Here is a 57671-nt window from a genome sequence, read left to right on the forward strand (position 1 = left end):
TTTTGCCTTCATCAGGGCGTTTTCACACAGTCTGGATTGGCGGGTTCCTTTAAAACAGGACTTTAAAGCAGGAAAATCGTAGCCAGCCCGAGGAAGATGAAAAAGCCGCCACTGTCGGTCATGGCAGTGATCATCACACTGGCACCCATTGCCGGGTCGCGCCCAAGCCGCGCCAGAGTCATCGGAATCAAAACCCCCATCAATGCTGCAAGCAACAGGTTAAGCGTCATCGCGGCAGTCATCACCACGCCCAGTGACCAACTGCCATAAAGCAGATAAGCCACCACACCAATCACGCCGCCCCAGACCAGACCATTGATCAAGCCGACCGCCAACTCCTTGCGCATCAGCCGCGACGTATTGCCGGTACTGACCTGATCCAGCGCCATGGCCCTAACGATCATGGTGATCGTCTGGTTACCCGAGTTGCCACCGATACCGGCGACTATCGGCATCAATGCCGCAAGTGCGACCAGTTTCTCGATAGAGCCTTCGAACAGGCCGATCACCCGGGATGCAATGAACGCGGTGATCAGGTTCACCGCCAGCCAGGCCCAACGGTTACGCAGGGACTTCCAGACTGACGCGAAAATATCTTCTTCTTCGCGCAGACCCGCCATGTTGAGAACTTCGTTTTCGCTCTCTTCACGAATCAGGTCAACCATTTCATCGATGGTCAGACGACCGATCAACTTGCCGTTCTTGTCGACCACCGGGGCCGAGATCAAGTCGTAACGTTCGAACGCCTGAGCGGCCTCGTAAGCGTCTTCGTCCGGATGAAAACTCACCGGGTCGCTGGCCATGACTTCCGAAACCTGTTTTTCCGGGTCGTTGACCAGCAGACGCTTGATCGGCAACACACCCTTGAGCACGCCGTCGTAATCGACCACGAACAGTTTGTCGGTGTGGCTCGGTAGCTCCTTGAGACGGCGCAGGTAACGCAATACCACTTCGAGACTGACATCCTCACGGATGGTCACCATCTCGAAGTCCATCAGCGCACCGACCTGCTCCTCGTCATAGGACAACGCGGAGCGAACGCGCTCACGCTGTTGGTTATCGAGGGTTTCCATCAGCTCGTGGACGACGTCTCGCGGCAGCTCGGAGGCCAGGTCAGCGAGTTCGTCGGCGTCCATGTCCTTGGCCGCCGCCAAGAGCTCGTGATCGTCCATGTCGGCGATCAGGGTTTCACGAACCGAATCGGATACTTCGAGCAGAATGTCGCCGTCGCGATCAGCCTTGACCAATTGCCAGACCGTCAGGCGATCGTCCAGCGGCAAGGCTTCAAGGATGTAGGCAACGTCGGCGGAGTGCAGATCATCGAGCTTGCGTTGCAACTCGACGAGGTTTTGCCGGTGAACCAGGTTCTCGACGCGGTCGTGATGCGGACCTTCCTGGCGATGAGTCAGGTCTTCGACCACCCGCTGGCGCTGCAGCAGCTCAACGACTTGAGCGAGGCGGTCCTGCAAGCTTTCCTGCGTTTTTTTTACTTCAACTTCAGACATAGGCGAACTCCACTCCCAGCAGCGGGGCACGCCGGAAGGATCAATCAGTCAATTCATGATTGTAGAAACGGGGTACTGAGTAACTACTGGGTAAGTCCATGGAGGTATTCCACAAGCCCCGGCGGGGCTGACGGGCGCAATGATAACACCGCCTGACGGTTTTAAACGTTAAAAAATCGCGGCTGAAACAAGTGCTTGCGAGACAAACCTGAGCATCGTCCTGATCCATGAAACTGCGACGACTTATCCTGAAAAGAAAACACACTGCCGCCTGAAAATGTAATGACTACCCTTGATGGAGACCGTCATGGAGGACGTCGAATGCCATCAATTGCTCGTTATTTGCTTACTGCCCTGCTCTACCTGCCGCCCCAGGCGCTCGCCACGACCGTTCACAGGTGCGAAGCCGCCAATGGGCACATCACCTTTACGACCATGAGCTGTACAAGCGGAGAAAACCTCTCAGTTCAGGACGTACGCACGTTCCTGCCAGGCAGCGTGGCGCCCCTGATGCCAGAAGCCGAGTTTCGCGAAACATCAGGTACGAAATTCCACAGGAGAGAGCCGACGGTCGTGGGTCAGTCCGGGGACAAATGTGGGAATCTGCTAAGTGCGAAAGAACGCCGCATAGCGATCATCAATCAGAGGATCGTCGCAGGCATGAGTCAACAAGACGTCGAAAGCGCTCTCGGCAAGCCCGACAAGATCAGCACCCGCAATTCCGCCACAAGCTACCGCTACGACAACAAGCGAGGGCGCACTGCTCACATCGAGTTCGACGAGAAAGGTTGTACCAAAGGAAAAGCCAAATCGCAGACGGCAAAAAGCCCGCGTTAAACGCGGGCTTTTTGGTGTTTGGTGCACTCGACAGGATTCGAACCTGTGACCGCTCGGTTCGTAGCCGAGTACTCTATCCAGCTGAGCTACGAGTGCATTTGTGTTTTTATACCAGATCACAACTGGTTGAAGCCAAGTTATTCACATTACTGCAAACAACTCTTAAATGGTGCACTCGACAGGATTCGAACCTGTGACCGCTCGGTTCGTAGCCGAGTACTCTATCCAGCTGAGCTACGAGTGCATTTGTGTTTTTATACCAGATCACAACTGGTTGAAGCCAAGTTATTCACATTACTGCAAACAACTCTTAAATGGTGCACTCGACAGGATTCGAACCTGTGACCGCTCGGTTCGTAGCCGAGTACTCTATCCAGCTGAGCTACGAGTGCATTTGTGTTTTTATACCAGATCACAACTGGTTGAAGCCAAGTTATTCACATTACTGCAAACAACTCTTAAATGGTGCACTCGACAGGATTCGAACCTGTGACCGCTCGGTTCGTAGCCGAGTACTCTATCCAGCTGAGCTACGAGTGCATTTGTTGCCGCGCATTATAGGCCGTTAAATCTTTTTGTAAAGCACTTTTTCTAGTAATTTCAACAACTTACCGAAGAAGCCAGATTACAACGTACTACGCAAATAATGGCGGAGAACGGGGGATTCGAACCCCCGACACCCTTTTGAGGTGTACTCCCTTAGCAGGGGAGCGCCTTCGGCCACTCGGCCAGCTCTCCGCAACACGGGGCGTATCTTAACCAACCTTTTCCCCGTTTGCAAACATAAAAAACGATAAAAATTAATGGCTTGGTTCTTCGTCCTTCTCTTTCTTTATACGCAGGTAAATTTCTTCACGGTGCACAGCAACCTCTTTCGGGGCGTTGACACCGATACGCACTTGATTTCCTTTAACGCCGAGCACGGTCACGGTGATTTCGCCATCACCAATAATCAGGCTTTCTGCGCACCGACGAGTCAGAATCAGCATACCTTTCTCCTCACGCATTTCATTTCAGGGACAACAGTCTGCAAAAAAAAGGCATTCGACCTACAACCAGAACGATCGCAGCCCTACATGCCTGAGTATTGACTAGCGCGAGCAAAAGAACAGTTTTGGTACGCGCCATTCAAAAAAACGAAGGGCGCGGTCAGACCGCGCCCTTGGGGATACGCATTACTCGCCCTGTCGGACCGGCGCATCCAGTTCGAAAGCCGTGTGCAGAGCGCGCACAGCCAGTTCCAGGTACTTCTCTTCGATCACCACGGACACCTTGATTTCCGACGTCGAGATCATCTGGATGTTGATGCTCTCTTTGGCTAGGGATTCGAACATACGGCTGGCCACACCTGCGTGGGAGCGCATGCCGACGCCGACGATCGAGACCTTGGCAATCTTGGTGTCGCCAACGACTTCGCGGGCACCGATCTCGCGAGCGGTGTTTTCCAGCACGGTTTGCGCCGCCTGGTAGTCGTTGCGGTGCACGGTGAAGGTGAAGTCGGTGGTGTTATCGTGCGCAACGTTCTGCACGATCATGTCGACTTCGATGTTCGCGGCACTGATCGGGCCGAGAATCTTGAACGCCACGCCCGGGGTGTCTGGCACGCCACGGATGGTCAGCTTGGCTTCATCGCGGTTGAAAGCGATGCCGGAAATGATCGGCTGTTCCATGGTTTCCTCTTCATCAATAGTAATGAGGGTGCCCGGACCCTCCTTGAAGCTGTGCAGTACGCGCAGCGGAACGTTGTACTTGCCGGCGAATTCCACCGCACGGATCTGCAACACCTTGGAACCGAGGCTGGCCATTTCCAGCATCTCTTCAAAGGTGATCTTGTCCAGGCGCTGAGCCACGGACACCACACGCGGGTCGGTGGTGTAGACGCCGTCGACGTCGGTGTAGATCTGGCATTCGTCAGCCTTCAGGGCTGCTGCCAGCGCCACGCCGGTGGTGTCGGAACCGCCACGACCGAGGGTGGTGATATTGCCGTGCTCGTCGACGCCCTGGAAACCAGCGACAACCACCACACGACCGGCCTTCAAGTCACCGCGAATCTTCTGGTCATCAATCTGCAAGATACGCGCTTTATTGTGCGCGCTATCCGTCAGAATCCGCACCTGATTGCCGGTGTACGACACCGCTGGCACGCCGCGCTTGATCAGCGCCATGGCCAACAGTGCAATCGTCACCTGCTCACCGGTGGAAACGATCACGTCCAGTTCGCGAGGAACCGGCTGACCGTCGCCACTGATTTGCTTGGCCAGATCGATCAGACGGTTGGTTTCGCCGCTCATTGCAGACAGCACAACCACCAGGTCATCGCCCGCATCGCGGAATTTCTTAACCTTGTCGGCGACCTGCTCGATTCTCTCGACAGTGCCGACTGAGGTGCCTCCAAATTTCTGTACGATCAAAGCCATTTCAAAGCCGCCTCTGCCCATGAAGGGCGCCCAATAATCACTCAAACAGCGTTCTGGCCCGCCACTAGACCGCGAGCCAGGCACACTGCCTTATAAACCCTGCTCTACAAATGGAACAGTCAGGGCCAATGCGGCATCCAGTGCGCCAGCGTCAGTACCACCGCCCTGCGCCATGTCTGGACGACCACCGCCCTTCCCGCCCACTGCCGCAGCAGCCTGTTTCATCAAATCACCGGCTTTGAGTTGGCCAGTCAGGTCTTTGGTCACGCCTGCAACCAGGACGACCTTTTCCTCATGGACACTGCCGAGCAGGATCACTGCGCGGCCGAGTTTGTTTTTCAATTGATCGACCAGCGCCAGCAGCGCCTTGCCGTCCTGACCGTCCAGACGCACGGCCAGCACTTTCACGCCCTTGACGTCCAGGGCAGAAGCCGACAAATCGTCGCCCGCCGCGCTGGCCGCCTTGGCCTGCAACTGCTCGAGTTGCTTCTCCAGAAGACGGTTGCGCTCTAGCACAGCCGACAGCTTGTCGATCAGGTTATCGCGGCTGCCCTTGACCAGGTTGGCCGCTTCCTTGAGTTGTTCTTCAGCCGCGTTCAAGTAGGCCAGAGCCGCTGCGCCGGTCACTGCCTCGATACGACGCACACCGGAGGCCACACCGCCTTCGCTGATGATTTTCAGCAGGCCGATGTCGCCGGTACGATTGGCGTGAATACCGCCGCACAGCTCGACGGAGAAATCGCCCATGCTCAGCACGCGAACGTTGTCGCCGTACTTCTCGCCGAACAGCGCCATGGCGCCTTTTTGCTTGGCGGTTTCGATGTCAGTTTCTTCGGTTTCAACTTCGGAATTCTTGCGAATCTCGGCGTTGACGATGTCTTCCAGCGCCTTCAACTGCTCAGGCTTGATCGCCTCGAAATGGCTGAAGTCAAAGCGTAGACGCTGACTGTCGACCAACGAACCTTTCTGCTGAACGTGCTCGCCCAGTACCTGGCGCAATGCGGCGTGCAGCAAGTGGGTCGCCGAGTGGTTCAGCGACGTCGCGTGACGCACTTCGGCATCGACATGAGTCTCCACCGGAGCACCTACGATCAGGCTGCCCGAATCCAGCACACCGTGGTGCAGGAACGCACCGCCGGTCTTGGTAGTGTCGCGCACGTCGAAACGCGCAGCGCCAGCCTGGAGGAAGCCGCAATCACCAATCTGACCACCGGATTCCGCATAGAACGGCGTCTGATTGAGAACGACCACGCCCTCTTCGCCTTCGCTCAGTACGTCAACCGATTGCCCGTCTTTATAGAGAGCAACGATTTTGGCGGAACCGCTGTGAGCGGTGTAACCGGTGAATTCGGTGGCCACATCAACCTTGACCAGGCTGTTGTAGTCCATGCCGAAGGAACTGGCGGAGCGAGCACGGACGCGCTGGGCTTCCATTTCGCGCTCGAAACCTTCTTCGTCGATGGTCAGGCTGCGCTCGCGAGCGATGTCGCCGGTCAGGTCCATCGGGAAGCCGTAAGTGTCGTAAAGCTTGAACACTACATCGCCCGGAACCACGTCGCCTTTGAGTTCGGCCAGATCCTGCTCGAGGATCTTCAGGCCTTGCTCCAGGGTCTTGGCGAATTGCTCTTCTTCGGCTTTCAGGACGCGCTCGATGTGCGCCTGTTGGGATTTCAGCTCAGGGAACGCTTCGCCCATCTCGGCGACCAACGCCGCAACGATCTGGTAGAAGAAGCTGCCCTTGGCGCCCAGTTTGTTGCCGTGACGGCAGGCGCGACGAATGATCCGGCGCAGCACATAACCGCGACCTTCGTTGGACGGCAGCACGCCGTCGGCAATCAGGAAGCCGCACGAACGAATGTGGTCAGCCACGACTTTCAGCGAAGCCTGAGCGTCGTTGGTGCAACCGATGGCTTTGGCCGATGCGCTCAGCAGGCTCTGGAACAGGTCGATTTCATAGTTCGAGTGAACGTGCTGCAGCACGGCACTGATCCGCTCCAGGCCCATGCCGGTGTCCACCGACGGCGCTGGCAACGGGTGCAACACACCATCGGCGGTGCGGTTGAACTGCATGAATACGTTGTTCCAGATCTCGATGTAACGGTCACCGTCCTCTTCCGGCGAGCCCGGTGGGCCACCCCAGATGTCGGCGCCGTGATCATAGAAAATCTCGGTGCACGGGCCGCACGGGCCGGTATCGCCCATGGTCCAGAAGTTGTCGGAAGCGTACGGCGCGCCTTTGTTGTCGCCGATGCGAACCATGCGCTCGGCTGGCACGCCGATGTCTTTGGTCCAGATGTCGTACGCCTCGTCATCGCTGGCGTAGACGGTGACCCAGAGCTTTTCTTTCGGCAGGTTCAGCCACTTCTCGGAGGTCAGGAAGTTCCAGGCGTAGGTGATGGCGTCACGCTTGAAATAATCACCGAAGCTGAAGTTACCCAGCATTTCGAAGAAGGTGTGGTGACGGGCGGTATAACCGACGTTTTCCAGGTCGTTGTGCTTGCCGCCGGCGCGCACGCATTTCTGGCTGCTTACAGCGCGGGTGTACGCGCGCTTTTCCTGGCCCAGAAAGCAGTCCTTGAACTGGTTCATCCCCGCGTTAGTGAACAGCAGGGTTGGGTCGTTGCCCGGAATCAAAGAGCTGGAGGCTACACGGGTGTGGCCTTGCTCTTCGAAGAAGCGAAGGAAGGCTTCACGGATTTCTGCGCTTTTCATTAGGTTCTTCCACGGAGGCTGCGGCCAAAGGCCTGTGCGAAACGTCAACAGACGAAGCGACGGCAAAGGGCCGCATTATATCGGCGTTAGTGACTAGGTACAGTGTGTTTGTACGTTACAAACAGTCAATTGGACGGCTAACACGGTCAGTTGTGAGAAAAGTCGGCAAATGTGGCGACGACTTGCTCGATTTGCGCACGACTGACGTCCATGTGCGTGACCATTCGCAGACGACCGGCAGCGCTGAGCTTGACCCCGCGTGTCGCGGCGAAGGCCTTGATCGCTTCGGCCTTGTCGTCCATTTGCACGTAAACCATGTTGGTCTGCACCGGCTCGACCTCATAGCCCGCCGTTCGCAGGCCTTCGGCCAGCATTTGTGCATTGGCATGGTCATCAGCCAAGCGCTGAATATTGTTATCCAGCGCATAAAGCCCTGCCGCGGCGAGAATCCCGGCCTGGCGCATGCCGCCGCCGACCATCTTGCGCAGACGACGCGCCTTGGCAATCAACTCGGCCGAGCCGCACAGCACCGAACCGATCGGCGCGCCCAGGCCTTTGGACAGGCAAACCGACACCGAATCGAAATGCTGAGTGATTTCCCGGGCATCGATACCCAGCTTGACCGCCGCGTTGTAGAGCCGCGCACCATCCAGATGCAGCGCCAGGCCATGCTGACGAGTGAAGCGGCGAGCCTGGGCCAGATACTCCAGCGGCAGAACCTTGCCCTGCATGGTGTTTTCCAGCGCCAGCAAACGGGTGCGGGCAAAGTGGAAGTCGTCCGGCTTGATCGCGGCGGCGACCTGCGCCAGGTCCAGCGAACCATCGGCCTGCACTTCCAGCGGCTGCGGCTGGATCGAACCGAGTACCGCCGCGCCGCCACCTTCGTACTTATAGGTGTGAGCCTGTTGTCCGACAATGTATTCATCACCGCGATCGCAGTGGGCCATCAGGCCCAGCAAGTTGCTCATGGTGCCCGTCGGAACAAACAGTGCCTGGGCAAAACCCAGTCGCTTTGCCAGCTCGGCTTCCAGACGATTGACCGTCGGATCTTCGCCATAAACGTCGTCACCGGTGGCCGCATTGGCCATCGCGTCGAGCATCCCTGCGGTCGGTTGGGTGACGGTGTCGCTGCGAAGATCGATAACGCTCATGAATCTGGCCTCGGTAAGCAGGGAAATCCCCTTTCAGGATGGAATTACTGCGGCCATCTCGGCGAATAATCAAGCCTTGTTCCAGGAAAAGGCTGGTTATGCCAACGAAAAAGTCGATAACAATCATCAGATAGCAGCAATGCATAGGTGAGAAATATGTGTTAAAAACGCTTCGCCGCCAAACAAACGGGCGGCAAAACGTTCTCAGGGCGGGGTGCAACTCCCCACCGGCGGTAATTGCGCGCAATGCGCATAGCCCGCGAGCGCTTGGCGGCAGGCACGGCAATGGCTGTGATGACGACAAGGTCAGCAGACCCGGTGTGATCCCGGGGCCGACGGTCATAGTCCGGATGAAGAGAGAACGGGATTGACGCCAAAGGGCCGCCTGCCGCTTATGCGAGCATGCGTACCCTTAAATCCCATTCGATTCATAACGCCCTGTTTTTCACACAAACAGGAGTCAGAACATGCAACCCACCGCAATCGATAGCAAAAGCAAAAACCATCAGGGCGAGCGCGTCGCGTTCATCCAGGCCTGCTGGCACAAGGAAATCGTTGATCAGAGCCGTAAAGGCTTCGTCACCGAAATGATTGCTCAGGGTTATCAGGAGTCAGACATCGATTTCTTCGAAGTCGGCGGCGCCTTTGAAATTCCGCTGCATGCCAAACTGCTGGCCAAGTCCGGCCGTTATGCCGGCATCGTCGCGGCGGGCCTGGTGGTCGACGGCGGCATCTATCGCCACGAATTCGTCGCCCAGTCAGTGATCAGCGGCCTGATGCAGGTTCAGCTGGAAACTGAAGTACCGGTGTTTTCGGTGGTTTTGACCCCGCACCACTTCCATGCCGGTGAAGAACATCAGAAGTTCTTCTTCGAGCATTTCGTGCATAAAGGTCAGGAAGCGGCGAAGACTTGCGCGGATACGCTGCACAAGATGCGGGCGTTGCGCCGCAGCGAGCCTCGCGCATTAGCCGTCTAGACACCAATAAAACCTGTGGGAGCGGGCTTGCCCGCGATACGGAGTGTCAGTCGAAGACTATGTTGACTGATACACCGCTATCGCGGGCAAGCCCGCTCCCACAAGGGTTTATGTCGTACCTAAGATCGGGTCAGGCGAGGTTTTCGTCGGTGGTGGGCACGATCAGGATGCCGGCGCGCAGGCCGTTCTTGACCTTGGGGTTCGGGAAGATGATCCGGGCGCCCATCTCTTCGATGACCCAGCGGGTATTGGCGATATCCTCGGCCAGCACATACCCCACTTTCAACTCCGAAAAGTTTTCAATATCCGCCGGCAGGTTCAGGCGGAAGCTATCGCTGTGCTTGATGACTTCCCGTGCGACGCTGAACAACTTCAAACCATCCAGCCCTTCGTCGGTCATCGGCGGCTCGGTGCCTTCGATGATCTGCTTCAGGCGGGTTTCAAGAAGGCTAACGTTGACCCCATCGTTCTGCCCGAACGGCCGGGCCTTGCCCAGCTCCAGGGTGAAGGACTCGGCATCGAGCTTATCGTAGGTGTAGGAGCTGAAGACGATGGAGGGTTTGTTCTGCAGCAGCACCGCTTCCATGCCGGCGGCGCGCAGGCGAGCCAGCTCCTGGCGTGAATGCTGACGACCTTCTTTCCAGGGATACAGGGCAAACTGCTCGATTTTCGAGCCACGGATCGCCGTGTGCAGATCGTAATGCAGGCGATTGCGGTCCGGCAGGCTGAAGAAAGTCGCCGCCAGCCGCTCCAGTTCACAAGCGCGCAAGGCCTCGGAACCGCTGGTTTGTTCGTGCCGGCCATTGAACAGCCGATTGACATCCTGCTCGATGAAACGCTCACCGCGACGAATAGCCTCGGGATTGCCGAACAGGAACAGAATACGTGCACGCGGCTTCAAATCACCGCGGGCGATGTCATGCAACAGGCGATCAAGCAGCTCGATCGGTGCTGTTTCGTTGCCATGGATGCCGGCTGAGAGCAGCAGGTCCAGGCCGTTGTCGCGAGCCTCAGGTGGCCGGACTTCCAGCGCACCTTCGCTCAACCAGCGCATCCGCACGCCTTCGACAGTCAGTTGAGTCTTCTCCGCCGGTTCGCGGCCGGCGAGGGTCAGTTCAAGCAGTTTGCCGAGGGCGAGCATAGAGCGGTTTCCTTAGTGGTCGTGATTGCAATCCGGGCCGTGTACGTGGTCCTCATCATCACCGACGTCGGCCGGTTCCATCTCCAGTTGCAGACTTACCAGATTAGTCGCCAATGGGCGCAGCAGCAGGTTGGCGTATTCAGCGTCACCTTCTTCGACGTCCACGCCGATCAGCAACTGGCCGCGGCCGTCCTGCTGGATCCACAGCTCTTTGCCTTGCCACATGACCGCGACGCGGGTGCAGGAAGTTTCCAGTTGCGTGCCGTCGGTGTCTTCAAGGATCAGCTGCAGGGTATCGCTCATGTTTTACGCTCTCGTCTGGAGATAGCGCGGCGCATTCAATTCATGCGCCGACTTTCAATTGATCTGGAATGGATAAACCGCGCCCAGTTTAAGGATTTGCGTCAGTTCATCCAGTGCCGTCCGGCACTCAAGCAACAATTGCGGGTCCGCCAGATCGTTTTCGGTCATGCGGTCGCGGTAGTGCTTGTCGACCCATTCGGTCAATGTGCCGTACAACGGTGCCGTCATGATAACCCCTTGGTTGACGGCCGCCAGTTCGGTTTCGTTGAGTGCGACGCGTAACCGCAGGCAAGCCGGGCCACCGCCGTTCTGCATGCTCTGCTTGAGATCGAAAACTTTCACTTCGCGGATCAGGCCGCCAGAGCTGGTCAGGCCTTGCAGGTACTGCCAGACACGCTCGTTGCCACGGCATTCTTCCGGCACGATCAATAGCATGGAGCCGTCAGGACGCGACAGCAGCTGGCTATTGAACAGGTAGGAACGAACAGCGTCTTCAACGGTGACCGCGGAACGCGGTACGCAGATTGACTGAAATTTCCCACCGACCTTTGCGAGTTTGCCGTGCAGTTCAGCGAGCATCTGCTCGGTGTCGAGGAAGGCGTCCTCGTGATAGAACAACACTTCGCCGTTACCCACCGCGATCACGTCGTTGTGGAACACGCCCTGATCGATCACCGAAGGGTTCTGCTGGGCATAGACCACGCCGTCATCGCTCAGACCGTGCAGACGCGCGACGGCCTGGGACGCTTCGAGCGTCTGGCGTGCCGGGTATTTCTGCGGATTCGGGTAACGGGTGTCGAACGCGCTGCGACCGAACACGAAAAACTCAACGCCGGCTTCACCGTAGTCACGGCAGAAACGGGTGTGGTTGGCCGCGCCTTCGTCACCGAACTGCGCCACGGCCGGCAATGCGGCGTGGTGAGCAAAGTGCTTCTGATCGGCGAACATCGCCCCCAGTACGCGACTGGTGGTCGGGTGTTCGATGCTGCGATGGTATTTGCAGTTCAGGTTGGCGGCAGTGAAATGCACACGGCCATCCGCGGTGTCGGCGCTCGGGCTGACCGTGGCGGCGTTGGCCACCCACATACTCGACGCCGAGCAACTGGCAACCAGCAGCGGCATGGCATCTTTGGCAGCGCGCTCAATCACCTGAGCATCGGTACCGCTGAAACCCAGGCGGCGCAGTGCGGCTACGTCCGGACGTTCTTGTGGCGCCAAAACGCCTTGCTGAAAGCCCATTTCCATCAGCGCTTTCATCTTCGCCAGGCCTTGCAGCGCGGCTTCCTTCGGGTTCGAAGACTGCTGGCTGTTGCTCTGGGACGCGACGTTGCCGTAGGACAGGCCGCCGTAGTTATGGGTCGGCCCCACTAGACCGTCAAAATTGACTTCATAGGATTTCATCAGCGAGGCTCCACGAGAATCTGTTTTTTTAGGCATCAGTAACTAACTGTTCAGTGCGACCGTGTCGCGGCCATCGCGGGCAAGCCCGCTCCCACAGGTTCAGCAGTGTTCACAGATTTTGTGTTCCACGCAGACCTTGTGGGAGCGGGCTTGCCCGCGATTGGGCGTTACGCCATTTTCACGCCGGGCGTCAGGGCCGCTGGCAACACCAGGCTCGGGGTTTCCAGCGAGGCCACCGGGTACGCGCAGTAATCTGCGGCGTAGTAGGCGCTGGCGCGATGGTTACCCGAGGCGCCGACACCGCCGAAGGGTGCGCTGCTCGCAGCACCGGTCAGCTGCTTGTTCCAGTTGACGATACCGGCGCGGCTTTCCAGCCAGAACTGCTGATAACGCGCTTCGGAGTCCGACAGCAGACCGGCCGCCAGACCATAGTCGGTGTCGTTGGCTTCAGCGATCGCCGCTTCAAAATCAGCGTAGCGGATCACTTGCAGCAGTGGACCGAACAGCTCTTCGTCCGGGCGATCGGCAACCGCCGTCACGTCCAGAATACCTGGGGTCAGCAAGGCTGCCTGGGCCTGGGGCTGAGTCATTTCCAACAGCGCCACGGCGCCGTTGGCCAGCAGATGTTCTTGCGCATCCATCAGCGCTTTCGCTGCGCCGAGTGAAATCACCGAGCCCATGAACGGCGCTGGCTGCTGATCGAACGCACCGACTTCAATCGTCGAGCTGACCGCCACCAGACGCGCCAGCAGCGTATCGCCCCAGGCGCCTTGCGGCACCAGCAAGCGACGGGCACAAGTGCATCGCTGACCGGCAGAAATGAATGCCGACTGAATGATGGTGTAAACGGCGGCATCGAGGTCCGCGACCTGATCCACCACCAGCGGGTTGTTACCGCCCATTTCCAGCGCGAGGATCTTGTCCGGACGACCGGCAAACTGCTGGTGCAGGTGATTGCCGGTACGGCTGGAACCGGTGAAGAACAGACCGTCGATGCCCGGGTTCGCCGCCAGGGCGATACCGGTTTCGCGAGCGCCTTGCAGCAGGTTCAGCACGCCAGCCGGCAGACCGGCTTCGATCCAGCACTTGACCGTCAGCTCAGCGACTTTCGGGGTCAGCTCACTCGGTTTGAACAGCACGCTGTTACCGGCCAGCAGCGCCGGTACGATGTGACCGTTCGGCAAGTGGCCGGGGAAGTTGTAAGGACCAAACACTGCCACCACACCGTGTGGCTTGTGACGCAACACCGCCGTGGCGTCGCCCAGCGGGCCGCTCTTCTCGCCGGTACGTTCGCGGTAGCTCTGCACCGAGATGGCAATCTTGTTGACCATACTGGTGACTTCAGTCGCCGCCTCCCACAGGGGTTTGCCGGTTTCTTCACCGATGGTGCGAGCCAGCTCGTCAGCGTGATTCTTCAACGCAGCGGCAAAGGCTTCCAGCACGCTGATGCGCTCTTCCAGGGTACGACGGGCCCAGCCCGGGAACGCCTGACGCGCAGCTTGCACAGCCGACTCGACCTGACCGGCCGTGGCACCTTCGCCGGCCCACAGCACTTGCTGGGTCACCGGGTTTACCGATTGGAAGCTTTCGCCCTGGCCAGCCAGCCATTCACCGGCGATGTATAGCGAATTCATTATTTCGACTCCCGAGCAGCGGACAACGGCACGGCGCGCACTTGATCGCCGGCGTTGAGTTGAAGACGTTTGGCGGTCAGCGGATCGACCACCAAAGTGCCGGCGGCGAAGCGTGCTGGTGCGGCAGTGATCCGGCAGTCTTCGCGCTTGCGGTTATGAATCAGGAACGGCGTGGCATCGTCACCCGGGGTGCCGATGGCCAGCACCAGCGCCTGGCTGTCACGCACTGCGCGGATCTTGGTGGTTTCGCATTCCACCGCTGGGCCGGCATCGAAGATGTCGACGTAGCCTTGATAGCTGAAACCTTCACTCTTGAGCATCGACAGGGCCGGCTCGGTATCCGGGTGAACCTGGCCGATCACGTTGCGCGCGTCTGGCGACAGGAAGCAGGTGTACAGCGGGAATTTCGGCATCAGTTCGGCGATGAACGCCTTGTTGCCCACGCCAGTGAGGTAATCGGCCTGGCTGAACTCCATCTTGAAGAAGTGCCGGCCCAGGCTTTCCCAGAACGGCGAACGCCCGGCGTCATCGGACACACCGCGCATTTCGGCGATGATCTTGTTGCCGAACAGTTGCGGGAACTCGGCGATGAACAGCATCCGCGCCTTGGCCAGCATGCGGCCGTTTAGGCCATTGCGGAAATCGGCGTGCAGGAACAGCGAGCACAGCTCAGAGTTGCCGGTCAGGTCGTTGGCCAGGAACAGCGTCGGAATTTCGCGGTAGATGTTCAGTTCTTGCGAGGCGCTGACCGTCAGGCCGACCCGGAAGTTGTACCAGGGCTCACGCAGGCCGACGGCGCCAGCAATGGCGGAAATGCCCACCACGCGGCCGTTGTCGTCTTCGAGTACGAACAGGTAGTCCGCATCGCCCCGCCCGGCTTCGCCGCGGAAGGTCTTCTCGGCCCAGCCGACCCGATGGGCCAGACGCTCTTCGTTGGCCGGCAAGGTGGTCAGGCCGGTGCCGGTGCTGCGGGCCAGGTCGATCAGAGCGGGTAAATCGCTGCTGCGTACGGGACGAACGATCATGCTATCTCCTCAAACGGGCCGCTGACGCCACCCGTGAAACTCGCTGCTTTACTAAGCATTCATTCTTTATAGGCATAGCAGCAGGCGTTAAACCGCCACCAGGCGCACGCTGGCACCTTCACCGACGCCCAAGGCTTCGGCCGCTTCAAGATCCAGGGTTACGGGTTTGCCTGGCGCGTAATCGAGCTCAAGCAAAACGGCGCGGTAATCCTGCAACTGGGCGTTGGCCACCAGATATTGACGACCGGCACCTTTGACCGGCTCACCGATCTTCACCGGCACCACACGGCTCTGGGCGATCGAACGGATCCCCGAGACACGGGCGTGCAGAGTCGGGCCACCGTCGAAAATGTCGATGTAGTGATCGGTCTCGAAGCCTTCGCGCATCAGGATGTCGAAAGTGATCTGCGCCCGTGGGTGCACCTGGCCCATCGCCTCTTGTGCGGAGTCCGGCAGCAACGGCACGTAGATCGGGTAATGCGGCATCAGCTCGGCCAGGAATGTGCGGCTTTTCAGGCCACACAGACGCTCGGCTTCGGCGTAGTTGAGGTCGAAGAAGTTGCGACCGATGGCATCCCAGAACGGCGAGTCGCCGTTTTCGTCGCTGTAACCGACGATCTCGGTCACCACCGAATCGGCAAAGCGCTCCGGATGGCTGGCCACGAACAACAGGCGACCACGGGAATTGAGCTCGGCCCAAGGCGAACCCACCAACTCCGGCTTCACGTAGAAACTGGTCAGCAAGCTGTTGCCGGTCAAGTCGTGGCACTGGGAGAGCACGTGGATCTTGTTGTGAATCTTCAGCTCGCGGGAGGCGTGCACGAACGTTTCGTTACGAAAGCTGTAGAACGGCTCGGAATAACCGGCCGAGGCAACGATGGCCGAACAGCCGACCAGCTTGCCGGTGGCGGTGTCTTCGAGGACGAAGAAATAGCTCTCTTCACCGTTGAAGCTGACTTCGGCGGCAAACGAGGCTTCGCTTGCCGCGATCTTGTCGCTCAGGCGTTCAACGTCATCCGGCAAGGAAGTGACACCAATCGGGCTGTCCGCAGCCAGACGCTGTACCTCGCCCAGATCAGCCATTTGCGCGGGGCGCATCACCAGCATGGTGTCACTCCTTTCTTAACATCAGGTTGGCGAATTGCGCCAACTCGGGGAAAAAAATGCCGGGCAGGCCCGGCACAGGAAATAATCTCAACGCCTATCTATTACGATAGGCGCTGAGGAGCACTGTATGAATCAGGCTTGCGTCAGCTTCGCCGCGGCGCGTTCGAAGCGGTCCAGACCGGCATCGATATCGGCGTCTTCAACCACCAGGCTTGGCGCGAAACGAATCACGTCAGGGCCGGCTTGCAGAATCATCAGGCCTTCACGCTCGGCGGCGTTGAAGATGTCTTTGGCCTTGCCTTTCCAGGCATCGCTCAGCACGCAACCGAGCAGCAGGCCCAGACCGCGGACTTCAGTGAAGAGGCCATACTTCTCGCCGATCTGCTCAAGACGGGTCTTGAACTTGTCGTGCTTGGCATTGACGCCGTTCAGCACTTCTGGCGTGTTGATCACATCGATCACCGCTTCAGCAACAGCGCACGCCAGCGGGTTACCGCCATACGTGGTGCCGTGGGTACCGACGACAAGGTGTTTGGCCAGGTCTTCGGTGGTCAGCATCGCGGCAATCGGGAAACCGCCGCCCAGGCTCTTGGCGCTGGTCAGGATGTCTGGGGTCACGCCGTAATGCTGATAGGCGAACAGCTTGCCGCTGCGGCCCATGCCGGTCTGGACTTCGTCGAAAACCAGCAACGCGTTATGCGCGTCGCACAGTTCACGAGCACCTTGCAGGTAAGACAGCTCGGCCGGCAATACGCCGCCTTCGCCCTGGATCGGCTCCAGAACCACCGCGCACGTCTTGTCGGAAACAGCGGCTTTCAGCGCGGCCAGATCATTGTAAGGCACGTGGGTGATGCCGGTGATCTTCGGGCCGAAGCCGTCAGAGTACTTCGACTGGCCACCAACGTTCACGGTGAACAGGGTACGGCCGTGAAAGCTGTTGAGCGCGGCAACGATTTCGTACTTCTCGGTACCGAAACGGTCATGGGCCACACGACGGGCCAGCTTGAAGGCGGCCTCGTTGGCTTCGGCGCCAGAGTTGCAGAAGAACACACGCTCGGCAAAAGTAGCGTCGACCAGCTTATGGGCCAGGCGCAAGGCCGGCTCGTTGGTGAACACGTTGGACACGTGCCACAGCTTGTTCGCTTGCTCGGTCAATGCAGCGACCAGCGCCGGATGCGCATGGCCCAATACGTTAACGGCAATCCCGCCGGCGAAGTCGATCAGCTCGCGGCCAGACTGGTCCCAAACACGGGAACCGGCGCCACGCACAGGAATGAAAGCGGCTGGCGCGTAGTTGGGAACCATTACCTGGTCGAAATCGGCGCGTTCTACCGCAGCGTGCTCAACGGACATCGGAGTCTCCTGAAGAGGAACGCTCGCCTGAAACTGGCGAGCGATGAGGGGATTGTAAGGACAGTTTTCAGCCCGGCCTTGCCGCCAAGCGACAACTTCTTATAGCGCGAACACAGGTTTTGCCCGGGTTTACGGCAATGCGACAAATAGGGTCGCAAAGGCGCAGTTTAAACTGTCGCCGGCAATTGCAGCAGGCCCGCAGCATATCAATTCGAGAAGCTGTCCCTGCCATACATATGTACCGCACCTGGCTTTGCGCATTTTGATTTGCTTGACGTTTCTATAGACGTTCAAGGATTCACCCCCATGCAAACATCGACCGGGCATCCGCCTGTTGTCACGCCCCGGGACGGAGACGGCCCTGCACCGCTAAATCCTGCCTCGCACTATGAGCCGCTAAGGAATGCCATCCCCGAATGGCTTGGCAAGGCCTCTTCTGCCCGGCGCGAAGCGCTGAAGAACAACCGGCGCCCTGTCACCGACAGGATCAAGACCGCGCCGCGGGCGCAGCACGATGAGTTGAGAGCCGCCATCGCCACCCACATGACGGCACAGAACGCTGTCGATCAGAAACTGGAACACCTGCAAGACGCCAACGCCTTTGCCATGCCTTTGCTCACCGCGGCGTTGAAGGAGCGATTTGGCGTGGATCTGGAGGTTACGCAAACCTTCCTGCGCCTCTACATACCCGTGACGACACCCGGTTTCCCGCTCACCACCGGCACCCGAACCTGGACGGTATCGTTGGTGGAAGCGGCGCTGCACAACTTCGAAGAGAAGGAAACCCGCGAAGGTGCCTACGAGACCGGTTCATCCTTTATCACCAAACCGTCCCCGACGGGGCAATTCGAGACGCTGGCGCAGGTCAACGCCAAAATCAGCATCCCGGCCTTCACCCGTCTGTGCCGGGAACTGGATATCGGTGCCCGCTACAAAACCTACCTTGAAGAGAACCTGGCGATATCCAGTCCGGTCGCCGCGGCTGTATTGCGGCACAAGATTAACGAAAGTCAGAAAGCCGCCTTGCAGGCCGCATTGCGGATGGCGCGGATGAATGGAGATCTTGGCGAAGACTATTTACGCCTGATCGGCGGCCTGCTCGACGGCTTGCAAGGTATGCGACTGAACGGGCATGCGGTGCGAAGCCACGACTTGACGATGATGTCGGCCACACTGACGGGCATCGTGGTTTTCGCACCGGATCTGGAACAGGCAGGGGCATCGGCCAGGGTGGTGGCTTATGTACCGGATGATCCTGACCATCCCGTCAAGGAATACGCCTCGCCCACCGAAATGATGAAAGAACTGACCCGCCAGTTGCGCTCGACCGACTACCAGCGTTTTTTCAGCCGTTTCGTGGCCCATGAGCAACGGGGGCATTTCTTCTCCGAGCTGAGCCGCCGCCTGAGCAAGGTGACATGGCATAAGCCGCAAGCGGGAAGCCAGCTGCCCGCCTGGCGGGACACTCCCATCGACAAACCCAAACTGCAGTTTGCCGTCACCCCCATCACCACAGAACTATGGGAGCACCTCTATCAACGCAAACTGAACAAGATCCTCAATGATGCAGCGGTCATTGCCGTCGCCACCGCCACGGTCGACAGCAACGCCCGCTGGGCCCTCTGGGACTCTTTCGTCAAGGTGGCATCATCGATCCTCGAGATCGCCTCGTTTGTCTTGATGCCCTTTGTCCCGTTTCTCGGGGAAATGATGATGGCCTATATGGCCTATCAGTTTCTCGACGAGGCCTTCGAATGGATTGTCGATTGGTCCGAAGGTTTGACCACCGAAGCCGCCGAACACTTTTTCACAGCATTGGAATCATTGATCCAGCTGGGGGCCTTCGGGCTCGGCGCAAGGATTGCCATGACAGAACTGCCGAAGGTTTTGCCAGCAAGCGTTGTGTCATTCATTGATCGGTTCCAGGCCGTCAAACTGCGCAACGGCAAAACCCTTTACTGGAAACCGGATCTGAAAGTCTATGCACGTCAAGCCGTGCCCCCCAAAGGATCCACGCCGGACCATCAGGGCGTGCACTGGCACCAGGGCAAGCGGCTGGTGACCATCGATCAGACCCATTACGCCATCAGCCAGCATGAGCACCCCGGCAAGTTCCGCATCGAACACCCGACGCGGCCCGATGCTTACCAGCCGATCGTGCGCCATAACGGCGAAGGTGCGTTTTACACCGAACTCGAACAACCGCTGGAATGGGACACCGCCACCGCATTACAACGCATCGGCCATAGCGTCGAATCATTTTCCCCCGCCCGGCGCGAGCAAATACTCAAGGTCAGCGGTTATCCGCAAGACGCGTTACGCAAAATGCACGTGAACCAGGAACCCTTGCCGCCACTGCTGGCCGACAGCATCCAACGCTTCAAGATCGATCAGGACCTGCTAGGTTTCATCGACCGGATCGCCAGCGACAGGCCCGCGGATTATCTGGGCGCGGATCCGCTGACCCAGCTCCAGCTTCTCAAGGAACACAACCTGTGGCCGGCCAATAAACGATTGCGTTTTATCAACGATCAAGGGGAGATCGCATGGCAATCCGCTACCGATGAACGTCTGCCGCTGACTGAGCTGCGCCAGGATAGGCTGGCAGGTGGCGATTTGCTCAAGACGCTGCTGCAAACCCTCAGCGAGCCAGAAATCAACACGCTGCTGGGAGAAGATTTCGGCGAGATGTTCGCCCTCGACAGACGCGCGCGCACACTCAGAGCCAGGCTCGCGCAGATCGCTCGACAGCAACGCACCGTGCTTTTCGAAGCACGCTATCAAGCGCTTCAACATCGCGATGAGCCCTTGGCAAAGAACGTAGCCCTGCACGAGCCGCAGTTACCCGCCAGAATCACCGAGGAACTGCTGAACACGGCCACCGGCTCGGAACTGTTGGCGATCGGCGAAGGAAAATGGCCGGAACGACAACAGGAACTGGCGAAACTGGCCAGACAGGAACTGCGCATCGCCCGCGCCTTCGAAGGGCTTGAGCTGGACTCGGTGCGCAATCCGGACACCGAAACCCTGGCGTTGCACAGCCTTAAACAATTGCCGGGCTGGTCCAAAGACATACGCCTGGAAGTCCGGGATCAGTCTTACGAAGCAAAGGTGCTCGACAGCACCGGGCCCGTAAACGCCTCCATTCAAAAAGTGCTGGTGCGCAAATCCGATGGCACCTGGCAGCCGTACGACCATCAGGGACAGGAGCTGCATGCACCGACGGATTTTTACACCTGCGTGCTGCAAGCCTTGCCGGACGCCGAACGTCAGGCCATGAATCTGCAGATCGGCGAAGGGCAAAAACTGAAACAGGCCATCCGTGATAACCCGCTGGAACGAACCGATCTGCGCCTGGCGATTTCGCCCGAGCCTGTTCAAGCACCTGTCGTCGATACGTTGCGATTGTTGGGGACGGAAGGTTATTCGCGCAATGCGCCGCGCACGCCGCGCACGTTGGAGAACAGAATAAGGGAGGTCTTCCCAAGAGTTTCCGATCTCGAACTACTGGTCATGGCGCAACGTCTGGAAAGTCATCCGGGCGGCGCGATCGCCGAGTTGTCCCGACTTCGTCTCGAGTACGCAAAACTCGAAAGCGACCTGAATCAATGGATGTTCAACCTCCCGCAGGTCGACACGGCAAGCGGTGCCAGACTGTCAAGCGAACGCCAGGCGGCCATGCGGGATCGTCAATTGTTCGCCCATGCCCTGCGCAGTTGCTGGCGCAGGGAAATGCGGGGACCGCACGGCTCCCGAATGAGCTTTTCGGAACCCGTCATAGGCGACCTGCCTGTCCTGACGGCCGACTTCAGCCATGTCGCCAGCCTGGAGCTGATCGGTGGCGGGGCCCCAGGTGCGATGGATGCCTTTCTCGAAAACTTCCCGGGGCTGCTGCGACTGGAACTGCGCCACTTCGACCTGCACAACCTGCCACAACGCTTGACGGCACTCGCATCGCTCAAGCAATTGACCCTGCGCAATTGCGGTGTGCTCCTCACACCGCAAAACCAGTCGATATTGTCATCTCTCAACGCACTGACCGCGCTGGATCTGGAGGGCAACCCGCTGGGCGTGACGTTTGATTTCAACTTCATGCCGAGGCTGACTCATCTCAACCTGTCCAGTACCGGCCTTTCCGATGTTCCGCCCGGACTCCTGAACCACTCGCAAATCAGAATTGCCTGGCTCACCGACAATCAGATCACCACGCTGCCGGACGCTTTGTTCGAACTGTCTGCCGACTCCACCGCAGGTTTCGATTTTTTCGGCAATCCTCTTTCCGCCGCTACCCGTGAACGAGTGAAGACCTATTTCAACCGCACAGGGAGCGACCTGGGCGTGCGCGCCGAACAAGCCGATATCGACCGGACGAAGGCACTGTTTTCAGACCTCAATGATCGTCAAGCCAGCGAACTGGTCTACGGTCTGCCAGGCTCACTCATTCAAGGCCGGCTTCAACTGGCCCGTTGGGAGGCTGAAATAGCCCGGATGACCGCTGAGCTCGCCAAGTGGGCCCGGGACACGACAGACCGCAACCCGTCCAATGGCGAAATGCTTAATCCCAATGAGCGGCTCGACGAGTTTCACGCAAGAGAGGTGTTTGCCGGGCGTCTGGAGCGGCTCTGGCGCCACCGTTCAACAGTTCATCCGCTATCAAGAGCGGACGTATTCTCGGCACAAACATCGTTCATGGGCCACATGCCAGAGTTGACGGCAGATTTCAGTCACATCACCGAGTTGTCGCTGACCGGAAACAAAAACATAAGCGCCACTTCCCCGTTCCTCAGAAGCTTCCCGCGGTTAAATCGCCTGATTTTGCGCAATTTCGCGCTCGATCAAGTGCCTCAGACACTCAGCGGCCTGCCGACGCTTGAAACATTGCTCCTGGAAGACTGCGGCGTGACGCTCACAGCAGAAACGCAGAGGGCGCTTGCGGCATTGCCCAGGCTTGACTCACTCGAGCTCCCCAAGAACCCGCTGGGCAACGCGCCCAACGTGGAGCCCCTTGGCGAACTGACCTACCTCGACCTTTCCCGCACCGGGATCACTGATATTCCGTCCGGAATGATCGCCCATCCGAAATTGAGAACGGCGATTGTCAGTGATAACCAGATAACCGAGCTGCCCGAGGCTCTTTTTGAACTGCCCGGTCAAATCAGTAATGGGTTCGACTTCTCCAACAATCCGCTCTCCCCCTCCACACGGGAACGGATCAAGGTCTATTGCCGTGAAACCGGTCAAGACCTCGGAGTGCTCGCCGACCAGGAGGATATCGCCGCCACTCGGGCGCTGTTTCCGAGTCTGGACAGTGAGGAAGCCAGTGATGTGTTCTATAGCTTGCCCGGCTCTCTGGAGCAGGGTCGCAGCCAACTCAGGCATTGGCAGGCGGAGATCGAACAATTGAAAACCGACCTTGGGGCGTGGAAAACAGCGATTCCCCAAACCCACCCAACCAGCGGGCAATCGCTCAATTCCCGCCAGCTGCTTGCAGAGCACACGGCGAGAACAGCATTCGCCGATCAACTGGAACAGCTGTGGCGCGCCAGATCCGCGGAAGATCTCAGGTTGAGAGGCTTCAGCCTGAAATCGGATTTGCCTTTCATCGGCGAGCTGCCCGCTTTGTCGGCGGATTTCAGCCATATTTCCAATATAGCCTTGAATGGCAATGGCGCCTTGGGAGGCATCGATGCCTTCCTCGACTCCTTTTCGGGCTTGCATCATCTGGAGCTGCATGACTTCAGCTTGAAGCAAATTCCGCAGGCATTCACGCGCATGTCTTCGCTGCAGCGCCTGATTGTGGAAAATTGTGCCCTGACGTTGACCGCCGAAACCCAGACAACCCTGTCGTCGCTGAGCCAGCTTCAATACCTGAACCTGAGCCACAACCCGCTGGGAGTTCCCCCTGCACTGGACGCACTGCCATCCCTGGTTCACGTGCGAATGGTCGACACCGGGATTTCAGATCTGCCGGACGGCCTGTTCGGGCATCCACGCCTTGTCGCCGGCATTTTCGATAACAACCGGATCAACGAACTGCCTGACGAGCTCTTCAATGTCTCCGCTCTGAGCCCCAAACAACTCAGCTTTACCGACAACCCATTGACCCCGGCCAGCCGCGAACGAGTAAAAGCCCACTATCAGCGGCACAGGCAGAACTTTGGCGTTTCGATGTCCCGGGCGGATATCGATCGTACACTCGCGCTGTTTCCGTTCCTGGCGACTGAAGACGCCGAGAGGGTGTTGTATCTGCTGCCGGGCACGATCGAACAAGGGCGGATACAGATCGCGCACTGGGAAGCGGAAATCCGGCAACTGAGCGAAGAGCTCGCCCAATGGATAGACGAGATTCCTGAGTATTATCCCGAAACGAATGTATTGCTGAGCGAGAATGACCGAGCCCGGGAGCGCACTGACAGAATCGCGTTTCGCCTGGACATGGAAGAGTTCTGGCGCGAAAGATCACAAGAACAACCTGAGTCGAGGACGAGCACGCTCAGTTTGAACCCGGCGTTCATCGGCGAGCTTCCTGCATTGAGTGCAGACTTCGGCCACGTCCTGACGCTATCGATTACCGGCAATCCTCAGTTGCGGGCGAGCAATGGGTTTCTCCAGTGTTTTACCGGCCTGAACACCCTGGAACTGCGCGACCTGGCCTTGGAGCAAGTGCCCCAGGCGCTCACCCGGATGCCTGCACTTGAACAACTGGTCATGAGCCATTGCGCCGTGGTGTTGAATGCAGAAGGCAGCGCCACCCTTTCGTCACTCACGCACCTTAAAAGCCTGGAGCTCTACAACAATCCACTGGGCAGGCTGCCCGATATCCGGAACATGCCGGCACTTGAATATCTCGATCTTGCCAGCACCGGAATTTCCGGGCTTCCAACTGGGCTGTTGAACCATCCTGGACTTGAAACTGTCGTCCTCAACACTAACCACATCACCGAACTTCCCGCGGAAGTCTTCAATCTGCCGGCCTCCGCCGGCAAGGGCTACGACTTCGGCAACAATCCGTTGAACGCCGCCACACGAGAGCGGATCAAGGACTACTATCGCCGCACCGGGGAAGATCTTGGCGTACTTGCCGAACAAGCTGATATCGCTCGTGCCCAGACACTGTACCCAGCCCTGACCGATGAACAGGCCAGCAACTTCATCTACCGCCTGAACGGTACATTGGTCGATGGCCGAAACGAACTGACACACCGGGAAGCCGAGCTCGGCAACTTGACCAGAAGTCTTGCCGACTGGGCGGCCGACATACCCGACCACCCCGTCACTGGGGAACCGCTCAGCGCGGACGAACGACTGCTGGAGGAGCAAAAGAGAGAGGCGTTCAAAGAAGCGCTGCTGACCTGCTGGCGTAAAACACCGGTGGAAGATTCGGATGTCGACAACTACGGATTCACCTCGAACCTGTCGATCCTGGGCGAGTTGCCGACGCTGAGCGCCGACTTCGGTCATGTGCCGGAAATGTTTCTGCTCGGTACTGGCGATTACTCGCCACGGATCGGCCGATTCCTGGAATCATTCCCCAACCTGGACAACCTTGCCATCCGGGATTACAACCTGGGCAATCTTCCCGACGCACTCTTCAAGATGGGGCGCCTGACGGCATTGAGCCTGCCAGAGTGTAATGTCACCCTGACGCCAGACACGGTGACCGCGCTGGCCGGCATGCATAACCTTGAGGTGCTGAATCTGCGGGATAACCCGCTGGTGCTTACCCCGGATCTGAGCAACCTGCAGGGGCTTACCGATCTGGACCTGAGCGGTACAGGCATTACCGAATTCCCCAATGGAGTGCTTGGCAACTTCCAGTGGAACGAGATTGACTTGTCGGGCAATGCGATCACCGAAGTGCCGCAAGAGTTGATGGAAGTCCCGGCGGAAATCAGCGACCGTTACGACTTGCGCGGCAATCCCTTCTCCGCACCAAGCATGGAGCGTATTCGGGCCTACTACCACGAAACGGGTCAGACGCTGAATGTCGACAATGCCATAGGGCAACCGCCTGCTGTCATCCGTGCTGACGTCGACATAGAGGACTGAAGAACGCATCAGACAACAACGCCATGGCGCCGGACTCCATGGCGTTGTCGCTCGTGGTCAACCGCGTTCGGACGGCACCGACGACAACTCGAATGGACTGCTGCTGCGCCGCTGGTTGCGATCTTCCCGCGGCGTGGCACCGAAAAAGTTGCGGTAGGCGCTGGAGAAATGCGGCCCCGAAGAGAAACCACACGACAGGCCGATCTGGATGATCGACTTGCTGGTTTGCATCAACATTTGCCGGGCCTTGTTCAGGCGCAGCTCCAGGTAATACTGGCTCGGCACACGGTTGAGGTATTGCTTGAAGATCCGTTCCAGCTGCCGACGGGACACGCACACGTGCTGGGCGATTTCGTCGGTGGTCAGCGGTTCTTCGATGTTGGCTTCCATCAGCAACACCGCTTGGGTGAGCTTCGGATGGCTGGAGCCCAAGCGGTTTTGCAACGGAATGCGCTGGCGCTCGCCGCCCTCACGGATGCGTTCGACCACCAGTTCTTCCGACACCGCACCAGCCAGTTCGGCGCCGTGATCACGGGCCAGCACGGCCAACAGCAAATCGAGAACCGACATGCCGCCACAGGCGGTCAAGCGATCGCGATCCCAATCGAACAGGTGACTGGTGGCAATGACTTTCGGAAAACGCTCGGCGAAATCGTCCTGCCAGCGCCAATGCACGGCAGCGCGGTAACCGTCGAGCAAACCCAACTGCGCTAACGGGTAAACACCGGCCGACAAACCGCCGATCACACAACCGGCTCGCACCAGTTGTTTCAGCCCACTGCTGAGCGCTGGTGCAAGCGAGGTCGGAGGCTCATCGGCGAGCAGGAACAGTTTCTGGAAGTTTTCGAGCTTGCCGGCCCACGGCTCACCCGGCAATTGCCAGGCGCCTTCGGTTGGCGGTTCGGCCTGCAAAAACGACAGTTCGTAAACAACGTCCGGGTGCACACGCTGGGCAACACGCAAGGCCTCCTCAGCCAGCGCAAGCGTCAGAGCTTTAGTGCTGGGCCAAATCAGGAAACCAATTCGATGGGCAGTCATGGGCGGGCAATCCGAAACGAAAACAGTGTTAAAGCCGAAGGCGGCTGCAACCAAATTAGACCATCGGCGCGCGGTGCGCAGCATGACCTAATTTGGTGCGTAACGGGAGCGATTACTTGAGGCTGCCCGAGAGGAATTGTTGCAAACGTTCCGACTGCGGATTGACCAGCACTTCGCGCGGGTTGCCGCATTCTTCGACGACGCCTTTGTGCAAGAACACCAGCTGGTTCGACACTTCACGGGCAAAGCCCATTTCGTGCGTCACCACCACCATGGTCCGGCCTTCCTGCGCCAGGGCCTGCATGACTTTCAGCACGTCACCAACCAATTCAGGGTCGAGGGCCGAAGTCGGTTCGTCAAACAACATCACCTCAGGCTCCATCGCCAGCGCACGGGCAATTGCCACACGCTGCTGCTCACCGCCGGACATGTGGCCAGGGTAGGCGTCTTTGCGATGCGCAACACCGACCTTGTTCAGGTAGTGCTCAGCCTTTTCGCGGGCTTCGGCTTTGGACATACCGAGCACGTGGACCGGCGCTTCCATGATGTTTTCCATCGCGGTCATGTGCGACCACAGGTTGAAATGCTGGAACACCATCGACAGGCGCGAACGCATGCGTTGCAGCTGTTTCGGGTCGGCGGCTTTCAGCGCGCCGTCCTTGTTGGCGACCAGTTTCAGCTCTTCGTTGTTGAGCAGAATCTTGCCCGCGTGCGGCTGCTCGAGCAGGTTGATGCAGCGCAGGAAAGTACTTTTGCCGGAGCCACTGGAGCCGATGATGCTGATCACATCGCCAGCCGCCGCTTTCAGGGACACGCCCTTGAGCACTTCGTGACTGCCATAGCGTTTATGCAGGTCTTGGACTTCAAGTTTGTACATGCGGTCGGTTCTCACAAAAACAGTCAGTCAGTCGTTGAGCAAGCGCCCGTGACGCAGCGCTTCGCGCCCCGCCACCTTGGCCAGCCAGAAACCGGGTTGGGCATAACGCAGCCGTTCAATGGCAAACAGCACCCCGGACGTACCAGCACACACCGTGCTGACCCGATCCGATAACGGATCGATCACTTCGAAAATCTCGTCGCCCGCTTCAACCCACTCACCGGGTTTACGCAGAAAACTCACCACGCCCGGATGCGGCGCGAACAGCAATTCGGTGCCTTCGAACGGCATGCCTTCGCAAGCGTCTTGCGCAGGTTTTGGCCATTCGCCACTGATCAAGCCTTGTTCAGCGAGGAACGCCAGAATGCCTTCCGCATAAGCTACCGCCTCTGGGCGACCGGTATCGGATTGGCCGCCCAACTCGATGGTCGTCGCCAGGCAGGCCAGTGGAATCTGGGCATCCGGAAACAGGCGCGACAGGCGCAGCCATGGCAGCGAACACGCTTCGTCAAAGGAACTGCCGCCGGAATCTTCCGCCAGCAGCCCGACCTTGACGTTCAAGTGGGCGGCCAGTGAACGCCAATGCGGCCAGTGCTGCGGCAAGGCATACATGTGCAGCGCCGCTTCGCAATCGCAGTGCAGGTCCAGCACCACATCGGCGGTGCAGGCATGGCTGAGCAAGATGCGCTGCATGCCTTGCAACTGACTGGCAGCCGGTGGCAAGGCGGCCAGCACATCGCTCATGGTTTCACGGATCAAACGGATATTGGCGTGAGGATCGTCACCCAAGTGTCCTTGGAGCTCAGCGGCCACGGGCTCGCTCAACTCGACGAAATCCCGGTTGAAGTTCTTGCCGCTGCCGGCTTCGAAACGCCCCTGATGGTTACCCTGAAGCAGTTGACCGAGGCCCAGTGGATTGGCCACCGGTACCAGTTCGATCACACCATTCAGCAAGCCTTGGGCTTCGAGTTCGGTCAGGCGCTTTTTCAGTTCCCAGGCGGTGCGCATCCCCGGCAGCTCATCGGCGTGCAGGCTGGCCTGGATGTAGGCCTTGCGCTCGCCAGCACCGAAGCGGAACACCGAAATCCGGCGTTCGCTGCCCAGGTGGCTCCACGGCAATGCATGATCGATGCGTTCCATATCAGTGCTTCCGCGGGGCCAGATAGCCCAGCCAGCGGTGCTCGGCCATTTTGAACAGGCGCACCAGAATGAATGTCAGGCACAGGTAGAACACGCCGGCGGTGATGTAGGCTTCGAACGGCAAGTAGAACTGAGCGTTGACCGTGCGCGCTGCACCGGTGATGTCGATCAGGGTCACGATGGACGCCAGACTGGTGGTCTGCAGCATCATGATCACTTCGTTGCTGTATTGCGGCAGTGCCCGGCGCAGGGCCGACGGCAGCAGGATCCGCTTATACATTTTGACCCGCGACATGCCCATGGCCTTGGCCGCTTCGATCTCGCCATTCGGCGTGGCGCGCAGGCTGCCGGCGATGATTTCGGCGGTGTAGGCGCTGGTGTTGATGGCGAAGGCCAGGCACGCACAGAACGTGGCGCTGGACAGCCATGGCCAGAGGAAGCTTTCACGTACCGCTTCGAATTGCGCCAGACCGTAGTAGATCAAAAACAGCTGCACCAGCATCGGCGTGCCGCGGATCACGTAAGTGAACAGCCAGGCACTCATGTTGACGACCGGCTGCTTGGAGACGCGCATCAGCCCCAACGGCAGCGCCGCCAGCAGACCGAAAAACAGCGACAACGCGAGCAATTTAAGGGTGGTCACCAGGCCGCCGAAGTACAGCGGCAAGGCCTCCCAAATGACGTTGTAGTCGAAGATCATAGATCAGCCGCCCTTACGCCTACCGAGTAGCGCTTCTCAAGGTGACGCAATGCCAGCAACGAGACACTGGTAATCACCAGGTACATCGCCGCCACTGCGAGGAAGAAGGTGAAAGGCTCGCGGGTAGCGTCTGCCGCCTGCTTGGCCTTGAACATCATGTCTTGCAGACCGACCACCGAAATCAGCGCGGTCGCCTTGGTCAATACCAGCCAGTTGTTGGTGAAGCCCGGAATCGCCAGACGAATCATCTGCGGCACCAACACCCGGAAGAACACCTGAAAACTGCTCATGCCGTACGCCATGCCGGCTTCCGCCTGCCCTTTCGGGATTGCCATGAAGGCACCACGGAAGGTTTCCGACAGGTACGCACCGAAGATGAAGCCCAGGGTGCCGATACCGGCGGCCAACGGGTTCAGGTCGATGTAGTCGTCATAGCCGAGCATCGGCGCGACGCGGTTGAGCAGGTCCTGGCCGCCGTAGAAAATCAGCAGGATCAGCACCAGGTCGGGAATACCGCGAATCACCGTGGAATACAGGTCGCCCAGCCAGGCCAGCCAGCGCACCGGCGACAGACGCAGCGCAACGCCGATCAGCCCCAGAACGATGGCCAGGGCCATGGACGACAAGGCGAGCTGAAGCGTCAGCCATGCGCCATCGAGGATGACAGCCCCGTAGCCTTTCAACATGATTCAGGTCCTCGAAAGTTGGGATGAAAAAATGGCGCAAACCTCAGAGATCCTGTTGCTTGCGCCATTTCGGACTTGTTGCGGGGACGATTACTTGCCGTAGATATCGAAGGCGAAGTACTTGTCCTGGATTTGCTTGTACTTGCCGTTCTCGCGAATGGCCGCGATCGCGGTGTTGATCTTGTCTTTCAGCGCGTCGCCCTTGCGAACCGCAATACCCACGCCGTCGCCGAAGTATTTGACGTCGGTGAAGGCCGGGCCAACGAAGGCGAAGCCCTTGCCGGCGTCGGTTTTCAGGAAACCGTCATCCAGCAGGGTAGCGTCTGCCACAGTGCCGTCGAGGCGACCGGCAGCCACGTCGAGGTAGATTTCGTTCTGCGAACCGTAAGGCTTGATCTCGGCACCCAGTGGGGCCAGGACTTCGCGGGCGAAACGCTCGTGGATCGAACCACGTTGCACGCCGATGTTCTTGCCCTTCAGCTCAGCCAGGCTGTCGCTGACCTGAGTGCCAGCCTTCATGACCAGGCGAGCCGGGGTGTTGTAGTACTTGTTGGTGAAGTCCACGGACTTCTTGCGGTCTTCAGTGATCGACATGGACGACAGGATCGCGTCGATCTTGCGCACTTTGAGTGCCGGGATCAGGCCGTCGAACTCTTGCTCGACCCATGTGCACTTGACCTTCATCTCTTCGCACAGGGCATTGCCGATGTCGTAGTCGAAACCAACGATGCTGCCGTCCGGCGCCTTGGAGGCGAACGGAGGGTAAGCTGCTTCGATACCGATTTTCAGAGGTTTTTCATCGGCGAATGTCGGCAGGGACAGCACGGACAGTGCCAGGGCGCCAAGCAGCACAAGTTTCTTCATCTTGGGACTCCATCGGTAAAGGGCAAAAACGGCAGAGTGAGCGACAGCCCAATATGCGAATGGGTTAAACCACAAAAGCGGTGCTGCGTCCTAGGAACCGTGCGCTGATTTCAACGCAGGCAACGACGAGCGAGTGATCGGCATTCTAACGACAGGCCCGAAGCCGATATTTCTTCAATGCGACAACAAATTACAGATGCAATGAGAAAGCCGCTTGAGCGCATTGACAGCCTTGCAATTTCATGCAAGAGCAAAAGACAGTGAACCGATCTATATTGCAAATTGCGGGCCTATTATTCGCAAACCCTTCTAATCCGGCAAGCGCAGCGTTGTGTCTTATTTTTCATGCCGGTTGAGAGGCCCTGAAACGGGGCTTTGCGTTTCCCAATGCCTCGTTGTCGGGCGTGCGGTTACACATTCAGTAACTTGAAGGGGGATGGGTAACAGTGGGAATTGGCCTACGGCTGACACCGATAATTATTGGCACTCCCGCTGATCGTTCCCACGCTCCGCGTGGGAATGCATCCCGTGACGCTCTGCGTCACAGCGTCAACGGCGGACGCGGAGCGTCCATGGCGGCATTCCCACGCAGAGCATGGGAACGATCAAGACGAAAAAACCCCACCAGGCTCAACACCTGGCAGGGCTTCGATGACTCAGGAATCGGCGCTTACGCGACGTTCATGGTCTTGTGCGTATCAATCAAATGCTGCACCACACCCGGATCGGCCAGGGTCGAAATATCCCCCAACCCATCGTATTCGGCCGTAGCAATCTTGCGCAGAATCCGGCGCATGATCTTGCCCGAACGGGTTTTCGGCAGCCCCGGCGCCCACTGAATCACATCTGGCGAAGCAATCGGGCCGATCTCTTTACGCACCCAGTTTTTCAGTTCCAGACGCAATTGCTCGGTCGGCTCTTCGCCACCGTTCAGGGTTACGTAGACATAAATGCCCTGCCCCTTGATGTCATGCGGCACACCCACCACCGCCGCCTCGGCGACTTTCGGGTGAGCGACCATCGCGCTTTCAATCTCGGCGGTGCCCATGCGGTGCCCGGAAACGTTAAGCACGTCATCCACACGCCCGGTGATCCAGTAGTAACCGTCTTCGTCGCGACGCGCGCCGTCGCCAGTGAAATACATGCCACGGAAGGTCTTGAAGTAGGTATCGACGAAGCGGTCATGGTCGCCGTACAGCGTGCGCGCCTGGCCCGGCCACGAATCGAGAATCACCAGGTTGCCCTCGGCCACGCCTTCGATGATGTTGCCCAGGTTGTCCACCAACGCTGGCACCACACCGAAGAACGGACGCGCCGCAGAACCCGGCTTGAGGGCGTGAGCGCCCGGCAACGGGCTCATCATGTTGCCGCCGGTTTCGGTCTGCCACCAGGTGTCGACGATCGGGCAACGGGATTGGCCGACATTCTTGTAGTACCAATCCCACGCTTCCGGGTTGATCGGCTCACCGACCGAACCCAACAGACGCAGGCTGCTGCCATCGGCACCTTCCACAGCGGCTTTGCCCGACGCCATCATTGCGCGGATCGCGGTTGGCGCCGTGTAGAGGATGTTGACCTTGTGCTTGTCGACGATCTTCGCCACCCGGGTGATGTCCGGATAGTTCGGCACGCCTTCGAACAGCAGCGTGGTCGCGCCGTTGGCCAATGGGCCGTAGACGATATAGCTGTGACCGGTGACCCAGCCGACGTCGGCGGTGCACCAGTAGATTTCGCCCGGGCGATAGTCGAACACGCGCTCGTGGGTCATCGCCGCATACAGCAGGTAACCGCCAGTGGTGTGCTGCACACCCTTCGGCTTGCCGGTGGAGCCGGAGGTATAAAGGATGAACAGCGCTTCTTCAGCGCCCATCTCTTTCGGCGCGCAGACACTGCCCGCCACTTTCATCAGGTCTTCGTACCAGATGTCGCGATGCTGGTTCCACTTGATGTTGCCACCGGTGCGCTTGCACACGATGACTTTCTGAATACTGCTGGTTTCCGGATTGGTCAGCGCGTCGTCGACGTTGGTCTTGAGCGGGATCTTCTTGCCGGCACGAATGCCTTCGTCGGCGGTGATCACCACTTTGGATTTGCAGTCGATGATGCGACCGGCCAAGGCTTCCGGCGAGAAACCACCGAATACCACCGAGTGAATCGCGCCGATCCGGGCGCACGCCAGCATGGCGACCACGGCTTCGGGGATCATCGGCATATAGATCGTCACCACGTCGCCGCGGTGCACATCCTGGCCGCGCAAGGCGTTGGCGAACTTGCACACTTCCTCGTGCAGCTCGCGGTAGGTGATGTTGCGGCTTTCGGCAGGGTCATCCCCCTCCCAAATGATCGCGATTTGATCGCCGCGCTCGGCCAGATGACGGTCGAGGCAGTTGTAGGAAACGTTCAGCGTGCCGTCGGCGAACCATTTGATGTCGACATGGTGATCGTCGAAGGACGTCTGCTTCACCGTGGTGAAAGGCTTGATCCAGTCGAGGCGCTTGGCTTGTTCACGCCAGAAGCCGTCCGGGTTGACGACCGACTGCTGGTACATGGCCTTATAGGTGGCCTCGTCAGTCAGCGTGTTGGCTGCTACCTCGGGACGAACGGGATACAAAGAAGCCGCACTCATCTTTCTTACCTCGGTGGAATAGTTGTTTTTGTATGGCCCCAGTTGTAGCCGGGCCGGGCCTATAGAACCATTCGACGATGGTAGTAACAAGCCCCTACAAAATGTGGCTATACCGCGACGAGGCGCTCAAGCCCGGCTATTCCGGGGCTTCGTAGGAGCCGCCGAAGGCTGCGATCTTTTGAACTTCGGCATTTTTAGTCGAATGATCGCAATCTTCGGCAGATTCTGCGCAGTGGAGATGGGTGGGCTCCCGGGGATTGTTACCAAATCTGCCAAAGGTGTTTATCAAAAGCACGGCTATATGCACGCCACCCCCAGGCCTAAAATCAGCCTCGCCAACACGGCAACGTGATTAACCCAGTTGCAGCCCCCACGAAGGCAGTTAATCCAAGACTCTTTATTAAAGCTCCACACGCAATCCCCAAAAGATTGCGTGACCCCACTCGACCTTAGAAAGGTAAAACTGAAATGAAAGCTTTATTGGTTCTGGCCCTCAGCAGTCTGTGCGCAACCGCCATGGCGGATGAGGCCCCGACTGATGTCGCACAGCAACAACCCGTCGTCGAGGAATACACCTACTCCACCCATCTGGACATCGCCAAAGTTATATCGATGAGCGAAATCCCGAATGTCTGCGAAGTGGTTCCGGCCAAAATGGAATACGACGACTCCAAAGGTCAGCGACACATTCTGCGCTACAGCGTCATGGGCAACGGCTGTTCTAACGGCTGATCCGCCCCACTTTTATCTCCCGAGGCTCGACCCATCCTTTTTTAGAGACCAGATGAAGCGCCGAGCCTTGTATCGATAAATACGATTGTTTTAAGCATTTATTTGCACTTTTTAATCAAAATACTTGGCGTAGTATTCATTCCACACCCAAGGCACACAACGCCAACGAACCTGGAGCCACTACCATGAAAACCAAACTGATCCTCGCCCTGACCCTTTCCGTCCTGGCTGCCAACACCTTCGCCGCCGATGGCTACGACCGCACTGGCTCGGCTACTTTCACCGAAGCGGCTGTCGCTTCTGACGGTTACGACCACACCGGTTCGGCGTCTTTCGCTGCTGATGGCTTCGATCACACTGGCGCCGCCAAAGTCGCTGCTGATGGTTCTGATCACACCGGCGCTGCCAAAGTCGCTGCCGACGGTTCTGACCACGTAGGTGCAGCTCGTTTCAGCTGAAAATCGAACACGACATAAAAGCCCGACTTCGGTCGGGCTTAGTTGTGTCTGGAGTGGTCAAAAATCGACCAAAACCACTACATGTAGTAAAAAACGCCGTTTCTGGTTGTTTTTTGAGCAACCTATTCCAAGAATATTTTCAGCCAAAAACTGCACTAAATCTCGCCCACAAAAATGCTCCCCCTCCCCTGAAAGCCCCGCCCCACCTGGCTTGCAACACAACAGCAGACCATAACCATGCGAACACTCAGCCCTCACCGTCAAAAACCAGCCAAAACAGACGAAAAAAAAACTTCCTCCGCCAAAGCCCTGTAAACCCTCGCTCCAACCTGAAAACGCCCCTCGCCGACCGCTCCGGGTGCCATTTCGCCGCACCACGGGGCCGAAAATTTCCTTATAATGCGCACTTAAACGGGCCTGCAATATTCCCTTACAGGGGTGAAAAGCCAGTCTGAAGCCCACGCAGAGCGGTTCACCTTTTCTGCGCCCATCAGTGGCTTCGGAACACCCGTACAAAATTCTGTTTATTGCCTGCGTTGTACTGCTGCAAAAAACGATTTCCTTTAGATCCAACGCGGCCAGAACCGGCCGTGTGAAAAACCAACCTATCAGTTTTCACACGGGCAATCTGGCCCTCACGCAGGAGACGACACGTCATGCTGAGCTGGGACGAATTCGACAAAGAAGATGACGGCGAAGTCGCTGTAAAAGGCGCCAATGCCGGCCACGCTTCTGAAGCCAACATGGACCGCCTCGACAGCGCCGGTGGTGCCGCCGCTCAAGAGGCCCGCGCCGTGACCGCGACGGACTCCGCCGCGATCGCCCGCGCCAAGGCTGCCCTGGACTCCCTCGACGTCGCCGAAGGCCTCGCCGAACTGGAAGGCGCCTCCGCCCGTGTAGCTGTCGATGAAAAGCGCATGATCAACTGCCGCGCCGACCTCAACCAGCTCGTGCCATTCAAATACGACTGGGCATGGCAGAAGTACCTGGACGGCTGCGCAAACCACTGGATGCCGCAAGAAGTCAACATGACCGCCGACATCGCCCTCTGGAAAAACCCGGAAGGCCTGACCGACGACGAGCGCCGCATCGTGATGCGCAACCTCGGCTTCTTCTCCACCGCCGACTCCCTGGTTGCCAACAACCTGGTCCTGGCCGTGTACCGCCTGATCACCAACCCGGAATGCCGCCAGTACATCCTGCGCCAGGCCTTCGAAGAGGCGATCCACACCCACGCCTACCAGTACTGCATCGAATCGTTGGCCATGGATGAAGGCGAGATCTTCAACATGTACCACGAGATCCCATCGGTCGCGAAAAAAGCCACCTGGGGCCTGAAATACACCCGTTCGATCTCCGATCCGAAGTTCGAAACCGGCACCGTCGAAACCGACAAAGAGCTGCTGCGCAACCTGATCGCCTACTACTGCGTTCTGGAAGGCATCTTCTTCTACTGCGGCTTCACCCAAATCCTCTCCATGGGCCGCCGCAACAAAATGACCGGCGTCGCCGAGCAGTTCCAATACATCCTGCGCGACGAATCCATGCACCTGAACTTCGGCATCGACGTGATCAACCAGATCAAAATCGAAAACCCGCACTTGTGGGATGCTGAGATGAAGGAAGAAGCTTCGCAGATGATTCTGCAGGGCACTCAGCTGGAGATTGAATACGCTCGGGATACCATGCCTCGCGGCGTACTCGGCATGAACGCGGCGATGATGGAGGACTACCTGAAGTTCATCGCTAACCGTCGCCTGTCGCAGATTGGTTTGAAGGAAGAGTATCCAGGGACGACTAACCCGTTCCCTTGGATGAGCGAGATCATGGACTTGAAGAAAGAGAAGAATTTCTTTGAGACGAGAGTGATTGAGTATCAGACTGGTGGGGCTTTGAGCTGGGATTGATTCCTGAGCTTGCCGCGATTTGACGATTAACTCGACAAATCGAAATACTAAAAGCCCCGATCTGATCGGGGCTTTTTTATTGAGTAGGAAAATACTTACTCAACTCAACCTTCTCCACTAAAACTCCTACAGCAATGTAAGCGTCCCTGCATCCCACTCCAAACTTCGGCACGACTGGATAAGGTTGAGATAACCGTAGATAGAGATCTTCAACAAGACCGAGGGATGGTAAGAAGGTCGGCGAGTGTCGGTTGGTATAACGCCTTCAAACCCAATTTGACCAGTCAAGTTCATCAACGAAGACATCTACTACGCGCACCAAGTTGGCATCGCTGACGTAGTCGTCGAGACTCTCGGGAAGTAAGATACCTTTGTCTCGAGGTTATCCTTGAATAAAGCGATTCATTGGCGATCCCTGCGATGAAATTCTTAGAAATCATAGCTAGGGTTCACAAAGGCGTTTTACGCACTCTGGGCCAAATGCGATCAGTACTCTACAGCAGTAAAGGGCGATTCATTTTTCGCAGGTCATTTACCCATAACTTCTAGACATTCGGCAACCCGCCGACAGACAACATCATAAACAGTTTTCGCGATTTTGTTTGCCAACAATGGCGGTACCGCATTACCCACTTGGTGGTATTGCTGGGTTCGATTCCCTTCGAAATAATAGTTATCTGGGAATGTCTGAAGCCGCGCGGCCTCGCGAACGGTCAAGCTCCGACACTGCGCAGGGTCGTAGTGAATAAAGTAGTGCCCATCCTTCGAGATATGACTAGTGATAGTAGTTGCAGGAAGCCCTGCAAGCTGCACCCTGAAACGATCACTAAACTTACCGCTTTCCCAATTCTTGTGAGCGGGAGCGAGACCAGGAAGAGAAAATTGCTGATGACCCTTGGGTGAGTATTTGTTGTGCTCAGCGTAGGTACTCGCAAACGCATATCGCCGTAGGTCCGACAGCATATGGCTGCGGGCATCGTGACTCATCCAATATTTGATGTTGGGATCCTGATACCAAGCATCCAAGGATGGTATACCTGTATTACCTTGACCCAGCTCCTTTTGCACTCGTTCGCCACCTGAACTCTTTGGCGCATTGAAAAGTGCTTGACGAGTAGCTCGCAGAGGCGCGATCAGTTCGCCACTTTCAAGTTCCGCGTGATGCAGCAAATCATCTACTTCGTCAGCAACAGCCTGATACCAAGCTTCTTGAGAATCCGAACGCTTTGACAGCTTGCTTCTAAGCTTGGGCAGACCACCAATAGCTTGCCTCACCGATACCGGGTCGGTTGTTTTCAAAAGGTCATGGGGCGGAACATTACCGTGCTCGTCGAGCGCTATCCCCAGAAGGATGACACGATGGCGGGCTTGTGGAATTCCGTATTTTTCTGCTTCGATAATAAAAGACTTGGGATTTACCCTGTCCATACAATCTGCCGAGCTGAACGACTCTTCGGAAACCAGAGAACAAATTTTGTATTTTTGGCCGCCTTCTGCGTTATCCAATGCTTTTGTAGGATCCACCAAATCTTCCAAAATTTGAGCAAAGATCCCTTTACCTCCAACTTTTGAAGACAAGATCCCCTTCACATTTTCCATAACGAAAACAGTAGGGCGATAATCCTTGATGATGCGTAAGTAATCTTTATACAGAAAATGCCGATGATCATTCTCGGGAACATAACCCTGCTTGGCTTGGTTTCTGGATCGACCAGCGAGCGAATACGCTTGGCATGGAGGACCGCCAATTAGGACCCACGGACGCCCATCCTTTTTCAATCTGTCGTTGATGAGACCATTCAACTCCTTGTCGCCCGCATCCGAACCCAAGGTTATTTGCCGTGCCTCCTGATCGGCCCGGCTCCAGAACTCTGCGGTTTCAGGGGTGCTAGGCTCTGCTGCCTCGCCATTGCAGTATTGGTAGTAATCCTTGAGTCCTTTAGGGTACTCGCGCTTGAGCAAGCGGTAGAAAGCACGCAGTCTAAGCGTCCTCCTGGCGACAGGATCCATTTCGGCAGAAACAATGATATCGAAATGACGGCCATCACCGGAGGATGAAAAACCCTCACCCAACCCGCCAGGGCCAGCGAAAAGGTCGACGATCTGGATCGCGTCCTCAACTGCAACAGCTGGCTCAGCGATCGCCCTCGGCGGGAAAAGAAGGTTCTGGTATTGAGTCATGGGCATCATTGGTCAAAAAATCAAGAATGGCAACCGCGTAGGCAACCGAGTCGCGACACTCTACCAGGATTAGGACAGCAGCGCACTGCAGCCGCGCTCGCGACGTTCCCATCCTCAATACAGTTGGACTGGCGTCGAATCGCCACTTGGTACGAAACTAAAGTCAATCTCTAATACGGCTGAGACTTCAGACCGGAAAGATCAACTCTATACTCAAACTGAACAACGCCTTCTGGAAGCACGCCACCTATAAAACTCGCAGGCGTTATTCGGGGAAAGTCGTCATCAACCGTATAGGACCGTGCCTCGAGCAGGTTGTACTCCTCTTTCCGAGCGGAACATCCTGCCTCCATCCCGAGCCGCTGCAACGCGCCCTCCAGCATGGCTGCGTCGACACCGAGCGCAATGAGACGATCACAGATGAGATCGATCGACAGACCATCATTGACCGGCTCGAATCTGAAGTGGACCAGTTTTAACGGCTTACCGGATGAGGCGGCCAGCTGGAACTGCCCGGAGATGTTGATCACGGCCCCGTAGCGGCTGATCGTCGACTTGACCTCGTAATCCATCGTTGGAGTCTTGATGTCAACTACGCCGCCAAAAGGGCCGCTCCACTCATAGGTAGCTCCTTTGATGACCAGCATTTCCAAGGCCAGCAGTTCAGCAAGCACGTCATAGCCATGCTTGTCGACCAGCGCATTGCCCAGCAAATGCCGCCACCGTTGCCACCAGGCTAACGGGTCTGCCAGCAGCGCTTGACGTACAGCAATCCCGGATTCAACGCTGATCATATGCTCGCAGATCAGCCCGAACTCATTGCGGAGCCATTCAATGGACGACTCCAGCCGCAGGAACCGCCGATGCTTCCCCGCGACAACCCGTTCCACTGTTCGGAGCTTGGCGCCGGCGAACCCTTCTGAAATATCCAAGGGTTCGGAGCACTCAACGGCAACGCCGAACCTGTCACCCTCACGAAAGACCCACGCCGGGCACGCTGCTGGCATCGCCTTGATGGGCAAAATACGGCCACTCTCGTCAAGGTTGGCAAAACCTTCCTGTATCTCTTTCAGCAAATCAGTCATGGTCACTATCCAAATCGATGGGCGCGCATCCCACATCGGCAAACAGCGCGTCCACGTAGCCGAACAAACCGCCCTCGCAAAACAGGGGTTCCTTCAGCACGATCTGCGCCGTATTGAGCTTCATGATTGCCCTGAACTGATCTTGGGAGGGTTTGCGCAACCGACGCATCTTGAAAATCAGCCGCGTCAAATCAATCCTGAAACCGCCCTTGCCAGGTCGCTCGACCAGTTGCACGACCGTATCCGTGGTCACACTCTCCAGTACTTTTCGGGTATTTTCCTCGGAGCCCTGCCACGTAAGGTGGACGGTCCACCACATAGCTCGCAACCAGATGCGGCTTCGGCCCTTCCAGTACCGCACAGGTGGTGCGCTGTCCCAACGACTTTTCACCAGATCCGGCAGCACCCGCAGGGAGAGAAAGCGCCACCAGCCATCATCTGCGGCGGTGCGAATATCCATGCCCGCCTCTGCCAAAACCCGGAACAGTGCAAGGCCAACTTTTATGTCGTATGCGCCTGGGCCTGAGGCGTTGCTTCTCGCTGTGGAGTCATACAGCGACACGATGGCGAGTAGTTGACGACGTACCTCTTCCATTTCCGGACTGGAAATATCGGGGAGAAACGCATCGCGTTTGACCATCTCGTCAAAGTGGCGCTGCGACAGTTTGAGGTTCAGTGTCGGGAAACTCATGCTGCGTTCTCCAGTTCCCGGACCCGGTGATCAAGCCAGCATTGGGTAGATATGAACAACTCCGAAAGTGAGCCTGTTTTCAAATCACCCAGTCGAATGAATGAGCGAACTGCGTCAGCAATACTCGCGATACCTTCATCGGCATCGGGCGCGCCCAAATACGTATCGAACTGTGCCCCCATATCTTCCTTGACCTGAGCAATGACTAGCGCAAGCCAGGCTGCAAACACCTGACGCATCAACGGCGATTGTTCGATATTCAGAGCCCGGCGGTCGCGCAATTGTTCGAAATGCGGGTGGGCGTTGTTAAGTACAAGGGCGACGTAGTCGCTGGAGAATGGTTCATCCTGCGGATCGCTCCAGCAAGCTTTCAATTCCCATAGTGGCCCCTCTGTACCCAGAGATTCCTCCAGCACCGGGAAAAGGGAGCCGTCACCATCGATGACGATTTCGATTGACTGTGCCAAGAGGCCTAGTCGTGCTCCTGGCTGATGCGCAAATCCGGGAACGAACTCTGCCGTGTATCGGCCTAGAAACACTTGAACAGATAGAAGACCGCTACCTCTGACCGTCCCGCGCTCCAGTTCGATGTCGAGCACCACGTCCTCGTCTTCTGTTTTGTACCGCAGGCCATGAACAGGTCCAAGCGTTCGCCAGCAGGAGTCTGCAGATGCCCACTCCAGCGCCAGCAAAACCTCAGCGTCCGTGCTCACCACACCGTGGGGACCGAAGATGGCCTCAAGAAGTGGAGCCCGCTCGATCAAACATTGAACCACCAAGGGATGTTCGGCCGGGTTCCAGTCACTGTCCTTGCCCAAGGCAAATTGATCGCCACTCACCGCCGTCGCACCTGGATCAATACCGTCATCTGACCGGAAGACATAGGTCACTTCTGATTCGCTTCCGCCGCCGAGTGGCGCATTCAGCATTCGATATAGGGGCAGTCGAGTACTCATTCCGCCACTCCATTTGTATCGGAAATCCGGACACCGATCACCGGCCGCAACAACTTGCCACCGGATTCAGTCATTCTGACGTGAAGCTCCCCCTCCAGCATCAGCCCCGGCTGAACAGACGCAGTACCAATCGTGAGCCTGACACCGGCTCCATCGGCAACTTCCATGCTTTTTACAGAAAGGGTCGCGCTACTGATGCGGGGTGACTCCAGTCGAAAGGGGAATGCGCCGAGCCCGCTCTCAACCCATGTATCAAAAGTGATCGGCCCGGCTTCGGAATCTACAGAAACAGTGATCTCCCTCGGTATGTTTGGCAGCACCATCCCCCATCTCAAACACCATTTCATGACGATGGCAGACGCTGCATGCCTGACTTCCATTATCTCTAGTTCGGGCGAAAGCACCGCACCTCCTCTGGCCCCTTGTCCGATGGCCGCACGCGGCGCCGCCTTGCCAAACCGCCCATCCCCGCCAAACCCACGACTGGGCAGCACGAGTTCGGCAAGTTTGCGTGACATCCGCATCAAAGGTTTGACGGTCACGCTGGGCTGGGGCGGTACGCCGAATTCCTTCAAAGCCCGGCCACACTGAGCACGAATTTTCTCAACGACTCGCCCTCCGTTCACGTCTATCCAAGCGGTATGATCCGCACGCTCGCAACTTCTCAGATACCCTTCGAGATTCTGTATGGTCGAGCGTAGCCCTCTGGCTTGGGAGGGTAGGAGCTCCTGTCCCGAATCTGGCAGAAAGAGCGCCATAACGTATCGGCCGTCCGCAAAACCAGTGAACCCACCGGCCCAGCCTCGCGAATCGATATTGTCATCCCAACAGATGTTCATTCCAGGAGAGCGCATGAACGTCACTATCGGACGATGGGGTGCGCCGCTGTCTGCCTTGGAGAAGATGCAGGTTTCCGGGCTAGCCACGTTGTCTGGCGCATCCATCTGCAACTGGCGAGGGGTTATCGCCACGGCAAGCAGCCAGCCCGCCGGAGCATTACCCACGAACTCACCGCGCAATTGAATAGCTCTGCAAAGTACATCATCACTCTTGACGCCTATGGCCGTCAGATAATCTACCTCATCAGGCGCCTCTCCTATCGCTCGGTCGTACAGGCACTGACTCACCCGGAATGTCGGCAACATGTCCTCGCTGGCTATCTCCTTGCCGTTCACCGATGCACTCAGATGTCTACCACTGGCGAAGAAGGGGTTATCCAGCCGCGCACTGAACCAGCGCTGGATCGCAACATTCACGTAATCTTCGTAACTGCTGTACCACCATGGCGCCGGCCTGCTCTCTTCGTCGAACACCGGTAGCAGGTTGTCCTTGAGCAACGGAATGATGATTGCCGTTCCGGTCGTTTTACCGGTGAACGGCCGGGCACCCAATGCCTCCAGGATCTCGTGGATGTGCTCCGGCGCCGTGATCGCTCGCAAGCTGTCATTCGCCCCCCACCAAGCAATGCCCGTTTGCGTCTTGCTCTGCAGGCGGTCGAATCGGCTTTCATCCTCGACAAGCGAAGCCACCAGCCGCTCTTCATACCCTTCGACCGTCTTGATCCGGCTGTAGTAGATGACTAGACCAGCGCCCATGCGGAAGTAACAGGTTTTGCCCAAACCCCATGAGCCTCCCGCCCCATCATCAGAGCGAGTCCTGCCGATTTCGAACACGAGCTTCAGGAAATTGCCATGCTGACAGTTAGCTTCCACGCTATCGAAGCTCATCGGCCCCGTCAGCCCCTCAGTGTCTGAATCGCGAATTTCAAGCAGTTTCGGAGTACGCGGATAGCGTTTCCCAAGCACCTCCAAGTTTAGCCCTTCGCTGAACGTGGAGGTAATGGCGTCCAGCGAGTGCTCGCGAATATGGAAATCCACCGAAATCGGCAGTGCCTGATTACCGTTGCGCCCTGCGTCGAGCGCATTCTGAACAGATTCGCGTACCAGCAGGTCCAGCAAAGGCGTTTCTTCGTTCTGCAGCGCACGGAGCAGGAACGCACCGGACTCCTGCATCGGCTGCAGTTGGAGGCTGTAATATTTCATGGGTCAGATCACGCCTACCGTTTCTTCAAGGTTATTTTCCGATGTAGTGAAGTTATCCGGAATATCGACCGTCACATGAGTGACGTAGTGCGTCTTCTTGCCTTGCGAACCCGGCAGATAAAGGCTGATACCTAAAATGTGTGCCTTGGCATTGAGTGATTCCCTCACTCGGCGCGGCGCAGCGGCCACCTTTGTAGGAGGTTCATACTTACTGTCTTTGTCGATGAGATAAATCAGCAGTTGAGGTACCGTTCCAACACCACCTTTGCTGCGAAGCTCCGCCACTTGGGAATTACTGAAACCTGCTTTCGAAAGATCACTCTCTTCAAGGCCGCGGGCGTCCGCTAGTAGATCCTTAGGATCTCGCAGCGCACCAATCGACACGCCCTCATCCGAACGCTTATCAGCGAAGCGGCTACGGTTGATCCGACCAACAGCTTCGCCAGAAATTTCCCAGCTGTTTTCCGGCTTCGGTGAGCTGCCAGCAACTACGACGTTCCATTTCGTGTAGCCAGCGTTTTCAGCGTGCTCACCGAGCCATTTCAGAAACGCTTTTATGTCGGAGAAGAACTGATTCCCAGGATGAAACGACAGGTCTGCCAAATAATCGGCTACCCGACTTACGTCAACTTCACGCCAGACAAGACTGTGGGCCCCTTTCAGTTTGGACTTTTCGAGGTCTGCACCTGCCGAACTCAAAAATCTATCAGTTGATGACAAATTGGCTTCGAGCACCATGGCAGCATCCTCGCCGTCATGGAAAACGGTTGTTTGTCGATTGATTCCCGAAAAGTCGAATGCCGCCTCGATCGCGCGCTGCATCTTGTTCGCACCTGTCGGACGAATCCAGGCCAGGCTCGCATGTACACGCACGCGAGGCCCGAACTCCTCAGGCTTGGCGCCGCCATGCATGAAGCGCTGCAGATCGTCACGAAGCTCCTCCTCCGCGACTGTCATGAACTCGTACTTTGCTCTCGTATCATCGGACATCCAGATGCGCGGCAACAGCTCATAGCCTTTGCGGTAACCAAACCAGCGCCCCATCTGCATGAGAGAATCTGCTTGCGCCGAGCCCCTAAGGAAAAAGGTGCTGACCAGATTTTCAATCGTCAGCCCCCGGGAAAGCGTGCCACCGCCGATAACGATGAACGCCGTACAAAAATTCAGGCCTTGCGACGCGTCAGGATAAAAGAGCCGCCGGACTTCGTTCTCGTCGGTCACCCCATTATTTGCGCAGTTATCGACACACACGTGGATACCGCGGTGGTACGTCCGTTTTGAATCCGCATCCAACTGAATGGCCGTAACCATATCGAGAAGTGTCCGGATTTCTGCAAAGAAATTGTCAAACGGCGGCAGCTCGCTAATCTCGGAGAGTCGTCCGTAGTCGTGGAAACGCTCGACAAACTGCGCAACATCCAGATCTGACGAAACCCTATCCCACACAGGCCTGAAAGTGTCGGCCAATTGATCATCATCATATGATGACCAAGTTTCGAGCGCTGCCTGCACCGCTTCACTCATGTAATCATGATGAAGCTGCCTTGCGCTGGTATGGATCAACATGCTCACGGGCTTTGCGGCGCCGGACAATCGCATCACTGCCACGCAGCACAGGTACCAGATCAGACTTTCTTCCAGCGCGTGAGGCAGGGTCAGATCTTCCCCTTTGTGAAGACTAGCAACCTGCTCTAGGTCCTTGCCAGTCACTTCACGAACGATTCCAAGCGGCTCCTTCTCATTTTCGGTGTAACCGAAAATCTGCACGGGCCCGAAATGTTCGTCCGCCTGCGGCAGAACCGCTATGAAATCCGTTGGATACAGGGTATCGCCAGGGCCCTCATTGAGAAAGTTGGCGGCGGGAGTGGCAGTGAACGCGACGTAATTCACGCACTGCAACGGCAAACTGATCAACTGCAGGATAAGCCCGTTGATGACCGTACGCTCTGCCTTCGAAACGTCATTCGAATTGATACCCGCCTGATCCGCTTCGTCATCAATAACCACAAGCCGCATCTGCGACATCCCCAACGGGTGTGCCTTGATCCAATCAATGAGATGCTTCAGTCGAGCCGGGTTCTTCAGGCAAACAACAAGGTGACGGTCTCTTCGTCCTGCATCGAACTGCATGTCCTGCGCACGAGCACCATAAGGGCTGTTCCTCGACGGATGCTCGATCGACTTCCAACTGACATTACCATCATGCTGGAACAAGTCGCCGACCAGACGCTTACTGGTTTGTACCCGCAGGTTCTCAAGCGTCCCGGTCAGCACGACGAACAGGTTCCATCGATAGTCGGCCGCCATGGAAATCAGGCCAGCCATGTTGGCTGTCTTGCCTGACTGTACATGCCCGACCACCAGCCCTTTTACAGCCATGCGATCTTTTGTGGTCTGACGAAGGCGCTGGAGGACGCGAACCGCAGATCTCTGAATATTATCGACCGAGGTTTTCTTCCAGCCCTGCGCGATGAGGTATTTTTTGTAGAGCTGCCATGCACTTCGAGCGTCTTGCGGAACTGCCATACCCGGCTCGGCCTCTTCCGCCCCTACAAAGACTAAGGGTCTCGTCGCGGCGACAGATTGCTGTTCCGCCTGCTCCTTGCGCCGAACGATTTCCTTCCAGCATTCAAACCGTTCTTCTGGGCTATTGCCCAGCGAAGGCCAGTCGTCCATTTCCTCCTGCGACAGAAACCAGTCATTGACCTTCTCAAGTGACTCTCCCATCCGGCCGAGCCTGGCGATATCGTCCCAGCCCCTTCCTTTCAGGCGCCAACCATCAATGAACGCGCGGCATTTGTCGTACGCTGGGTCAGTACTGTAATCAGCCATTAGCATCCCTACTGTATTCGGAAGATAACTCGAATCAGGAACATCGCCTGCATCCAAGTCAGGGGCAGGGATAGTGGCACAGAGCCGGCCGCCTTACAAAACCCTGTTACCAAGCGGTCGTGAATTACAAGTCCGCTCTTGCTTGCATATTTTTCATCGCTATCAGACAGCGATATCTGTTCAGCCTTTTCAAAGAGCCGTTAAATTATCTGCTAAATACACTCTTGCCAGAGGTCGGCAGCCGCGTGCGTGAGAATTCAGCGTAAGCATCCGAGCATCCCGTCGTGCGTAACTAGGCCGGTTGCCAGCGATTCGGCAACAGTTCCCCTATTTCACTCGCCGTTGCGTCGCCAGGCAAGTGAGGACGTCCTTCAATTTGGGAGGTCGGAAGGCATGTTTGCTGTTCGCTTACGAATCTCGATCAAAAAATCGAATCAATGGACTAGCGCGGGTGACTACACTTGATGAGTGCAGATATCGTCTCCCCAGAACACCGCTCCAAGATCATGTCAATGATCAGGGGTAAAAACACGAAACCCGAAATGGTTGTGCGTTCGGTGTGCCATGAAATAGGACTTCGCTATCGACTGCATCGTAAAGATCTGCCAGGTGCGCCTGACCTGGTATTTCCCAGACATCGATTATGCATCTTCGTCCACGGCTGCTTTTGGCACCGGCATCCTAACTGCAAATATGCGTATACCCCCAAAAGCAGACTCGACTTTTGGCTTCCTAAACTCGCGAAGAACGTTGAGCGGGACTCGCAGGTTCAGGAGAAGCTGAAGGCACTTGGGTGGAAAGTCGTAGTTGTTTGGGAATGCCATACCAAAGACAGAGAAGTCCTACGCAATGAAATCCGTTTCGCATTCGGTTTGAATGCGTAAACCTACGTGCATTTAGCAAACAGTCGATGATCCATTTTATAGGGTTGACCATGCTGCTTTGACACCCTAGGCTTCAGTTTCGGCGCCTAAGAAACGCCTCAACCAGAGCGGTCCTCCGCACCCGACAGTCATGCGGCTTTTTTTCGTCTGCGGTTCCTCTACGTCTGCGAAAAATCCCCGTTATGTCGGGAGTGGGCGAATACAAGACCCGAAAGGGGAATATGTCCGGCCCGTCTCTGGTGGGTTTCTTAGCTCCCGACACCCATAACGAATGCCCTAAGAAAGCAGCCAGAGGTAAAGGAAATGCCTGTATCCCTATCCTTCATGATGAAGGTGAACCGCCTTACCCATGCATCAATTCTCGTGCTTCCGCCTCAGGAGGTACGCCATGTCTGAACCGCTCATATCAACCCTTTTCACCCGTCACAACATCTACCTTCACGCCCTTCTCGTGGAGAACCAAGCCTGGTTCTGCGCTCATGACCTGGGGCGTTTGATGGGCAAGTACCTCGATGAACGCATGTCGCGCAAGCTCGATGCTGATCAGCGGCAGATGATGTTTGTCTACGCCCACGGCGCTGCGGAAGAACGCTTGATGGTGAGCGAGTCCGGTGTGTATGCGTTGCTGGTTTATCACTACTGCCCTGAGTATCGATTGCTGCGCGAGTGGCTGACGCATCAGGTGGTGCCTGCGCTGCGTGACGCTCGACCATCGCGAGCGGTCGAGCGTCCGACGTTGAGTGTGCTGGATTGGCCTCAGATGTCGCTCAGCATGCTGCATTGGCAGGATGAACCCTGGATTCGGTTGCGGGATATGCCTTGTGTGTTGGCGGATGGTCCGGTCTATAGACGTGAGTCCTGGTGGCGGAAGGCTTCCAGGGTATTGCGTGGGTTCTGATTGTTTGTCGTGACATAAATATCCGCTGTTTGAGGTTCAAGCAGCGGATTTTGTTATGTGGCATCTTCATTGGCGCTTTCGGCCTGACCTGCCGCGTTTACCGGCTTTGGGGCCGCTTCGCGACCCAACGGGGGCAAGCCCCCTCACCACAGGGATGGTGGTGGGCTTGATTGCTGTGGTGATTTTGAGAATCGCGGGCAAGCCCGCTCCCACAGGTTTGGTGTGTTGCCATCGATTTGCGGTGTATTGAAAACAGTCAGTGCAACCCGCCCCGCCTCCCGCTATTAATACCCTTCCCCACTCAAGGACCCGAGCCCGCCATGAAATTCGACCTCGCCTACTGCCTCAGCCTCGACGACAAGCTGTCGATCTATGACGTGCGCGATTTGAATTTCGACGAAACCATGGAGTTCGATTCCGCCAAGGAGCATTTCCAGTGCCCCAACGATGCCTGCCGTTCGGCGTTTGATGCGACCAACGTGTTGGGAACGTTCAACGCCAAGAATGTGAATTACGTGCGCACGCCGCACTTCAAGAACATTCCCAGCACACGGCATGTCGAGGGTTGTCCTTATGTCAGCCTGAAGACGCCGGCGTCGGGCCTGGAGGCGGATGGTGCGGAATCGGATGACAGTCGAGAGGAGCATTTCCCGTCGGAGTTGTTGCTGACTCGGCGTGAGTATGTGCGTAAGCCGTCGAACCCAACCGTGGCGGCGGATGTCATGCGGGATGACCCAAAACCCACTTCAGCGGCCAGTAACCTCGAGCACCCAATCCGCGAGTCGGCGCCGGACAAGACCAGTGTCTTCGCCCATCCGGTGGAGTGTTTTGTGTCGAACTTCGCGGACAAGGAGCTGCTCAAGCGCATGCCGCTGAAGATTGGCGAGCACACGGCGCCTTATGGGTCGTTCTTCAAGAAGATCGAGTACCTGCAGGACAACAAGGGGCTGATTTACTGGGGCAAGATCAAGGAGATCAAGGATTACACGCAGAGCTTTCGTATCGATTTCGAACAGAAAGTCTGGTTCAAGCAAGCGGATGAGGCGAAGAAGAAGCCTTATTCGGTCAACGTTTACCTGAGCAAGAAGCTGATCGACAACTACCGCAAGCGCAAAGCGTTTCTGGAAGAGATCAAGCACGCCATCGACAGTGAAGCGGAGTTGTATTGCTTCTTTTATGGCGTGACGCCGGAGTTGAAGCAGGTGCCGAGCAAGAAAAACCCCGAACAAACGTTCGGGGTGTTCAGTGCCAATATTGAGAACCTGGATCACTTCATTATTCGTGAAGCGCCGGGGTTGGCGGATAAGTAATTCAGTGTCAGGGCAACTTCAATGCCACATGCCCAGCGTGTTGTTTGATCAGGTTGTACGGCAGGATGCTCCATTCCACATTTCGGCACATGGCTTGGTTGTGGGCAAATGCAGGCAGCAACTTGATGCCTTTGTCGGTGAAGTACCAGGAAGGGAAGATCCACGACTGCTCTTCACCGTAGACGCAATCATCATTTCGATCAGTCGAGCTGGTGACTTGCTCGGGGTAGAGCGTACGCAATTGACCCACTAGCCACGGTGCCCATTCTTTAGTGCGGTATTCGGAATAGTCGAGATACGCGTCATAAGACGCTTTGTCGTCGAGCTGGCTCAGTTCGTAATGCTTCGGTTCACCCTGTCCTATCCACAGCACATCTTCCAGCGCCAGGGTCTTGCCGGTCTTGGTATCGAGACTGAATGGCATGTCGTCCTCATCGGAATAGGACCCGCCACAGTTGGATTCGGCCCTGATGTTCACGCTGATCACCGAGGGTGACATCCACAACGGATCGGCCGTTTGGCTGTAGGCGTTCATACCGACCTGGGTGAGGCAATCGTGAAAGATGACAACTTGCTGCCACAAACGCCCCATCAACTGCTGATTGATGCGTTGCTGCTCTTCGGCGGTGTAACCCGAAACCACTTCAAACAACGACATCCCGGATTGCGGCTCGCTCCACCATTGCAGTGTGTAGCCCATGAAGGTTTCGGTCTTGCCTTGTTTGAGTTTCATACCTTGCAGGCGCAAGTACTCATAAAGCGCCACATCATGAAGCAGAGCGAGATAAGGCAAAGTACCCGCAGGAACCGGTGGTAGTTCAGCTTGCAGTAATTCTATCTTCAGGACTTTGCCTTGGGGGCTGGTCCATTCCCCGGACAAGCCATTGGGCGTTGGCCGAAGACGAATTTTCGGACGCGGCGTGCCCCCATGATCGCTATTGTTGCCCTCATCGACTACCAGCGTCTCGCCGTCCTTTCTACCACCGAGCATTAAGTCCTTGCGGTATTTTTGGTAGAAGTAGCGCCCGCTCACGTCCTCAGGGTTATAGGTGTTCATCTCCAACACTATTGGCGACTGGCCTAACGTTCCGATGTAAACCTGCTTGCCGCCGTCGGCCCACAGCGCAGTAGAAAATGTTGAGCACACCAGCACAACAATGCCGATCAAACGCCACAGCCCCTTGAACATCAAATCATCCTTGTATAAATGAACGCGTGCTCGCGGGAGATGGCCGGGTGCAGCAGACGCACCCACCAGTCCGCAATATTTGTGCAACCCAGCCTCAGAGTTGCAGCGCTACACCACCGGGATGTTGTTTGATGAGGCTGTAAGGCAGGACGCCCCAGTCAATGTTTCGGCACACGGCAGCCACGTGAGGGAAGGACGGCTCTAACTTGATGCCTTTTTCGGTGAAGTACCAGTCCGGATAGCGCCAAGGGTAGTCGTCGTTGTAGCCGCATTCGTTCTCCCCTTCAGGCGTTGTCGTCATTTCCTTGGGATAGAGCTTAAGCAGTTGCGCCACCAGCCAAGGCGCCAGCTCCTTGGAGCGGTAGTCGAAATAGGTATCGGATGACTCGGATGAAGGTTCATCGTAGTCGTAGGTTTGCTCGAAATGCAGTGGCTTGCCCTGCCCCACCCACAGCACGTCATCAAGCGTCAGGACTTGCCCGGTACGGGTATCGAGATTGAGTGCCTCATTGTACTGATCCGGGTACGCACCACCGCAGTAGTAGTCGAATGAGATAATCGCGCTCATGACGGAGGACGTCATCCACAACGGCTGAATCCCCTGACTGTAGTAGCCCCGTTTACCATCGACGTAGCACCCGAAATGCCCCGCCACGCCCTGCCACAACCGCGCCATCAAGTGCTGATTGAGACGCTGGCGCGTTTCTGCGGTATACCCCGAAACCACTTCAAAGCCTTCCATATTTGTCTGCGGCTCACCCCACCATTGCAGCGTGTACCCCATGAACGTTTCGGTCCGTCCTTGTTTGAGTTTCAGGCCTTGCAGACGTAGGTATTCGTACGGCGCCTTGTCATGGAGTCTGACGAGATAGGGTAACGTTTCGGCGGACACCGGCGGGAGCTTGGCTTGCTGCAACTCGACCTTGAGGACTTTGCCTTGTGGGCTGGTCCATTCGCCGGACCAACCATCGGGGTTGGGTTGCAAGCGAATTTGCGGGAGACTTTTACCCTCATTGTCAGACTCGCTACCCTCGTCAAGTATCAGGGTATCGCCTTCTTTTTGTCCGGTGAGTACTAGATCACTGCGGTACTTTTGGTAGAAGTAGCGCCCCTCACTACCGTCGGCGCTCACTTCCAGCACAATGGGCGATTTGCCCACGGTTCCGGTGTAAACCAGAGTTCTGTTTTCAGCCCACAGCGCGGTAGAAAAAGTTGAACACGCCAGCACGACAATGCCGGCCAGACGAAACAATCCTTTGAACATCAAATCATCCTTGTATAAACGAGCGAGTGATCGTGGGGGATGACCGGGTGCAGCTTGAAGTCATACGCACCCAGTCCGCAATACTTGCGTAACCCAGCCTCAGGGCAATTGCAGCGCCACGCCGCCAGGATGTTGCTTGACCACGGCGTACGGCAGCACTGACCAGCCCGGGTCATCGCAATTGCGTTGCACGCGGGCGAAGTACGGTCCCAGGTACAGGCCTTTATCGGTGAAGTACCAGTTGGAATACCCCCAAACGCTTTCGTCGGTGTAATCGCAACTGTCCTCGTCCACCGGCGTTTGCATTTCGTCGGGGTACAGCGCGGTGAAACGCTTGATCAGCCATGGCACGAACACTTCGCGCTGATAGGTGAATCGTGCTTTGTCTTCTTCCTCGGTCAAGGCTGTGTCGCCCGCGCCGTCGCGATCGGCGTGCAGCAGCGGCTTGCCTTTGCCAATCCACAGCACGTCTTCCAGCGACAGATTATGACCGGTGCGAACGTCGAGGTTGATCGGTGAATTACCAAAATCCGGGTGAGCACCGCCGCAGTAGTAGCTGGTGGAGATGTTCAGGCTGACCACATCGGGTGACAGGAATTTGGGGCCGACACCTTGGTCGAACTCGGCATTACCTGAACCCTGCAGCACACAACCGTGGTAGCTGATGACTTCGCTCCAGAGCCGCCCCAACAATTGCTGATTGATCCGCTGCTGGTCGGCTTTCGGGTAGCCGGATTCGACGCTGAACATGGAGAGACTGGACTCGGGCTGCATCCACCATTGCAGGTCGTAGCCCATGAAGGACTCTTTCTTGCCCGGTTTGAGTTTCAAGCCTTGCAGGCGGAGATATTCGTAAGGGTCGCTTTTCGATAGCGCAGCAATGAAGGGCAAGGCGTCCGCCGCCGGGGCTGGAGGGTTGGCCTCGGTCAACTGCACTTGAAGGACTTTGCCCTTGGGGCTTTTCCATTCACCCTGCCAGCCGCTGGCCGTTTCTTGCAGCTTCAAGTTCGGCAGGGGGTTGTCGTCGCCGTAGCGGTTGTTGCCTTCGGTTAGCGTCAGCGTCTCTTCTTGCAGCGAGCCGCTCAGCGCCAGGTCGCGATGGTATTTCTCATAGAAGTAGCGGCCGGTGACTTCATCCGGCTGATTGGTGTTGAGTTCCAGCACAATCGGCATGTTGCCCAGGGTGCCGGTGAAGACGCGATTGTTGTCTGCCGCATCGGCTGTCGAACAGAACGCGAGTAATAAGGTGGCGCAGGGTGCGAGGCGTAACAGTCCTTTAAACATCATCAAATCATCCTTGAAAGAAGTGAGCGTCTGCTCACGAAATGGTGGGGGCGGATTATCGCGAATCAGCGTCTGAGAATCGATCTGGCGATGTTCAATCAGCCCTGCTCAAGATGATGCATCAGTTCTCGAGCTTCCCGTTGCACTTCTTTACGCCGATCACGCGCAGCTTGAATGCCTGACTCGTCGAGACCGCAGCACTGGCGTAACCAATGGGCCATCATTTCCTCATCCGGAAAGTAGTAGTCCTTGTGCCCTTTATCGCCTCTCGGGGTGTCATTCATATCACCATCGAAACGGCCAGCCGAGAACTCGTCCGAAGGCAAAGATCCCCATTCGGCGGCGCAATCCTCAAAAATCCAAGCGATTTCGTTGATGTGTTTTTGCGCACCGCGATGGCCGCGTTTGTAAAACCTGTACTGCCCGCAGTTTTCCTGGAAACGCTCCATCATCGGCTCATCGTTAACCCACTGCAGGATGTCGTTCTGCCCTGCGTGGCGCATCAAGCCGTAGATCCAGCGATCAGAAAACCGATGAACAAAACCCTCGACGTCAGCCTTTTTAGCGTCGGCGAAGATCATGCAGTAGCGGGTTTGCACGTGGATGACGAACAGCACGTGCTTGCGTTGAACGGTGATGGCGTGAACCAGCCACTGTTCGGTTGAATCGCCCTGCTCATCATCCTCGATAACGGGTGATGGCGGTTTCTCCACCGGAGTGATTTTCTTACCCTTGCTCACGCGACTGAAGAAGTTACTGGCTGCTTCGGTGCAGTTGAAGATCAACATCCTGGGTTCTCGAGAGGCCTGTGCCGTTATTTAACCCATATTCCAAGCATCACTAAAAGCAGCAAACCAATATAAACCCGCGCATGCACCCGATCCGGTATCCGCCCGATCCATGGCGTCGCCAGGCGAATCCCCACCAGCGACCCAACCGTCAGCACCGCAAACGCCAGCACATCCACATAACCGACAAACCACGGCCCCAAATCAAACTCGCCAACCCCCGCCATCGCCATGTAAGTCAGCGTCCCAGCCACCGCAACGGGCAAACTCAACGGATTGGCCATCGATGTAGCCCGAGACATGCTCAACCCACAACGCCGCAACAACGGCACGGTCATGACGCTGCCACCCACGCCGAGAAAAGTGGCAATGGTGCCGATGCCTACACCGCCGCCAGACACTTCTGCCCTGCCCAATCGCCTTGGGATTACAGCGTCGGACTGTGTGAGAAAACCGCGTCGGAACAGGCAGTCCAGAATCGTCACGCCGAGGTAGGCGATGAAGGCAAAACGGATCAGCTCACCACTCGCCCACATCGCCGCACCAGCTCCGACGATAGCGCCCAGGCCGATGAACCCGCCCAACGGCCACAGGTAATGGCGAATGAGATTACCGGCGTGGTGGTGCTTTGCGGTGGCGATCAGGGCGTTGACGATCATCACGCTGGTGGAGGTGGCCACGGCGATGTGCATCGCCGATTGGCTGATGGGATCGTCGGCGCCGTGGCTGGCTGTGAGCATGCGGTACAGCAAGGGCACGACGACGAATCCGCCACCGAAGCCGAACAGCACGGCGGTGACGCCGGTCATGCAGCCGAAGATTGCCAGCAAGAGGTAGAAGAACATTGCGCATCGTCCGTTGGTTGAGAGTGGCCGACGATAGAGCGATGGGGCTTGGCCTGCTTCAGCAAGCCAGCCAATAATGTTTGCGTTTACGCCAACCGCTGGATGCCCGCTCGATGCGCAATGTTTCGATTGATCTGCTGGACGACACACCACGGCCGGTGGTGGCCATCGGCACGGATTATCCTGATGGTCGTCTGTTGCCGCGCCATACCCATCGGCGGGCGCAGTTGTTGTACGGCGCCACCGGGGTGATGCAGGTGAGTACGCACGACGGCAATTGGGTGGTGCCGCCGCAGCGGGCGGTGTGGATTCCGCCGGGGGTGGCGCATGAGGTGTTGATGCTGGGGGTGAGCACGCGCAGTTTGTACATCGAGCCGGGGGCGGTTGATTTGGGCAATCGCTGCCAGGTGATCAGTGTTTCGCCGTTGATGCGGCATTTGCTGATGGAGGCGGTGGAGGTTGCGTTGGAGTATGACGAGGCCGGGCGCGACGGTGTGTTGATTGACTTGCTGTTGCATGAACTGGCCCGTAGCGCTCACTTGCCGTTGCACATTCCGCTGCCCCTGGATTCGCGGCTGCTTGGGTTGTGTCAGACGTTTCTCCAGCATCCGAACGCTCACCAATCGCCGCAACAATGGGCTGATCAGTTGCATATCAGTTTGCGTACTTTCAATCGCCTGTTCCGCCAACAGACCGGGCTGAATTTCAGCCAATGGCGGCAGCGGGCCTGTGTGGTGCTGGCTTTGGCGCGGCTGGCGGTGGGCACGCCGGTAACGCGGATTGCGCTGGATTTTGGCTATGACAGCCCGGCGGCGTTCTCGACGATGTTTCGTCGCGTGCTGGGGCAGGCACCGTCCGTTTGGTTGGAGGGGGTGAAATAGCGAGCTCGCGGCAAACGCAGAACCTGTGGGAGCGTGGCTTGCCCGCGAAGAACGATGACGCGTAATACCTGAAAAACCGCGGTGCATTCTTCGCGGGCAAGCCACGCTCCCACAGGTTCTGCGTTTGGCATTTCCTGATCGGTCTTAGCCACTGCCTTGTTCTGACAGCAACTCAAAACTCTGCTCCTTCACATTCTGAGAATCCAGACCGATTTGCACCCGGAACTCACCCGGCTCAGCGACGTGTTCCAGTTGGGCGTTAAAGAACTTCAAGTCGTTCTCATTGATGCTGAAATGGACTGCTTTCTCCTCTCCCGCCTTGAGCATGATTTTTTGAAAGTTCTTCAGTTCTTTGACCGGACGGCTGACGGAGCCAACGACATCGCGGATGTATAGCTGAACCACCGTTTCGCCGTCGCGCTGGCCGACATTCTTCACCATGACGCTGGCGACGAGATTGTCGGTCTTGCTCAGTGTGGTCGAAGACAGAGCCATGTCGGTCAGGCTGAAATCGGTATAACTGAGCCCATAGCCGAAGGGATAAAGCGGACCATGAGATTGATCGAAATATTGAGACGTGTAGTTGCGAAGCGCACCCGCTATGTAGGGGCGACCGGTGTTCAAGTGACTGTAGTAATTGGGGATCTGCCCCACGGAGCGTGGAAAGGTGATGGGTAACTTGCCGGACGGGTTGTAGTCCCCGAACAACACATCGGCAACGGCGTTGCCTCCCTCGGAGCCGCTGTACCAGGTTTCCAGAATCGCATTGGCCAACTTCTGCTCCTTGCCGATGGACAGTGGCCTACCGTTCATCAATACCAGTACCAGCGGCTTGCCGGTGGCTTTGAGGGCAGTGATCAATTCACTCTGGCGCCCAGGCAGATCGAGGCTGGTTCGACTGGCCGCTTCATGAGACATACTGCGGGGCTCGCCCACCACTGCAATCACAACATCGGCTTGCTGTGCAGCCTTGACCGCTTCGTCAATCATTTCTGCTGCCGGACGAGGGTCATTCTTGATTTCGGACTCGCCCAGGTATTTGAGAACCTCCAGATCCTCCGTGAGATTGGCGCCTCGGGCATAGATCAGCGAGCCCTGGTTCATCGCGTTTTTCAGTCCGTCGTAGATCGTCACCGATTGCGCGGGCACACCGCTTGCGGACCAACTGCCCATGATGTCGACGGAACTTTTTGCCAACGGACCTATGAGCGCAATCACGCCCTCTTTTTTTAGCGGCAAGAGCCCGTTTTCATTCTTGAGCAGCACCAATGTCTTGCGTGCCACCTCACGAGCCTGCGCTCTGTGCAGACGGTGTTCGGCATTGTTGTCAGCGGGGTCTTCACTGGCAACGCCGATGCGCCGGTAAGGGTCTTCGAACAACCCCATGTCGTACTTGGCCCCCAGCACTTCCCGTACCGCGTTATCGATATTGCTCTGGGAAATAGCGCCAGACTCAAGCAGCCCCTTTAGCTCCGGACCATAGGAGAAGTCGTTCATGCTCATAGCAACGCCAGCCCTGATCGCGAGCCTGGCCGCTTCGCGGTGATTCTTCGCGACACCATGCTGAACCAGATCGTTTATCCCGTTGTGGTCGCTGATAACCAGTCCCTTGAAGCCCCATGCTTTGCGCAGCAGGTCTTGCATCAGCCAGGCATTGGAAGCGGCGGGCACGCCATTTATCGAATTAAGCGCCACCATCATCGCCCCCGCGCCCCCCTCAATTGCCGAACGATAAGGTGGCAGGTAATCCTGGTACATCCGGGCCAGGCCCATGTCGACGCTGTTGTAGTCGCGACCACCTTCGACAGCCCCATACAACGCAAAGTGTTTGGCGCTGGCCATGATGCTGTCGGGTGCATTCGGGCTTGTGCCCTGGTAGGCCTGAACCATCGCTTTGGCAA

Annotated in this window: 43 protein-coding genes, 5 tRNA genes, 1 pseudogene and 1 riboswitch (1 of these 50 running past the window's edge); of the genes and pseudogenes, 11 read left to right on the forward strand and 38 right to left on the reverse strand. The window is 57.2% G+C overall.

The window, feature by feature from the left end:
• Positions 1-62: 62 nt before the first annotated feature.
• On the reverse strand, positions 63-1505 hold the full coding sequence (gene mgtE, locus MMG91_RS11050) for a magnesium transporter (RefSeq protein ID WP_095630443.1): 1443 nt from the start codon (positions 1503-1505) through the stop codon (positions 63-65).
• Positions 1506-1826: 321 nt separating this feature from the next.
• On the opposite strand from mgtE, the gene MMG91_RS11055 reads away from it, so the two are divergent.
• Positions 1827-2342: a cell envelope protein SmpA gene (locus MMG91_RS11055; RefSeq protein WP_310659600.1), complete on the forward strand. Its 516-nt coding sequence runs from the start codon at positions 1827-1829 to the stop codon at positions 2340-2342.
• A gap of 19 nt (positions 2343-2361) precedes the next feature.
• Here the strand turns inward: MMG91_RS11055 and MMG91_RS11060 are convergent.
• From MMG91_RS11060 to ltaE, 9 genes are all read right to left on the reverse strand, one after another.
• Positions 2362-2438, reverse strand: a tRNA-Arg gene (locus tag MMG91_RS11060).
• Positions 2439-2509: 71 nt separating this feature from the next.
• Positions 2510-2586, reverse strand: a tRNA-Arg gene (locus MMG91_RS11065).
• 71 nt (positions 2587-2657) lie between these two features.
• Positions 2658-2734 (reverse strand) — tRNA-Arg (locus tag MMG91_RS11070).
• 71 nt (positions 2735-2805) lie between these two features.
• Positions 2806-2882: transfer RNA gene (locus tag MMG91_RS11075), tRNA-Arg, on the reverse strand.
• A 107-nt stretch (positions 2883-2989) separates the two neighbouring features.
• A tRNA-Ser gene (locus tag MMG91_RS11080) sits at positions 2990-3080 on the reverse strand.
• Between the two features lie 62 nt (positions 3081-3142).
• Complete coding sequence (csrA, locus tag MMG91_RS11085) at positions 3143-3331, reverse strand: carbon storage regulator CsrA (protein WP_002554426.1); 189 nt, start codon at positions 3329-3331, stop codon at positions 3143-3145.
• Positions 3332-3517: 186 nt separating this feature from the next.
• A complete protein-coding gene (locus tag MMG91_RS11090; RefSeq protein WP_310659601.1) occupies positions 3518-4759 on the reverse strand; it encodes an aspartate kinase in 1242 nt (413 codons plus the stop codon).
• A 90-nt stretch (positions 4760-4849) separates the two neighbouring features.
• Positions 4850-7471 carry an alanine--tRNA ligase gene (gene alaS, locus MMG91_RS11095; protein WP_310659602.1) on the reverse strand — a complete coding sequence of 874 codons (2622 nt, stop codon included), beginning with the start codon at positions 7469-7471 and terminating at the stop codon, positions 4850-4852.
• Positions 7472-7617: 146 nt separating this feature from the next.
• Entirely contained in the window at positions 7618-8622 is a 1005-nt protein-coding gene (gene ltaE / locus MMG91_RS11100) for a low-specificity L-threonine aldolase (protein WP_310659603.1), read from the reverse strand.
• On the opposite strand from ltaE, the gene MMG91_RS11105 reads away from it, so the two are divergent.
• Positions 8621-8773: a hypothetical protein gene (locus MMG91_RS11105; protein ID WP_305448649.1), complete on the forward strand. Its 153-nt coding sequence runs from the start codon at positions 8621-8623 to the stop codon at positions 8771-8773. The two genes, ltaE and MMG91_RS11105, sit on opposite strands and share 2 nt — an antisense overlap.
• A gap of 45 nt (positions 8774-8818) precedes the next feature.
• Positions 8819-8989: riboswitch (FMN riboswitch) on the forward strand.
• 100 nt (positions 8990-9089) lie between these two features.
• Positions 9090-9599: a 6,7-dimethyl-8-ribityllumazine synthase gene (locus tag MMG91_RS11110; RefSeq protein WP_310659604.1), complete on the forward strand. Its 510-nt coding sequence runs from the start codon at positions 9090-9092 to the stop codon at positions 9597-9599.
• A 130-nt stretch (positions 9600-9729) separates the two neighbouring features.
• On the opposite strand, the gene astE is transcribed toward MMG91_RS11110, so the two are convergent.
• From astE to MMG91_RS11145, 7 genes are all read right to left on the reverse strand, one after another.
• Positions 9730-10740, reverse strand: coding sequence for a succinylglutamate desuccinylase (astE, locus tag MMG91_RS11115; protein WP_310659605.1), 1011 nt, complete (start codon positions 10738-10740; stop codon positions 9730-9732).
• A gap of 12 nt (positions 10741-10752) precedes the next feature.
• A complete protein-coding gene (locus MMG91_RS11120; protein WP_007904718.1) occupies positions 10753-11043 on the reverse strand; it encodes a hypothetical protein in 291 nt (96 codons plus the stop codon).
• A 54-nt stretch (positions 11044-11097) separates the two neighbouring features.
• Complete coding sequence (astB, locus tag MMG91_RS11125) at positions 11098-12444, reverse strand: N-succinylarginine dihydrolase (RefSeq protein ID WP_305505185.1); 1347 nt, start codon at positions 12442-12444, stop codon at positions 11098-11100.
• Positions 12445-12611: 167 nt separating this feature from the next.
• Positions 12612-14081: a succinylglutamate-semialdehyde dehydrogenase gene (gene astD, locus MMG91_RS11130; RefSeq protein ID WP_305506781.1), complete on the reverse strand. Its 1470-nt coding sequence runs from the start codon at positions 14079-14081 to the stop codon at positions 12612-12614.
• Positions 14078-15103, reverse strand: a complete 1026-nt coding sequence (gene astA, locus MMG91_RS11135) for an arginine N-succinyltransferase (RefSeq protein ID WP_123360334.1) — start codon at positions 15101-15103, stop codon at positions 14078-14080. Before astA ends, astD begins: the two co-directional genes overlap by 4 nt.
• An 87-nt stretch (positions 15104-15190) precedes the next feature.
• Positions 15191-16210 carry an arginine/ornithine succinyltransferase subunit alpha gene (gene aruF, locus MMG91_RS11140; protein WP_095634598.1) on the reverse strand — a complete coding sequence of 340 codons (1020 nt, stop codon included), beginning with the start codon at positions 16208-16210 and terminating at the stop codon, positions 15191-15193.
• A 132-nt stretch (positions 16211-16342) separates the two neighbouring features.
• On the reverse strand, positions 16343-17563 hold the full coding sequence (locus MMG91_RS11145) for an aspartate aminotransferase family protein (RefSeq protein WP_007904683.1): 1221 nt from the start codon (positions 17561-17563) through the stop codon (positions 16343-16345).
• Positions 17564-17869: 306 nt separating this feature from the next.
• On the opposite strand from MMG91_RS11145, the gene MMG91_RS11150 reads away from it, so the two are divergent.
• Entirely contained in the window at positions 17870-25612 is a 7743-nt protein-coding gene (locus tag MMG91_RS11150; protein WP_310659606.1) for a dermonecrotic toxin domain-containing protein, read from the forward strand.
• A 57-nt stretch (positions 25613-25669) separates the two neighbouring features.
• On the opposite strand, the gene argR is transcribed toward MMG91_RS11150, so the two are convergent.
• From argR to acs, 7 genes are all read right to left on the reverse strand, one after another.
• A complete protein-coding gene (gene argR, locus MMG91_RS11155) occupies positions 25670-26650 on the reverse strand; it encodes a transcriptional regulator ArgR (protein ID WP_008071845.1) in 981 nt (326 codons plus the stop codon).
• Between the two features lie 112 nt (positions 26651-26762).
• Positions 26763-27527 carry an ABC transporter ATP-binding protein gene (locus MMG91_RS11160; RefSeq protein WP_305448644.1) on the reverse strand — a complete coding sequence of 255 codons (765 nt, stop codon included), beginning with the start codon at positions 27525-27527 and terminating at the stop codon, positions 26763-26765.
• 27 nt (positions 27528-27554) lie between these two features.
• The gene (locus MMG91_RS11165) at positions 27555-28667 is read right to left on the reverse strand and encodes a M14 family metallopeptidase (RefSeq protein ID WP_310659607.1); all 1113 of its coding nucleotides are present in this window, start codon (positions 28665-28667) and stop codon (positions 27555-27557) included.
• Position 28668: 1 nt separating this feature from the next.
• Positions 28669-29367, reverse strand: coding sequence for an ABC transporter permease (locus MMG91_RS11170; RefSeq protein ID WP_123495817.1), 699 nt, complete (start codon positions 29365-29367; stop codon positions 28669-28671).
• A complete protein-coding gene (locus MMG91_RS11175; protein WP_007951063.1) occupies positions 29364-30053 on the reverse strand; it encodes an ABC transporter permease in 690 nt (229 codons plus the stop codon). The genes MMG91_RS11170 and MMG91_RS11175 overlap by 4 nt, the downstream gene beginning before the upstream one ends.
• 90 nt (positions 30054-30143) lie before the next feature.
• Positions 30144-30917 (reverse strand): ABC transporter substrate-binding protein, encoded by a 774-nt coding sequence (locus MMG91_RS11180; RefSeq protein ID WP_310659608.1) that lies wholly within the window; start codon positions 30915-30917, stop codon positions 30144-30146.
• 670 nt (positions 30918-31587) lie between these two features.
• On the reverse strand, positions 31588-33543 hold the full coding sequence (gene acs / locus MMG91_RS11185; RefSeq protein ID WP_305448642.1) for an acetate--CoA ligase: 1956 nt from the start codon (positions 33541-33543) through the stop codon (positions 31588-31590).
• Between the two features lie 468 nt (positions 33544-34011).
• On the opposite strand from acs, the gene MMG91_RS11190 reads away from it, so the two are divergent.
• Both MMG91_RS11190 and MMG91_RS11195 read left to right on the forward strand, forming a co-directional pair.
• Positions 34012-34275, forward strand: a complete 264-nt coding sequence (locus tag MMG91_RS11190; protein WP_305448641.1) for a DUF2790 domain-containing protein — start codon at positions 34012-34014, stop codon at positions 34273-34275.
• Positions 34276-34460: 185 nt separating this feature from the next.
• Positions 34461-34733 carry a hypothetical protein gene (locus tag MMG91_RS11195; protein ID WP_310659609.1) on the forward strand — a complete coding sequence of 91 codons (273 nt, stop codon included), beginning with the start codon at positions 34461-34463 and terminating at the stop codon, positions 34731-34733.
• 57 nt (positions 34734-34790) lie between these two features.
• On the opposite strand, the gene MMG91_RS11200 is transcribed toward MMG91_RS11195, so the two are convergent.
• The gene (locus MMG91_RS11200; protein WP_310659610.1) at positions 34791-35195 is read right to left on the reverse strand and encodes a hypothetical protein; all 405 of its coding nucleotides are present in this window, start codon (positions 35193-35195) and stop codon (positions 34791-34793) included.
• Positions 35196-35389: 194 nt separating this feature from the next.
• Here MMG91_RS11200 and MMG91_RS11205 point away from each other — a divergent pair, with 194 nt between their 5' ends.
• Entirely contained in the window at positions 35390-36640 is a 1251-nt protein-coding gene (locus MMG91_RS11205; RefSeq protein WP_007934889.1) for a ribonucleotide-diphosphate reductase subunit beta, read from the forward strand.
• Between the two features lie 147 nt (positions 36641-36787).
• Here the strand turns inward: MMG91_RS11205 and MMG91_RS11210 are convergent.
• The 7 genes and pseudogenes from MMG91_RS11210 to MMG91_RS11240 form a co-directional block, all read right to left on the reverse strand.
• Positions 36788-37007, reverse strand: a pseudogene (locus tag MMG91_RS11210) (transposase); the annotation flags it as partial.
• Between the two features lie 161 nt (positions 37008-37168).
• A complete protein-coding gene (locus MMG91_RS11215) occupies positions 37169-38821 on the reverse strand; it encodes a DNA cytosine methyltransferase (protein ID WP_310659611.1) in 1653 nt (550 codons plus the stop codon).
• Between the two features lie 170 nt (positions 38822-38991).
• Positions 38992-39906, reverse strand: a complete 915-nt coding sequence (locus tag MMG91_RS11220; protein ID WP_310659612.1) for a PD-(D/E)XK motif protein — start codon at positions 39904-39906, stop codon at positions 38992-38994.
• Positions 39899-40597, reverse strand: a complete 699-nt coding sequence (locus MMG91_RS11225) for a hypothetical protein (RefSeq protein ID WP_310659613.1) — start codon at positions 40595-40597, stop codon at positions 39899-39901. Before MMG91_RS11225 ends, MMG91_RS11220 begins: the two co-directional genes overlap by 8 nt.
• Positions 40594-41553 carry a hypothetical protein gene (locus MMG91_RS11230; protein WP_310659614.1) on the reverse strand — a complete coding sequence of 320 codons (960 nt, stop codon included), beginning with the start codon at positions 41551-41553 and terminating at the stop codon, positions 40594-40596. Before MMG91_RS11230 ends, MMG91_RS11225 begins: the two co-directional genes overlap by 4 nt.
• Entirely contained in the window at positions 41550-43595 is a 2046-nt protein-coding gene (locus MMG91_RS11235) for a hypothetical protein (RefSeq protein WP_310659615.1), read from the reverse strand. Before MMG91_RS11235 ends, MMG91_RS11230 begins: the two co-directional genes overlap by 4 nt.
• A 3-nt stretch (positions 43596-43598) precedes the next feature.
• Positions 43599-46427 (reverse strand): Z1 domain-containing protein, encoded by a 2829-nt coding sequence (locus MMG91_RS11240; RefSeq protein WP_310659616.1) that lies wholly within the window; start codon positions 46425-46427, stop codon positions 43599-43601.
• 464 nt (positions 46428-46891) lie between these two features.
• Between MMG91_RS11240 and MMG91_RS11245 the strand changes: the two genes are divergently transcribed.
• The 3 genes from MMG91_RS11245 (at position 46892) to MMG91_RS11255 (ending at position 49519) form a co-directional block, all read left to right on the forward strand.
• Complete coding sequence (locus MMG91_RS11245; RefSeq protein WP_310659617.1) at positions 46892-47311, forward strand: very short patch repair endonuclease; 420 nt, start codon at positions 46892-46894, stop codon at positions 47309-47311.
• A gap of 388 nt (positions 47312-47699) precedes the next feature.
• The gene (locus MMG91_RS11250) at positions 47700-48209 is read left to right on the forward strand and encodes a Bro-N domain-containing protein (protein ID WP_310659618.1); all 510 of its coding nucleotides are present in this window, start codon (positions 47700-47702) and stop codon (positions 48207-48209) included.
• A 320-nt stretch (positions 48210-48529) separates the two neighbouring features.
• The gene (locus MMG91_RS11255) at positions 48530-49519 is read left to right on the forward strand and encodes a hypothetical protein (protein ID WP_310659619.1); all 990 of its coding nucleotides are present in this window, start codon (positions 48530-48532) and stop codon (positions 49517-49519) included.
• 7 nt (positions 49520-49526) lie between these two features.
• Here the strand turns inward: MMG91_RS11255 and MMG91_RS11260 are convergent, their stop codons facing one another.
• The 5 genes from MMG91_RS11260 to MMG91_RS11280 form a co-directional block, all read right to left on the reverse strand.
• Positions 49527-50708: a hypothetical protein gene (locus MMG91_RS11260; RefSeq protein ID WP_305448633.1), complete on the reverse strand. Its 1182-nt coding sequence runs from the start codon at positions 50706-50708 to the stop codon at positions 49527-49529.
• Positions 50709-50802: 94 nt separating this feature from the next.
• On the reverse strand, positions 50803-51972 hold the full coding sequence (locus tag MMG91_RS11265; protein WP_310659620.1) for a hypothetical protein: 1170 nt from the start codon (positions 51970-51972) through the stop codon (positions 50803-50805).
• Between the two features lie 99 nt (positions 51973-52071).
• A complete protein-coding gene (locus tag MMG91_RS11270; protein WP_310659777.1) occupies positions 52072-53256 on the reverse strand; it encodes a hypothetical protein in 1185 nt (394 codons plus the stop codon).
• Between the two features lie 98 nt (positions 53257-53354).
• The gene (locus MMG91_RS11275; RefSeq protein WP_310659621.1) at positions 53355-54044 is read right to left on the reverse strand and encodes a DUF6933 domain-containing protein; all 690 of its coding nucleotides are present in this window, start codon (positions 54042-54044) and stop codon (positions 53355-53357) included.
• Positions 54045-54070: 26 nt separating this feature from the next.
• On the reverse strand, positions 54071-54889 hold the full coding sequence (locus MMG91_RS11280) for a sulfite exporter TauE/SafE family protein (protein WP_310659622.1): 819 nt from the start codon (positions 54887-54889) through the stop codon (positions 54071-54073).
• Between the two features lie 113 nt (positions 54890-55002).
• On the opposite strand from MMG91_RS11280, the gene MMG91_RS11285 reads away from it, so the two are divergent.
• The gene (locus MMG91_RS11285; protein WP_305505153.1) at positions 55003-55770 is read left to right on the forward strand and encodes a helix-turn-helix domain-containing protein; all 768 of its coding nucleotides are present in this window, start codon (positions 55003-55005) and stop codon (positions 55768-55770) included.
• Positions 55771-55914: 144 nt separating this feature from the next.
• Here MMG91_RS11285 and bglX read toward each other — a convergent pair whose 3' ends face one another.
• On the reverse strand, positions 55915-57671 hold the 3' portion of the coding sequence (gene bglX / locus MMG91_RS11290) for a beta-glucosidase BglX (RefSeq protein ID WP_310659623.1). 526 nt of this gene lie beyond the right edge of the window; the window shows 1757 of its 2283 coding nt (coding positions 527-2283); the start codon falls outside the window, past its right edge — the gene reads right to left on this strand; the stop codon is at positions 55915-55917.

Origin of the sequence: Pseudomonas sp. JL3, from assembly GCF_031570575.1 — a bacterium.
In the GTDB taxonomy this organism is placed as follows: Bacteria; Pseudomonadota; Gammaproteobacteria; order Pseudomonadales; family Pseudomonadaceae; genus Aquipseudomonas; species Aquipseudomonas cucumis.

Coding starts and splice junctions, on each gene's coding strand:
- astA (WP_123360334.1), bottom strand. CDS start 15,103: ATGATCGTTCGTCCCGTACGCAGCAGCGATTTACCCGCTCTGATCGAC.
- MMG91_RS11120 (WP_007904718.1), bottom strand. CDS start 11,043: ATGAGCGATACCCTGCAGCTGATCCTTGAAGACACCGACGGCACGCAA.
- MMG91_RS11250 (WP_310659618.1), top strand. CDS start 47,700: ATGTCTGAACCGCTCATATCAACCCTTTTCACCCGTCACAACATCTAC.
- MMG91_RS11265 (WP_310659620.1), bottom strand. CDS start 51,972: ATGTTCAAAGGATTGTTTCGTCTGGCCGGCATTGTCGTGCTGGCGTGT.
- MMG91_RS11105 (WP_305448649.1), top strand. CDS start 8,621: ATGAATCTGGCCTCGGTAAGCAGGGAAATCCCCTTTCAGGATGGAATT.
- MMG91_RS11260 (WP_305448633.1), bottom strand. CDS start 50,708: ATGTTCAAGGGGCTGTGGCGTTTGATCGGCATTGTTGTGCTGGTGTGC.
- MMG91_RS11175 (WP_007951063.1), bottom strand. CDS start 30,053: ATGTTGAAAGGCTACGGGGCTGTCATCCTCGATGGCGCATGGCTGACG.
- MMG91_RS11255 (WP_310659619.1), top strand. CDS start 48,530: ATGAAATTCGACCTCGCCTACTGCCTCAGCCTCGACGACAAGCTGTCG.
- MMG91_RS11285 (WP_305505153.1), top strand. CDS start 55,003: ATGCGCAATGTTTCGATTGATCTGCTGGACGACACACCACGGCCGGTG.
- MMG91_RS11220 (WP_310659612.1), bottom strand. CDS start 39,906: ATGACTGATTTGCTGAAAGAGATACAGGAAGGTTTTGCCAACCTTGAC.
- MMG91_RS11180 (WP_310659608.1), bottom strand. CDS start 30,917: ATGAAGAAACTTGTGCTGCTTGGCGCCCTGGCACTGTCCGTGCTGTCC.
- MMG91_RS11235 (WP_310659615.1), bottom strand. CDS start 43,595: ATGAAATATTACAGCCTCCAACTGCAGCCGATGCAGGAGTCCGGTGCG.
- MMG91_RS11270 (WP_310659777.1), bottom strand. CDS start 53,256: ATGTTTAAAGGACTGTTACGCCTCGCACCCTGCGCCACCTTATTACTC.
- MMG91_RS11205 (WP_007934889.1), top strand. CDS start 35,390: ATGCTGAGCTGGGACGAATTCGACAAAGAAGATGACGGCGAAGTCGCT.
- MMG91_RS11215 (WP_310659611.1), bottom strand. CDS start 38,821: ATGACTCAATACCAGAACCTTCTTTTCCCGCCGAGGGCGATCGCTGAG.
- alaS (WP_310659602.1), bottom strand. CDS start 7,471: ATGAAAAGCGCAGAAATCCGTGAAGCCTTCCTTCGCTTCTTCGAAGAG.
- MMG91_RS11170 (WP_123495817.1), bottom strand. CDS start 29,367: ATGATCTTCGACTACAACGTCATTTGGGAGGCCTTGCCGCTGTACTTC.
- MMG91_RS11230 (WP_310659614.1), bottom strand. CDS start 41,553: ATGAGTACTCGACTGCCCCTATATCGAATGCTGAATGCGCCACTCGGC.
- MMG91_RS11090 (WP_310659601.1), bottom strand. CDS start 4,759: ATGGCTTTGATCGTACAGAAATTTGGAGGCACCTCAGTCGGCACTGTC.
- MMG91_RS11055 (WP_310659600.1), top strand. CDS start 1,827: ATGCCATCAATTGCTCGTTATTTGCTTACTGCCCTGCTCTACCTGCCG.
- MMG91_RS11145 (WP_007904683.1), bottom strand. CDS start 17,563: ATGTCCGTTGAGCACGCTGCGGTAGAACGCGCCGATTTCGACCAGGTA.
- MMG91_RS11150 (WP_310659606.1), top strand. CDS start 17,870: ATGCAAACATCGACCGGGCATCCGCCTGTTGTCACGCCCCGGGACGGA.
- MMG91_RS11280 (WP_310659622.1), bottom strand. CDS start 54,889: ATGTTCTTCTACCTCTTGCTGGCAATCTTCGGCTGCATGACCGGCGTC.
- MMG91_RS11165 (WP_310659607.1), bottom strand. CDS start 28,667: ATGGAACGCATCGATCATGCATTGCCGTGGAGCCACCTGGGCAGCGAA.
- MMG91_RS11190 (WP_305448641.1), top strand. CDS start 34,012: ATGAAAGCTTTATTGGTTCTGGCCCTCAGCAGTCTGTGCGCAACCGCC.
- acs (WP_305448642.1), bottom strand. CDS start 33,543: ATGAGTGCGGCTTCTTTGTATCCCGTTCGTCCCGAGGTAGCAGCCAAC.
- MMG91_RS11225 (WP_310659613.1), bottom strand. CDS start 40,597: ATGAGTTTCCCGACACTGAACCTCAAACTGTCGCAGCGCCACTTTGAC.
- MMG91_RS11240 (WP_310659616.1), bottom strand. CDS start 46,427: ATGGCTGATTACAGTACTGACCCAGCGTACGACAAATGCCGCGCGTTC.
- astE (WP_310659605.1), bottom strand. CDS start 10,740: ATGCTCGCCCTCGGCAAACTGCTTGAACTGACCCTCGCCGGCCGCGAA.
- aruF (WP_095634598.1), bottom strand. CDS start 16,210: ATGCTGGTGATGCGCCCCGCGCAAATGGCTGATCTGGGCGAGGTACAG.
- MMG91_RS11110 (WP_310659604.1), top strand. CDS start 9,090: ATGCAACCCACCGCAATCGATAGCAAAAGCAAAAACCATCAGGGCGAG.
- MMG91_RS11245 (WP_310659617.1), top strand. CDS start 46,892: ATGAGTGCAGATATCGTCTCCCCAGAACACCGCTCCAAGATCATGTCA.
- MMG91_RS11160 (WP_305448644.1), bottom strand. CDS start 27,527: ATGTACAAACTTGAAGTCCAAGACCTGCATAAACGCTATGGCAGTCAC.
- MMG91_RS11195 (WP_310659609.1), top strand. CDS start 34,461: ATGAAAACCAAACTGATCCTCGCCCTGACCCTTTCCGTCCTGGCTGCC.
- csrA (WP_002554426.1), bottom strand. CDS start 3,331: ATGCTGATTCTGACTCGTCGGTGCGCAGAAAGCCTGATTATTGGTGAT.
- argR (WP_008071845.1), bottom strand. CDS start 26,650: ATGACTGCCCATCGAATTGGTTTCCTGATTTGGCCCAGCACTAAAGCT.
- mgtE (WP_095630443.1), bottom strand. CDS start 1,505: ATGTCTGAAGTTGAAGTAAAAAAAACGCAGGAAAGCTTGCAGGACCGC.
- MMG91_RS11275 (WP_310659621.1), bottom strand. CDS start 54,044: ATGTTGATCTTCAACTGCACCGAAGCAGCCAGTAACTTCTTCAGTCGC.
- ltaE (WP_310659603.1), bottom strand. CDS start 8,622: ATGAGCGTTATCGATCTTCGCAGCGACACCGTCACCCAACCGACCGCA.
- astB (WP_305505185.1), bottom strand. CDS start 12,444: ATGAAATCCTATGAAGTCAATTTTGACGGTCTAGTGGGGCCGACCCAT.